Source organism: Christensenella minuta (assembly GCF_003628755.1).
GTDB lineage: Bacteria > Bacillota > Clostridia > Christensenellales > Christensenellaceae > Christensenella > Christensenella minuta.
On record NZ_CP029256.1, the window covers coordinates 2,652,104 to 2,705,380 of the forward strand.

The 53,277-nt window shown below is 46.8% G+C and carries 82 protein-coding genes and 2 other RNA genes (2 of these 84 only partly in view); 72 read left to right on the plus strand and 12 right to left on the minus strand.

Annotation, left to right across the window (positions count from 1 at the left end; translation table 11 throughout):
• The 7 genes from B1H56_RS12635 to B1H56_RS14670 form a co-directional block, all read left to right on the plus strand.
• A protein-coding gene (locus B1H56_RS12635; RefSeq protein ID WP_066521121.1) for a metallophosphoesterase crosses the window boundary here: on the plus strand, positions 1-742 show its 3' portion. Its footprint begins 32 nt before the window's first position; only the last 742 of its 774 coding nucleotides appear in the window; its start codon lies off the left edge, out of view; its stop codon occupies positions 740-742.
• 24 nt (positions 743-766) lie between these two features.
• A complete protein-coding gene (locus tag B1H56_RS12640) occupies positions 767-2,023 on the plus strand; it encodes a diaminopimelate decarboxylase (protein ID WP_066521124.1) in 1,257 nt (418 codons plus the stop codon).
• A gap of 10 nt (positions 2,024-2,033) precedes the next feature.
• Positions 2,034-2,771: a hypothetical protein gene (locus B1H56_RS12645; RefSeq protein WP_066521126.1), complete on the plus strand. Its 738-nt coding sequence runs from the start codon at positions 2,034-2,036 to the stop codon at positions 2,769-2,771.
• A gap of 13 nt (positions 2,772-2,784) precedes the next feature.
• Positions 2,785-3,204: a hypothetical protein gene (locus B1H56_RS12650; protein WP_066521127.1), complete on the plus strand. Its 420-nt coding sequence runs from the start codon at positions 2,785-2,787 to the stop codon at positions 3,202-3,204.
• 7 nt (positions 3,205-3,211) lie between these two features.
• Positions 3,212-4,024, plus strand: a complete 813-nt coding sequence (srtB, locus tag B1H56_RS12655) for a class B sortase (RefSeq protein ID WP_066739797.1) — start codon at positions 3,212-3,214, stop codon at positions 4,022-4,024.
• A complete protein-coding gene (pfkB, locus tag B1H56_RS12660) occupies positions 4,021-4,911 on the plus strand; it encodes a 1-phosphofructokinase (protein ID WP_066521129.1) in 891 nt (296 codons plus the stop codon). The genes srtB and pfkB overlap by 4 nt, the downstream gene beginning before the upstream one ends.
• Positions 4,912-5,481: 570 nt before the next feature.
• A complete protein-coding gene (locus tag B1H56_RS14670; protein WP_156468701.1) occupies positions 5,482-5,658 on the plus strand; it encodes a hypothetical protein in 177 nt (58 codons plus the stop codon).
• 207 nt (positions 5,659-5,865) lie between these two features.
• Here the strand turns inward: B1H56_RS14670 and B1H56_RS12665 are convergent, their stop codons facing one another.
• The 6 genes from B1H56_RS12665 to B1H56_RS12690 form a co-directional block, all read right to left on the minus strand.
• The gene (locus B1H56_RS12665) at positions 5,866-7,122 is read right to left on the minus strand and encodes a tyrosine-type recombinase/integrase (protein WP_066521143.1); all 1,257 of its coding nucleotides are present in this window, start codon (positions 7,120-7,122) and stop codon (positions 5,866-5,868) included.
• On the minus strand, positions 7,119-7,379 hold the full coding sequence (locus B1H56_RS12670; RefSeq protein ID WP_066521146.1) for a Txe/YoeB family addiction module toxin: 261 nt from the start codon (positions 7,377-7,379) through the stop codon (positions 7,119-7,121). The genes B1H56_RS12665 and B1H56_RS12670 overlap by 4 nt, the downstream gene beginning before the upstream one ends.
• A gap of 3 nt (positions 7,380-7,382) precedes the next feature.
• Positions 7,383-7,634 carry a type II toxin-antitoxin system Phd/YefM family antitoxin gene (locus B1H56_RS12675; protein ID WP_066521150.1) on the minus strand — a complete coding sequence of 84 codons (252 nt, stop codon included), beginning with the start codon at positions 7,632-7,634 and terminating at the stop codon, positions 7,383-7,385.
• A gap of 61 nt (positions 7,635-7,695) precedes the next feature.
• A complete protein-coding gene (locus B1H56_RS12680) occupies positions 7,696-8,235 on the minus strand; it encodes a structural protein (protein ID WP_066521152.1) in 540 nt (179 codons plus the stop codon).
• A gap of 50 nt (positions 8,236-8,285) precedes the next feature.
• Positions 8,286-8,501 (minus strand): ImmA/IrrE family metallo-endopeptidase, encoded by a 216-nt coding sequence (locus tag B1H56_RS12685; protein ID WP_066521154.1) that lies wholly within the window; start codon positions 8,499-8,501, stop codon positions 8,286-8,288.
• 36 nt (positions 8,502-8,537) lie between these two features.
• On the minus strand, positions 8,538-8,891 hold the full coding sequence (locus B1H56_RS12690; RefSeq protein WP_066521156.1) for a helix-turn-helix domain-containing protein: 354 nt from the start codon (positions 8,889-8,891) through the stop codon (positions 8,538-8,540).
• 191 nt (positions 8,892-9,082) lie between these two features.
• Between B1H56_RS12690 and B1H56_RS15015 the strand changes: the two genes are divergently transcribed.
• The 34 genes from B1H56_RS15015 (at position 9,083) to B1H56_RS12850 (ending at position 30,472) form a co-directional block, all read left to right on the plus strand.
• Positions 9,083-9,208 (plus strand): hypothetical protein, encoded by a 126-nt coding sequence (locus B1H56_RS15015; RefSeq protein ID WP_278287972.1) that lies wholly within the window; start codon positions 9,083-9,085, stop codon positions 9,206-9,208.
• A gap of 113 nt (positions 9,209-9,321) precedes the next feature.
• Positions 9,322-9,543, plus strand: coding sequence for a hypothetical protein (locus tag B1H56_RS12695; RefSeq protein WP_066521164.1), 222 nt, complete (start codon positions 9,322-9,324; stop codon positions 9,541-9,543).
• Positions 9,543-9,794: a helix-turn-helix domain-containing protein gene (locus B1H56_RS12700; RefSeq protein WP_066521167.1), complete on the plus strand. Its 252-nt coding sequence runs from the start codon at positions 9,543-9,545 to the stop codon at positions 9,792-9,794. The genes B1H56_RS12695 and B1H56_RS12700 overlap by 1 nt, the downstream gene beginning before the upstream one ends.
• A 9-nt stretch (positions 9,795-9,803) precedes the next feature.
• Positions 9,804-10,136 carry a hypothetical protein gene (locus B1H56_RS12705; protein WP_066521170.1) on the plus strand — a complete coding sequence of 111 codons (333 nt, stop codon included), beginning with the start codon at positions 9,804-9,806 and terminating at the stop codon, positions 10,134-10,136.
• Positions 10,133-10,471: a hypothetical protein gene (locus B1H56_RS12710; RefSeq protein WP_066521173.1), complete on the plus strand. Its 339-nt coding sequence runs from the start codon at positions 10,133-10,135 to the stop codon at positions 10,469-10,471. The genes B1H56_RS12705 and B1H56_RS12710 overlap by 4 nt, the downstream gene beginning before the upstream one ends.
• 93 nt (positions 10,472-10,564) lie before the next feature.
• On the plus strand, positions 10,565-10,750 hold the full coding sequence (locus B1H56_RS12715) for a hypothetical protein (RefSeq protein ID WP_066521177.1): 186 nt from the start codon (positions 10,565-10,567) through the stop codon (positions 10,748-10,750).
• The gene (locus tag B1H56_RS12720) at positions 10,747-10,974 is read left to right on the plus strand and encodes a hypothetical protein (RefSeq protein ID WP_066521179.1); all 228 of its coding nucleotides are present in this window, start codon (positions 10,747-10,749) and stop codon (positions 10,972-10,974) included. Before B1H56_RS12715 ends, B1H56_RS12720 begins: the two co-directional genes overlap by 4 nt.
• On the plus strand, positions 10,967-11,215 hold the full coding sequence (locus B1H56_RS12725; protein ID WP_066521180.1) for a hypothetical protein: 249 nt from the start codon (positions 10,967-10,969) through the stop codon (positions 11,213-11,215). The genes B1H56_RS12720 and B1H56_RS12725 overlap by 8 nt, the downstream gene beginning before the upstream one ends.
• A 38-nt stretch (positions 11,216-11,253) precedes the next feature.
• Complete coding sequence (locus B1H56_RS12730) at positions 11,254-11,982, plus strand: hypothetical protein (RefSeq protein WP_407920139.1); 729 nt, start codon at positions 11,254-11,256, stop codon at positions 11,980-11,982.
• Positions 11,964-13,319 carry a replicative DNA helicase gene (locus B1H56_RS12735; RefSeq protein ID WP_066521194.1) on the plus strand — a complete coding sequence of 452 codons (1,356 nt, stop codon included), beginning with the start codon at positions 11,964-11,966 and terminating at the stop codon, positions 13,317-13,319. The genes B1H56_RS12730 and B1H56_RS12735 overlap by 19 nt, the downstream gene beginning before the upstream one ends.
• Positions 13,316-13,486 carry a hypothetical protein gene (locus tag B1H56_RS14675; RefSeq protein WP_156468682.1) on the plus strand — a complete coding sequence of 57 codons (171 nt, stop codon included), beginning with the start codon at positions 13,316-13,318 and terminating at the stop codon, positions 13,484-13,486. Before B1H56_RS12735 ends, B1H56_RS14675 begins: the two co-directional genes overlap by 4 nt.
• 1 nt (position 13,487) lies before the next feature.
• Entirely contained in the window at positions 13,488-13,928 is a 441-nt protein-coding gene (locus B1H56_RS12740) for a hypothetical protein (RefSeq protein WP_066521196.1), read from the plus strand.
• Positions 13,929-13,994: 66 nt separating this feature from the next.
• Positions 13,995-14,075, plus strand: a transfer-messenger RNA (tmRNA) gene (gene ssrA / locus B1H56_RS12745).
• A gap of 563 nt (positions 14,076-14,638) precedes the next feature.
• Entirely contained in the window at positions 14,639-15,157 is a 519-nt protein-coding gene (locus B1H56_RS12750) for a terminase small subunit (protein WP_066523686.1), read from the plus strand.
• Entirely contained in the window at positions 15,129-16,361 is a 1,233-nt protein-coding gene (locus B1H56_RS12755) for a PBSX family phage terminase large subunit (RefSeq protein ID WP_066523685.1), read from the plus strand. Before B1H56_RS12750 ends, B1H56_RS12755 begins: the two co-directional genes overlap by 29 nt.
• Positions 16,358-17,515, plus strand: a complete 1,158-nt coding sequence (locus B1H56_RS12760; protein WP_121419012.1) for a phage portal protein — start codon at positions 16,358-16,360, stop codon at positions 17,513-17,515. Before B1H56_RS12755 ends, B1H56_RS12760 begins: the two co-directional genes overlap by 4 nt.
• A gap of 20 nt (positions 17,516-17,535) precedes the next feature.
• A complete protein-coding gene (locus B1H56_RS15020; RefSeq protein WP_121419013.1) occupies positions 17,536-17,697 on the plus strand; it encodes a phage portal protein in 162 nt (53 codons plus the stop codon).
• Between the two features lie 77 nt (positions 17,698-17,774).
• Positions 17,775-18,533 (plus strand): minor capsid protein, encoded by a 759-nt coding sequence (locus B1H56_RS12770; RefSeq protein ID WP_162939008.1) that lies wholly within the window; start codon positions 17,775-17,777, stop codon positions 18,531-18,533.
• 96 nt (positions 18,534-18,629) lie between these two features.
• A complete protein-coding gene (locus tag B1H56_RS12775) occupies positions 18,630-19,265 on the plus strand; it encodes a DUF4355 domain-containing protein (RefSeq protein ID WP_066523682.1) in 636 nt (211 codons plus the stop codon).
• Complete coding sequence (locus B1H56_RS12780; RefSeq protein ID WP_066523681.1) at positions 19,266-20,294, plus strand: phage major capsid protein; 1,029 nt, start codon at positions 19,266-19,268, stop codon at positions 20,292-20,294. It abuts the gene before it with no gap.
• A gap of 20 nt (positions 20,295-20,314) precedes the next feature.
• Positions 20,315-20,605, plus strand: coding sequence for a phage head-tail connector protein (locus tag B1H56_RS12785; RefSeq protein ID WP_066523679.1), 291 nt, complete (start codon positions 20,315-20,317; stop codon positions 20,603-20,605).
• The gene (locus B1H56_RS12790) at positions 20,602-20,910 is read left to right on the plus strand and encodes a hypothetical protein (RefSeq protein WP_066523678.1); all 309 of its coding nucleotides are present in this window, start codon (positions 20,602-20,604) and stop codon (positions 20,908-20,910) included. Before B1H56_RS12785 ends, B1H56_RS12790 begins: the two co-directional genes overlap by 4 nt.
• Positions 20,903-21,334, plus strand: a complete 432-nt coding sequence (locus B1H56_RS12795) for an HK97-gp10 family putative phage morphogenesis protein (RefSeq protein ID WP_066523677.1) — start codon at positions 20,903-20,905, stop codon at positions 21,332-21,334. The genes B1H56_RS12790 and B1H56_RS12795 overlap by 8 nt, the downstream gene beginning before the upstream one ends.
• On the plus strand, positions 21,331-21,693 hold the full coding sequence (locus B1H56_RS12800) for a hypothetical protein (protein WP_066523674.1): 363 nt from the start codon (positions 21,331-21,333) through the stop codon (positions 21,691-21,693). Before B1H56_RS12795 ends, B1H56_RS12800 begins: the two co-directional genes overlap by 4 nt.
• The gene (locus B1H56_RS12805; protein ID WP_066523672.1) at positions 21,693-22,247 is read left to right on the plus strand and encodes a hypothetical protein; all 555 of its coding nucleotides are present in this window, start codon (positions 21,693-21,695) and stop codon (positions 22,245-22,247) included. Before B1H56_RS12800 ends, B1H56_RS12805 begins: the two co-directional genes overlap by 1 nt.
• Positions 22,248-22,307: 60 nt before the next feature.
• Positions 22,308-22,637 carry a hypothetical protein gene (locus tag B1H56_RS12810; protein WP_066523667.1) on the plus strand — a complete coding sequence of 110 codons (330 nt, stop codon included), beginning with the start codon at positions 22,308-22,310 and terminating at the stop codon, positions 22,635-22,637.
• Between the two features lie 68 nt (positions 22,638-22,705).
• Positions 22,706-22,915: a hypothetical protein gene (locus tag B1H56_RS12815; RefSeq protein ID WP_066523666.1), complete on the plus strand. Its 210-nt coding sequence runs from the start codon at positions 22,706-22,708 to the stop codon at positions 22,913-22,915.
• 74 nt (positions 22,916-22,989) lie between these two features.
• The gene (locus B1H56_RS12820; RefSeq protein ID WP_456236660.1) at positions 22,990-25,896 is read left to right on the plus strand and encodes a phage tail tape measure protein; all 2,907 of its coding nucleotides are present in this window, start codon (positions 22,990-22,992) and stop codon (positions 25,894-25,896) included.
• Positions 25,897-26,754 carry a phage distal tail protein gene (locus B1H56_RS12825; RefSeq protein ID WP_066523664.1) on the plus strand — a complete coding sequence of 286 codons (858 nt, stop codon included), beginning with the start codon at positions 25,897-25,899 and terminating at the stop codon, positions 26,752-26,754.
• A gap of 3 nt (positions 26,755-26,757) precedes the next feature.
• On the plus strand, positions 26,758-27,858 hold the full coding sequence (locus B1H56_RS12830; RefSeq protein ID WP_066523662.1) for a siphovirus ReqiPepy6 Gp37-like family protein: 1,101 nt from the start codon (positions 26,758-26,760) through the stop codon (positions 27,856-27,858).
• A gap of 5 nt (positions 27,859-27,863) precedes the next feature.
• Positions 27,864-29,219, plus strand: a complete 1,356-nt coding sequence (locus tag B1H56_RS12835; protein ID WP_066651189.1) for a tail fiber domain-containing protein — start codon at positions 27,864-27,866, stop codon at positions 29,217-29,219.
• Positions 29,216-29,485, plus strand: a complete 270-nt coding sequence (locus B1H56_RS12840) for a hypothetical protein (protein ID WP_066523212.1) — start codon at positions 29,216-29,218, stop codon at positions 29,483-29,485. The genes B1H56_RS12835 and B1H56_RS12840 overlap by 4 nt, the downstream gene beginning before the upstream one ends.
• Before the next feature lie 39 nt (positions 29,486-29,524).
• Positions 29,525-30,262, plus strand: a complete 738-nt coding sequence (locus B1H56_RS14780) for a peptidoglycan-binding domain-containing protein (RefSeq protein ID WP_066523724.1) — start codon at positions 29,525-29,527, stop codon at positions 30,260-30,262.
• A gap of 18 nt (positions 30,263-30,280) precedes the next feature.
• On the plus strand, positions 30,281-30,472 hold the full coding sequence (locus B1H56_RS12850) for a hypothetical protein (protein WP_066523721.1): 192 nt from the start codon (positions 30,281-30,283) through the stop codon (positions 30,470-30,472).
• A gap of 283 nt (positions 30,473-30,755) precedes the next feature.
• Here B1H56_RS12850 and B1H56_RS12855 read toward each other — a convergent pair whose 3' ends face one another.
• From B1H56_RS12855 to B1H56_RS12880, 6 genes are all read right to left on the minus strand, one after another.
• The gene (locus tag B1H56_RS12855; RefSeq protein ID WP_066521143.1) at positions 30,756-32,012 is read right to left on the minus strand and encodes a tyrosine-type recombinase/integrase; all 1,257 of its coding nucleotides are present in this window, start codon (positions 32,010-32,012) and stop codon (positions 30,756-30,758) included.
• Positions 32,009-32,269, minus strand: coding sequence for a Txe/YoeB family addiction module toxin (locus B1H56_RS12860; RefSeq protein WP_066521146.1), 261 nt, complete (start codon positions 32,267-32,269; stop codon positions 32,009-32,011). Before B1H56_RS12860 ends, B1H56_RS12855 begins: the two co-directional genes overlap by 4 nt.
• A gap of 3 nt (positions 32,270-32,272) precedes the next feature.
• Positions 32,273-32,524, minus strand: a complete 252-nt coding sequence (locus tag B1H56_RS12865; RefSeq protein ID WP_066521150.1) for a type II toxin-antitoxin system Phd/YefM family antitoxin — start codon at positions 32,522-32,524, stop codon at positions 32,273-32,275.
• Between the two features lie 61 nt (positions 32,525-32,585).
• Entirely contained in the window at positions 32,586-33,125 is a 540-nt protein-coding gene (locus B1H56_RS12870; protein WP_066521152.1) for a structural protein, read from the minus strand.
• Positions 33,126-33,175: 50 nt separating this feature from the next.
• The gene (locus B1H56_RS12875) at positions 33,176-33,391 is read right to left on the minus strand and encodes an ImmA/IrrE family metallo-endopeptidase (protein WP_066521154.1); all 216 of its coding nucleotides are present in this window, start codon (positions 33,389-33,391) and stop codon (positions 33,176-33,178) included.
• Positions 33,392-33,427: 36 nt separating this feature from the next.
• Entirely contained in the window at positions 33,428-33,781 is a 354-nt protein-coding gene (locus B1H56_RS12880; protein WP_066521156.1) for a helix-turn-helix domain-containing protein, read from the minus strand.
• Between the two features lie 191 nt (positions 33,782-33,972).
• On the opposite strand from B1H56_RS12880, the gene B1H56_RS15025 reads away from it, so the two are divergent.
• The 31 genes from B1H56_RS15025 to B1H56_RS13020 form a co-directional block, all read left to right on the plus strand.
• On the plus strand, positions 33,973-34,098 hold the full coding sequence (locus B1H56_RS15025; protein WP_278287972.1) for a hypothetical protein: 126 nt from the start codon (positions 33,973-33,975) through the stop codon (positions 34,096-34,098).
• Positions 34,099-34,211: 113 nt separating this feature from the next.
• Positions 34,212-34,433 (plus strand): hypothetical protein, encoded by a 222-nt coding sequence (locus tag B1H56_RS12885; RefSeq protein ID WP_066521164.1) that lies wholly within the window; start codon positions 34,212-34,214, stop codon positions 34,431-34,433.
• A complete protein-coding gene (locus B1H56_RS12890; protein ID WP_066521167.1) occupies positions 34,433-34,684 on the plus strand; it encodes a helix-turn-helix domain-containing protein in 252 nt (83 codons plus the stop codon). The genes B1H56_RS12885 and B1H56_RS12890 overlap by 1 nt, the downstream gene beginning before the upstream one ends.
• A 9-nt stretch (positions 34,685-34,693) precedes the next feature.
• Positions 34,694-35,026, plus strand: a complete 333-nt coding sequence (locus B1H56_RS12895; RefSeq protein WP_066521170.1) for a hypothetical protein — start codon at positions 34,694-34,696, stop codon at positions 35,024-35,026.
• Positions 35,023-35,361: a hypothetical protein gene (locus B1H56_RS12900; protein ID WP_066521173.1), complete on the plus strand. Its 339-nt coding sequence runs from the start codon at positions 35,023-35,025 to the stop codon at positions 35,359-35,361. Before B1H56_RS12895 ends, B1H56_RS12900 begins: the two co-directional genes overlap by 4 nt.
• A gap of 93 nt (positions 35,362-35,454) precedes the next feature.
• Complete coding sequence (locus B1H56_RS12905; protein ID WP_066521177.1) at positions 35,455-35,640, plus strand: hypothetical protein; 186 nt, start codon at positions 35,455-35,457, stop codon at positions 35,638-35,640.
• Positions 35,637-35,864: a hypothetical protein gene (locus tag B1H56_RS12910; RefSeq protein WP_066521179.1), complete on the plus strand. Its 228-nt coding sequence runs from the start codon at positions 35,637-35,639 to the stop codon at positions 35,862-35,864. The genes B1H56_RS12905 and B1H56_RS12910 overlap by 4 nt, the downstream gene beginning before the upstream one ends.
• The gene (locus B1H56_RS12915) at positions 35,857-36,105 is read left to right on the plus strand and encodes a hypothetical protein (protein WP_066521180.1); all 249 of its coding nucleotides are present in this window, start codon (positions 35,857-35,859) and stop codon (positions 36,103-36,105) included. The genes B1H56_RS12910 and B1H56_RS12915 overlap by 8 nt, the downstream gene beginning before the upstream one ends.
• Before the next feature lie 38 nt (positions 36,106-36,143).
• The gene (locus tag B1H56_RS12920) at positions 36,144-36,872 is read left to right on the plus strand and encodes a hypothetical protein (RefSeq protein WP_407920139.1); all 729 of its coding nucleotides are present in this window, start codon (positions 36,144-36,146) and stop codon (positions 36,870-36,872) included.
• Positions 36,854-38,209 (plus strand): replicative DNA helicase, encoded by a 1,356-nt coding sequence (locus B1H56_RS12925; protein WP_066521194.1) that lies wholly within the window; start codon positions 36,854-36,856, stop codon positions 38,207-38,209. Before B1H56_RS12920 ends, B1H56_RS12925 begins: the two co-directional genes overlap by 19 nt.
• Entirely contained in the window at positions 38,206-38,376 is a 171-nt protein-coding gene (locus tag B1H56_RS14680) for a hypothetical protein (protein WP_156468682.1), read from the plus strand. Before B1H56_RS12925 ends, B1H56_RS14680 begins: the two co-directional genes overlap by 4 nt.
• A gap of 1 nt (position 38,377) precedes the next feature.
• The gene (locus tag B1H56_RS12930) at positions 38,378-38,818 is read left to right on the plus strand and encodes a hypothetical protein (RefSeq protein WP_066521196.1); all 441 of its coding nucleotides are present in this window, start codon (positions 38,378-38,380) and stop codon (positions 38,816-38,818) included.
• A gap of 66 nt (positions 38,819-38,884) precedes the next feature.
• Positions 38,885-38,965, plus strand: a transfer-messenger RNA (tmRNA) gene (ssrA, locus tag B1H56_RS12935).
• A gap of 564 nt (positions 38,966-39,529) precedes the next feature.
• On the plus strand, positions 39,530-40,048 hold the full coding sequence (locus B1H56_RS12940; RefSeq protein WP_066523686.1) for a terminase small subunit: 519 nt from the start codon (positions 39,530-39,532) through the stop codon (positions 40,046-40,048).
• Complete coding sequence (locus tag B1H56_RS12945; protein WP_066523685.1) at positions 40,020-41,252, plus strand: PBSX family phage terminase large subunit; 1,233 nt, start codon at positions 40,020-40,022, stop codon at positions 41,250-41,252. The genes B1H56_RS12940 and B1H56_RS12945 overlap by 29 nt, the downstream gene beginning before the upstream one ends.
• The gene (locus B1H56_RS12950) at positions 41,249-42,589 is read left to right on the plus strand and encodes a phage portal protein (protein WP_066523684.1); all 1,341 of its coding nucleotides are present in this window, start codon (positions 41,249-41,251) and stop codon (positions 42,587-42,589) included. The genes B1H56_RS12945 and B1H56_RS12950 overlap by 4 nt, the downstream gene beginning before the upstream one ends.
• A gap of 77 nt (positions 42,590-42,666) precedes the next feature.
• Complete coding sequence (locus B1H56_RS12955) at positions 42,667-43,425, plus strand: minor capsid protein (RefSeq protein WP_162939008.1); 759 nt, start codon at positions 42,667-42,669, stop codon at positions 43,423-43,425.
• Between the two features lie 96 nt (positions 43,426-43,521).
• Positions 43,522-44,157, plus strand: a complete 636-nt coding sequence (locus tag B1H56_RS12960) for a DUF4355 domain-containing protein (protein WP_066523682.1) — start codon at positions 43,522-43,524, stop codon at positions 44,155-44,157.
• A complete protein-coding gene (locus tag B1H56_RS12965; protein WP_121419014.1) occupies positions 44,158-45,039 on the plus strand; it encodes a phage major capsid protein in 882 nt (293 codons plus the stop codon).
• Positions 45,030-45,185 carry a hypothetical protein gene (locus B1H56_RS14685; RefSeq protein WP_162939009.1) on the plus strand — a complete coding sequence of 52 codons (156 nt, stop codon included), beginning with the start codon at positions 45,030-45,032 and terminating at the stop codon, positions 45,183-45,185. The genes B1H56_RS12965 and B1H56_RS14685 overlap by 10 nt, the downstream gene beginning before the upstream one ends.
• Positions 45,186-45,205: 20 nt before the next feature.
• Positions 45,206-45,496, plus strand: a complete 291-nt coding sequence (locus B1H56_RS12970) for a phage head-tail connector protein (protein WP_066523679.1) — start codon at positions 45,206-45,208, stop codon at positions 45,494-45,496.
• Positions 45,493-45,801 (plus strand): hypothetical protein, encoded by a 309-nt coding sequence (locus tag B1H56_RS12975; RefSeq protein ID WP_066523678.1) that lies wholly within the window; start codon positions 45,493-45,495, stop codon positions 45,799-45,801. The genes B1H56_RS12970 and B1H56_RS12975 overlap by 4 nt, the downstream gene beginning before the upstream one ends.
• On the plus strand, positions 45,794-46,225 hold the full coding sequence (locus tag B1H56_RS12980) for an HK97-gp10 family putative phage morphogenesis protein (RefSeq protein ID WP_066523677.1): 432 nt from the start codon (positions 45,794-45,796) through the stop codon (positions 46,223-46,225). The genes B1H56_RS12975 and B1H56_RS12980 overlap by 8 nt, the downstream gene beginning before the upstream one ends.
• A complete protein-coding gene (locus B1H56_RS12985) occupies positions 46,222-46,584 on the plus strand; it encodes a hypothetical protein (protein ID WP_066523674.1) in 363 nt (120 codons plus the stop codon). Before B1H56_RS12980 ends, B1H56_RS12985 begins: the two co-directional genes overlap by 4 nt.
• Positions 46,584-47,138 carry a hypothetical protein gene (locus tag B1H56_RS12990; protein WP_066523672.1) on the plus strand — a complete coding sequence of 185 codons (555 nt, stop codon included), beginning with the start codon at positions 46,584-46,586 and terminating at the stop codon, positions 47,136-47,138. The genes B1H56_RS12985 and B1H56_RS12990 overlap by 1 nt, the downstream gene beginning before the upstream one ends.
• Before the next feature lie 60 nt (positions 47,139-47,198).
• Positions 47,199-47,528, plus strand: coding sequence for a hypothetical protein (locus B1H56_RS12995; RefSeq protein WP_066523667.1), 330 nt, complete (start codon positions 47,199-47,201; stop codon positions 47,526-47,528).
• Between the two features lie 68 nt (positions 47,529-47,596).
• Entirely contained in the window at positions 47,597-47,806 is a 210-nt protein-coding gene (locus B1H56_RS13000; protein ID WP_066523666.1) for a hypothetical protein, read from the plus strand.
• A 74-nt stretch (positions 47,807-47,880) separates the two neighbouring features.
• The gene (locus tag B1H56_RS13005; protein WP_456236660.1) at positions 47,881-50,787 is read left to right on the plus strand and encodes a phage tail tape measure protein; all 2,907 of its coding nucleotides are present in this window, start codon (positions 47,881-47,883) and stop codon (positions 50,785-50,787) included.
• Positions 50,788-51,645 carry a phage distal tail protein gene (locus tag B1H56_RS13010; protein ID WP_066523664.1) on the plus strand — a complete coding sequence of 286 codons (858 nt, stop codon included), beginning with the start codon at positions 50,788-50,790 and terminating at the stop codon, positions 51,643-51,645.
• 3 nt (positions 51,646-51,648) lie between these two features.
• The gene (locus B1H56_RS13015) at positions 51,649-52,749 is read left to right on the plus strand and encodes a siphovirus ReqiPepy6 Gp37-like family protein (RefSeq protein WP_066523662.1); all 1,101 of its coding nucleotides are present in this window, start codon (positions 51,649-51,651) and stop codon (positions 52,747-52,749) included.
• Positions 52,750-52,754: 5 nt separating this feature from the next.
• On the plus strand, positions 52,755-53,277 hold the start of the coding sequence (locus B1H56_RS13020; protein WP_066651189.1) for a tail fiber domain-containing protein. Its footprint extends 833 nt past the window's final position; the window shows 523 of its 1,356 coding nt (coding positions 1-523); its start codon is at positions 52,755-52,757; its stop codon lies off the right edge, out of view.

Sequence of the window (53,277 nt, forward strand, 5' to 3'; positions counted from 1 at the left end):
CTATGGGATTTTAAGTGATAAAGTGGAAAACGGAATCGTAGTGGCCCACCTGTCGGACCTCCACGAGAAGGAATTCGGGCAGGATAACGGCCAGCTGTTTGAAAAAGTGGCGGACCTCACGCCGGACCTCATCGCCGTTACGGGCGATATGGTGGCGCACGGGAACCAGAAAGAGATCGACGCTGTCTATACGCGGCGCTTTGCGCGCGCCCTCGCCGGCATTGCCCCCACCTATTTCGTGACGGGCAACCACGAACGCAATTTTGACGGGCGTGTCGAGCGAATCATGGAAGAGCACGGCGTCAGGGTGCTGCACACGGGCGATATGGCTCATGTCGCCGTGGGGAAAAGCGAGGTCAACCTCTCGGGGATGGACGATGTCTCGTTCGATCATGTGGACGTACTGGAATCGGTAAGCGTGTTCGAGGGGGAGCGCACGGGCTTTAATATTTTTCTTGCGCACCGTCCGGAATATTATCCGCTTTACCTCCGCAAAAATATTGACCTCGTGCTTTCCGGGCATACCCATGCCGGGCAGATACGCTTCCCGAAGATCGGGACGATCGCCATGAATGGACAGGGCTTTCTGCCTAAATATGTGCAGGGCGAATTCACGGACGGCGCGACCACAATGATTATCAGCCGCGGTCTCGGGGCAAGCGGCTATCCGAAAATCAGGATCAACAATCCGCCGGAATTGGTAGCGGTGTATATCGAGCCAGACCCGGGCGGGTTGCAATAAAGTTTGGAGTAAGAGGGATTCAGCATGGAAAAGAGACCGTTTGTCACAAAAGAAAAACTGGAGGAAATCGCGGCAAAATATCCTACGCCCTTTCACCTCTACGATGAAAAGGGCATCCGGGAAAACGCGCGGCGCATGAATAAGGCGTTCTCGTGGAACAAAGGCTTCCGCGAATATTTTGCGGTCAAGGCGACGCCCAATCCGGTCCTGATGAAAATTCTCAAAGAGGAAGGGTGCGGGGTGGACTGCTCCTCCTATACCGAGCTGATGCTTTCGGATGCATGCGGCTTTCATGGAGCAGACATCATGTTCTCCTCCAACGATACGCCTCCGGAGGATTTCAGGCTGGCAAAGAAGCTCGGCGCGATCATTAACCTCGACGACCTCACGCATGTGGCGTTTTTAAACGAGGTCGCGGGCATCCCGGAAACCATCTGCTGCCGCTATAACCCGGGTGGGACGTTCCGTACCGCCAACGGCATCATGGATAACCCGGGCGAGGCCAAATACGGCATGACGTACGACCAGATGGCGGAGGCCTACCGGGAACTCAGGCGGCTCGGCGCGAAGCGCTTCGGCATCCATGCGTTCCTGGCGAGCAATACCCAAACTGAAGAATACTATCCCGAACTGGCGCGGATTTTGTTCGGGCTTGCGGTAAAACTGCGGGATGAAACGGGCGCGGATATCCGCTTTGTCAACCTTTCGGGCGGTGTGGGCATTCCCTACACGCCGGACGGCAAGCCCGTCGACATCCTCAAGGTGGGCGCGGGGGTCGAGGAAGCGTTCCGGAAAGTGCTGGTGCCTGCGGGCATGGGCGATGCCGCTGTGTTCACGGAGCTTGGGCGTTTTATGCTGGGGCCGTACGGCTGCCTTGTAACGCGCGCCGTGCATGAAAAGCATACCTATAAGGATTACATCGGGGTGGACGCATGTGCGGCCAACCTCATGCGCCCCGCTATGTACGGGGCATACCACCACATCACGGTCATGGGCAAGGAAGACGCGCCCTGCGACCATAAATACGATGTAACGGGCGGACTGTGTGAAAACAACGATAAATTTGCGGTCGACCGCATGCTGCCCAAAATCGACAAAGGAGACCTGCTGGTGCTGCACGATACGGGCGCGCACGGCTTCTCTATGGGTTATAACTATAACGGAAAGCTCCGGAGCGCGGAGATATTGCTGAAAGAAGACGGCAGCTTCGAGCTTATCCGCCGCGCGGAAACGCCGGAGGACTATTTTGCGACGCTCGATTTCCTGAAGCTGTTCGGGTAACGGGAGGACTATGAAAAAAGCCGTGACTGCCATCTTGATGATCGTATCGCTGTTCCTCTGTGTTTCGTGCGGATTGGTACGGGATGCGGCGCTTGCGGTGCTTGGAGGAAGCGAAACCGCGTCCGGGTCTCTCGCCCTGCCGGACCTGCCCGCCGGGAACACGATGCTCCCAGAGACAGCGGCGGAAGGAACGGATCGGGAAAGCTTGGCTTTTTTTGACGAAATGATCGATACGGAAGGGCTTCTCGGTTCGCGCCGTGCGCCGCGGATCAGCGACGTGGAAGGAAGCTACTCCCTTTCAGAGGGCGGCTTTTATATAAAGGATACGCCCTTTATGGGCAGGGACGGGACCGTTGCCCTCGGCTTCAACATCGGCGGGGTCAACGACGCGGTGATATACAGCTACACGGCGGATACGGCCGCCGTCACTCCCGGGCAGGTGCTGAAGGAATATAAAAAACTGTACGAAACATTGCTGGGGAAATACGGTCGCGCGGCTTCCCATGAATGGGCGGTCAGCGGCAGCGGAACGCTGGACGGGCTGTACTCCGCGGGCGAATTCGACGAGACGGATATAACCGACGCCCTGCTTCACGGACGGGTCGCGGCTTTCCGCTATTCGTGGAACCGGGTCGGCGGCAACGTCATGACTGCGTGGCTGCTTTTGGAGCGGGGCGGAGTCTACACGGTGGGCCTTGCGTATGATAAAACGGGGGATACGCTTCCGCGCTATTCCGTGCCGGTATGAAAGGGGAAAGATCATGGGACTATTCCGGAAAAAGATTACGGAGGAGCAAATAGGCACGGTCAAACGCCTTCTCCGGGAAGCAAACGAATGCTCGCGGATCGCGAACGAGGCTGTCACAGCCAAGGTATTTTTTGAGAATTATCATGGGCTTGAGCAAAGGCTGCGCGAGCTTACCAATTACGAGAAATATGGGGTGTTCAAGGGCAATATGCCCTCGCGGAACCTAAATCAGGTCGAAACAAATTTCCAGAACGATCTCAACCTTTTCCTCCAGCGCAGCTACCTGCACCTGCGGGAGAAGACCGGAAAAATGGACGACAACAGAGCGCGGCGCGAACGGGAAAAATATTTCCGCAGCATGGAGGAATATAAGGACGAGTTCAGCACATATAATAAAAAGCTGCTGAAGGATATGGAAAAACAAAACGGGTAATTATTGTATGGAAGAAAATCGCGGAAGAAAGGTCGGGGAGGAACCCGGCGGGAAAAGGGCGCCGAAAAAGGGCGGCTCAAAAATAGTCTCGTGGATCATCATAGCGGCCGCGGCTGCGGTGCTCGTTTTTGCGCTGTGGAATATCATCGGCATCAAGGGCGAGGATATGGCCAACGAGCAGACCTATAAAGACCTCAAGCAGGTGGCGGAAGGCACGGCGGAGCCTTCCCAGGCGGCGGACCCGCGCGCCCGCAAGATCGATTTCGATGCGTTGCGCGCGGTCAACGAAGAGATTGTCGGATGGATCTATATCCCGAATACGGCGATCGACTATCCGGTTGTCATCGCGGAGGATAACGATTATTATATTTCCCATAGCGCCAACAGGGAACAAAACCGCGCCGGGGCCATTTTTCTCGACTACAGGAACCATCCGGATTTCACGGATCAAAACACCATCGTTTACGGCCACCGTATGAACGATGGGTCCATGTTTGCAGATTTGCATAAATTTGAGGATGAAGATTTTTTCCGGGAAAATAAATACGTGTACCTCTACCTGCCCGGCGGCGCGGTACAGGTATATGATATCTTTGGATCCGGCGTCGTAGGCGATATGGACGAAGCGTATACCATAAGCTTTGCGGACGGCGCAGCGTTTGAAAGCTACCTGGCGAAAATGAAAAACCGGTCCGCATCGTCTTTCAATATGGAGCTTACTGCGCAGGACCGGATCATCACTCTCTCGACATGCGTGCGCGGGCAGGATGAAAACCGCTATATCGTGCAGGCTGTACTGGAGCAGCAGGAGGACGTATGATCTATACTGTCACATTCAATCCGGCGCTCGATTATATCATGTATATGGACGGGCTCAGTGTGGGCGGGGTAAACCGGGTACGCGCTGCGAAAATATTGTGCGGCGGCAAGGGGATCAACGTGTCGTGGGTGCTGCACAACCTCGGGGTCAAGAGCGTTGCGCTCGGGTTCGTCGCGGGCTTTACAGGCCGGGAGATCGAACGGCTACTGGCAGAGCACGGCTGCCGGACGGATTTCGTACGGCTGGGGCACGGCATGTCGCGCATCAACGTCAAGCTGGTTGCGGATGAGGAAAGCGATCTCAATGCGCCCGGTCCGCAGATCGGCACGCTGGAGCCGTTTTTCAGGAAACTTGACGGCCTCACGGCAGAAGATACCATTGTGCTTGCGGGCAGCCTGCCCGCCGGACTCCCGCAGGATACGTACGAACAGGTGCTTGCGCGCGCAAGCGGAGCGCGCTGCGTGGTAGATACCACGGGGGACGCGCTTGTCTCGGTGCTCAAATACAGGCCGTTCCTGATAAAGCCCAACCACCACGAGCTGGGGGAACTGTTCGGCAAGGAGCTGCACACGGAAGAAGAGATCGCAGACTGTGCCGTGAAGCTGCGGCAGAAGGGCGCGCAAAACGTCCTCGTCTCGATGGCGGGCGAGGGAGCTCTCATGGCGGGGCAGGACGGCAGGCTCTACCGCTGCGCTGCGCCCAAGGGAACGGTACGCGGCTCCACTGGTGCCGGGGATTCCTTAGTCGCAGGTTTTCTTGCGGGCTGCGAAGCGGGAAAAAGCCTCGAATATGCGTTCCGCATGGGCGTGGCCGCAGGCAGCGCGAGCGCCTTTTCGGAAGAGCTCGCTACGCGCGCGGAGGTTTATGCGCTTCTTGGAACCATATAACGTAAACGAATGCATAAGGCCCATCCCTCAAGGGGATGGGCCTTATTTTATAAAAAAGAGGAAATGAAAAAACTAAATAATCTTACAGTCACTATTTTACACAAATTTTGTAAAATGAAAAGAGGGAATCGCGTAAAATTTTTGTAAAATATACGTACAGTTCATTTTGTTTTCGGGCGCACGCAGCGCCTCACGGATCGATTCGATGGCGGCTCCTGCAAGCAAACGCCTGCTGCGCATCCGCAGCAGCCTTTAAGGGCGCGCCGGTAGGCAGCTCATATCGAGTCCGGTAAACTGGCCGCCAATGCCTCCGTCCGCTCCAGCCCGCTGTCGGTCAAAGGCCTGTGTTTGTCCCTCATAGCGGTTTATTATATATGGGAAAATCCGGAAAGCGGTTCAAAACAGGATGCGTTTATTCAAAGAAGCTCCCGCCAGCCGTGAGGCGGCAAAAAAAGGGCAGCCAGCTGGCCGCCCATAATCAGGGGTATGTACCCGATAGATACCCGCTGCGCCGGGGCTTGAAACAAAATCATGGCAAAGTCCTCCAATTTAATAAAAGGGGGCTGCGTGATGGAAAGAAGTTTATATGACAGGGCATGGCTGCTGTATCAGATGGCAAAGATTCAAATCGACGAGGTGCAAAAGGCATGGAGCTTCCGGCAGCCGCTTCCGGCGGCCGGGCACGAGGAAGCGGTGGATTTCCTGCGGGAGGTGGCGGACGTGCTATACCGCATGCTGATCGATTGAAAAGTCCGCGCGCAAAGCAGTCCTGTTTTTTTTACGGAAGCAAAAAAAAACAGGCGTTTCCGAAGCCTAAAGCGCTATCATCATTATGATATCCACACGTGAATCAGCGATATCTGTGCGTATTCTGTAAATGTTTGCTCAATACGCTATCAGCGTAAAAGCAGTGGTTGAGCCCCATTTAATAGTATAAGTGGGTTACAATGTGGGTTATTGATCGCTACCCAAAATGCGTGCAAATGTGTTGTCTATCCATTGGGCTGCACGGTGCGCATCTCCGTCTAATTCATGGCTGTATGTCGAGAATCCGTCAAATGATTTGCTATGACCCCCAATCGGTTTTATTAGCTCTTCGGGCATATCTTTATTTGCCGAAAAGAAAGTGTGCCGAAGCTCATACGGTGTACGATCGGCTATTCCGTTGTGCTCTTTATACCGATTCCAGGATTGACGGTAAAGTTGCTGATTTAGTCTTTCTCCATCGGGCGTTGGGAAAAGAACGTTTGTTTGAATCCCGGCAGAAAGAAGCATTTTGCGCTGAGCTCTAATTTCCCGCATTCCAATTTCCGGTATCTCAAAGGAACGAATAGCATTTTTATTCTTGCCATGCGTCGTCTCACCGAATCGGTTTACGGCACGCTTGAGCGTACAGCGATTCCCAATAATGTCGCTTACATCCAAGCCTATCAGTTCCCCCGGCCTAAATCCGACAATTATTTCAATTCTATACGCATGGATATACCAGTCATGCTGTATTTTCCCCCGATACGTTGTTTGGTCACTGCGAAAAACCTTTTTTATGTCGTCGGGCTGGAGGGCTTTTCTTGTGCTTTGGTGCGCGTCATTCGGTATGAGCAGATTTTCGGGAAACAATTTCGTTGTCTTGGCAATACGACAGTATTTCACAAACGCCTGTATAACGCCGCGCGTCGTTTTAAGTGTTTTATAAGCAAGCCCTTTGCCGTGGTTGCCGATTGTATGAGCATAGTTTAGAACAGCTTGTAAATTCTCCTCTGTGACATCGCCTATACGTTTGCGACCGATCACGGGCATGAGATAGAGTCTTAAGTGTTTTTCGTTTTGGATAATGTGCTCTTTGCTTACATGTCTGTCTTTCAAATATTGTAGATAGCGCTCCTTCATGACAGACACTTTAGAACTTCCGTCAACCCCGTCATCAAGCCATAAATCCGCTTTGGTGTTTGCCTCGCGAAGGCCCTTTCGTCCGGGTGTTGAAGATGTGAATGTACGCCGTACACCGCCCTTTTGAACTTTGATTTGCCAGCGCTTTTGATTTTCGAACCAAACGGCTGTATTTACTCGTTTTCCCATAATTTTCTCCTTCCATTTTACCCCACCCATATGGTAAAATAAAAGGGCAGGGTTCTCTTCCTCGTAGTGGTGGAATAAATTCTGCTTGCCCCCTTTTGGTGTTACCGCACTGCAGGGGGCTTTTCTATTTATCATTCGTAATGCGTCCACATGCTGCGTATAACGACGATTTGAGCATCCTTATCCACCGAGTAGACCAATCTATGCTGTACGTTGATACGACGGCTGTAATAGCCTTGCAAGTCGCCTACAAGCTTTTCGTAAGGCGGGGGAGCCTGGAAGGGATTTTGCTTTAAAATATTAATTAGCTCTCCGGCCTTTTTCAGTATACCCGCCTGTTTCAATTTTGCATAATCCTTGAAGGCTCGTTTTGTCAATTGCACATCGTACATAGTTTACTCCCAATCGAGGTCATCAGCGCTTACCATTTCTTCTACAGGCTCGTTCTCGCTCTCCTTGATGCTCTCTACAAGGCCAGGAACAGAATACAGGTATAAAGTCTCCTGTATAGACCTCCAATCGTCCTCGGAGAGAAGAACAGCGTTTCCATCCTTGCCGAGTATCTGGATTGGGGCGTGGGATTCGTTGGTATCTTTCACAAGCTTATATAAATTCTGCCGTGCTTTTGTAATATTGATCGCCTCCATGTTTATCACCTCAATATCATTATAGCGTACGTGATAGCGTACGTCAAGAGGGCTTTTAAATTTAGATGTTTACAACTGACGCAATACAGCACCGGCATTCATCACAGAACGGCGGTGTGTTGATACCTATTTTAGCGTCTTTAACTAAATAAGATTTTCCAATGTGATTTTTGCAAGCAGCGCATGTTTTATCATCATTATTTCCAATTATTTCATATAAGTCACACAGTCCTTTATATGAAATCAGGGATTGTGCGGTATACAAATATTTTTGATATAGCATTTGAGCGCTATCTACTGTTGTTGCACCTGATAAAAAACGCACGATTGCATATATTTTAATGTCCACATCAGTGAATCTATGCGTTTCAGCCATCAGCATATCTATTGCGCCACATTGATGGCTGTTAATTTCTTTTCTCATAAGAAACGGTATTTTGTTTTTCTTGCATTTCTCCTGCCGATTTTCAAAAATAATTTTATACAGTTTTTTATACTTCTTTTTTATAATAAGAGGTCTGCATTTTTCGGCTAGGTCAAAAAATTCTTTTCGCTCTTGTTCGCGCTTAGCTTCATAAAAAAGCTGTTTTTCAGTAGCCATTGTTCCACCATCCTTTTTTTTATTTAATAATGCGGACTAACAAGTATTCTTTATACCGCTTCCATCTCCGCAAAATCAATAGAAATGTCGCGATAAAAATGCTTTTTACTTATATGTCTTATTTCGTGCAGAGCAGTTTCAATTTGCTGCTCTTTGCTTAAAAGAGAATTCACATAAATATTATAATTCCCGTCGCAATCCTCTTTCACAACGCCCTTTGCTTGGTATGTGGGAAAGGGGATCACCCTGATGTAAATATCCCCCATATCGTCAATCTCCTTTTTTGTAGTAAGGATATTATATCACTCGTGATTGTCAGACTTGGTAATTCCCTCTAAAAATTTTACCATTACTTTTACATCTTCCGGAGTTGCCTTTTGTGAGAGGGAGAAAAGCATCCGTTTATCTGGATTGTCCTTGATATCCTGTAATAGTTGTATCATTTCATCGTCGGTTTCTTTTGGTTCTCGGCCCAAGAGATAATCTATTGATACGGAAAAATAATCAGCGATTTTTTCCAATATTTCAGACCTTGGGGTATAACCGTTCTGCTTCCAATTCGTAATACTAGCCTTGCTTATACCCATTTCAAATGCGGCCTTGCTAGGGGAAATTCCTTTAATTTTGCAAAGCTCAGCAAATCGCTCATAGAACACTCAGATCACATCCTTAAAAAAGTTCATAAAAATTTACCTAATACGCTTGACAAGTTCATAAACATGTAATATTATGGTGTAAAAGTAAATGAACATGAACCAATATCGCGTATAAGTTTATATTCTTGCAATTTATTATATTGAATTAGTTCATGGAAGTCAACTATTATTCTAAAAAAGGAGGGGAAGATATGATTCAAGCATGGACGGCTGATGTTGTAGCGCGTATGCACATGGCAAAAATACAGAAAAAGCAACTTGCACGAGAAGCGGGTTATACACCTGAATATCTCGGGATGATTCTCGGTGGAAAGTGAGATACCAAGAAAGCAAAGGCTAATATACTCATAGCTCTGGAACGTCTTGAAGGGCAAGCAGACCAAAAATAACCACCACTACAAAAAATTTATGAAAGAATGGAGAAAGAAAGATGACTAAAAAAGAATTTCTAGCAGAATTAAGAAATTACGGGATCAAGGGATTAAAGGCAAGAAGAACCGCAAAGCAAATGTATGCCCTGCATGGTTCATACGACAATGCTTTTGCATCAATAAATGGTATGCAGAGGGGACTTCAGGGCGCTTTCACAGGATTAACAAAGGCAATTAACATGATGGCAAAATCTATCGGCGGAGATATGGAGGAATGGTAATGAAAAAATTCAAACTTTTAAGACTGAAAATGTACGATCAGGACATTACACAAGAGGATATTGCGCAGCATATTGCCAATGTTCTGAACAACACTTGCTCAATATCTCATATCAGCGATCTATTTAACGGGCGCAGTTCATGGCGCATGGATGAAGCGTATGCCGTCCTTGACCTGCTCAAGGTTCCACATAGTGAGCTTCATAAGTACTTCCCTAAAGATGGGGAAAGGTCTTGCTTTGTGCAAATATAGGAGGCAGATATGGGAAACGTAGTACCGTTCATTCAGAAACCGGAAATATTGCGGTTCAAGAATTTTGCACTGCCGGAAGTCGCAATGAAGATTGTCTTTGTATTTGAAGGGCACGCAAAGTACTGTGAGCAGGCTGGAGAACTTGAGGACGCAGGATATTATCGAAAACTTGCCCAGGACATCATGGAGCATGGAACCGACCCTTACATCAACGAAATATGCGACTACATATCAGACATATTTTGGTCGGTAGACGGCATGCCGTCGCAATATCTGGGTGAAAAGGATATAAGATTTCTTCAAGCTGTATGCGAATATCGGGAAGGAGAGATCGAGCAATGACAAGAGAAGAAAAGAATTTTATACAGTGGTTGTATTGGATTGGAAAAAATGTACGCAGAAAAGGCCTTCCGTACTTCAAAAATGGTACAAGGGTAACGGTAGATCAATACTACTCAATGCTCAGGAAGGTTATGCGCGAAAAAGAGGAACAGGATCGTATGCTTACTGACAAGGAAACTGAAATATTCTTTGGCGAGATCGGGGAAAAGAGTTTCCGCGCGGGATATTACGGACATATGCCCTATGAAATCAAATCTAAGTGGCAAAAGAAAAGATCGCTGCGCCAACAACGATCAATTCAGAAAGACACTCTATCTACGCCTATTTTACCATAGGCGGAAAGGAAAAAGCAAGATGATTAATTTATTCAATATAATGGATTCTGTTAAACAGGAGAAAATAGCGCTTGAAAAGCAACAAGCATATTGATGGCCGTCCACGATGCAGCACATCATTCACCAAATAATCCCAAATGTTACGAAGGGGCTATCTACGCAGCAGAGGATATAGTCAGTAATACAGTAGTAATGTTGGAAGTGTTGAAAGATGGCATATCCAATCATTTACAAGCAGAGCGCAAGAATATCACAAACGAGAAAGGCGGTACAAAGTGAAAGATTATGAAGATATGACGCTTGAAGAACTGATCTATGAATATGAAAAATTCGTAGGAAGGCAAACGACAAAAGCAGAAAGAGTGCTTCTGGCAATGATGCATACAGAGATAATAGATGCATACAAAAGAGGGTTTGTGGCAGGGACGATGAACGGCGCTGGATTGCCCGTAACACCGCCTGCGGGCGTGCATTCGACTAGGGAGGCGGCTCGAAATGAATAAATACGAGATATGCGGGAAAGAATATCCAATAATCGGCCGCTTTGATGCAGTGTCGCCGGATGGTGTTGTAGCTTCGAATATACCGCTTTTAGATATCCCCATGATGACGGATTATCAATGGCAACGGAATTGTTTAAAGCGCCGGATTGAACATCCAGAGTATTACGAAGTAATAGAGGACGTGCCCGCCACAATTGCACGTTTAGAAAAATGGCTTAATGAGCACAAAAAGAGGGATTAATTGTGACATCTGGCGGTTTTATAAAACTTCATAGAGAAATGCTTGATAAGGCTATTTGGCGGGAATCAACCGCCGAACAAAAAGTGATTCTTGTTACGCTGCTTATGATGGCCAATCATGCTGAAAATGAATGGGAATGGGGCGGGGAAAAATTCAAGGCTAAGCCAGGCCAATTCGTGACGAGCGAGGCCTCTATTGTGGAAAAATGCGGGAATGGGGTTAAGAGGCAAAGTGTAAGAACTGCGTTAAAAAAATTTGAAAAATATGAATTTCTGACCCGCGAAGCAACCAAGAGAAATTCGCTCATAACCATTATAAATTGGGAAAAATATCAGGGTTCTAAAAGAAAGACTAACCAACGGGCTAACCAAGAACTAACCAAGAGCCAACCAACAGCTAACCAAGAGCTAACCACTAACAAGAATGAAAAGAATGATAAGAATATAAAGAGAGGGGGGGCTTTGACCCCGAGCCCCTCCTCATGGAAAAGGGATTCAGTCCAAAGATCGATGAGGCCATCAGAGAGTGGTGGAGGTACAAGAGTGAAAGAAAAGAGGCATACAAAGAAACGGGCTGGAAAAAACTTTTGTCTCAATTCCAGAATAAAATTAATGTCTATGGGGAACAGGCTTTGGTTGAAGCACTGGACAGGGCGATCTCTTCAGGGTGGAAGGGATGGGATTTTCAAAGTAGCTTTACAAAATTGGCACAGGAAGATTCAGGGGAACACTACGAGGAGTTTTAGGCAATGGAAGAATTGGAACTAATCCCGCAGGATATTGAAGCGGAGCGGAGCGTAATAGGGGCCGCGCTGCTGCGCCCGGAGTGTGCCTTTGAAGTGCTGTCAAGCTTGCAGAAGGATGATTTTTCAAGCATCGTGCATATGCATGTCTATGAAGCGATGGAGAAGCTTGCAAAAGAGGGAATCACGCCGGATATTGTAACGGTCAATAGCAGGCTTGAAGCCCTGCATTTGGCAACGCCCGGAACCATCGAGTATTTAAGCGGGCTTACAGTCGAGACCATAACGACGAAAAATATTAAAAGCCACATCGACATTATCCGGGAGAAATCAAAGCGGCGGCGGCTGAAAGAAATTTGCGCAAGGGCAATCTCGGAAACGTCTGATCCGGAAAATGATATTGACGACATAGCAAACGGACTGTGTAACGCTATCTATGATCTTGACCGGCGCAAGTCGGATGTAAAGCCGCTGAAAACGGCATATCAGGAAGCGTACGCCGAGATCGTGGAAGCGGTAGAAGCCAAAAAGGAAGGGAAGTTGCTTGGCATACAGACAGGGTTTCCAAGGCTTGACAAACGGCTTGCAGGACTGAAAAAGGGGGAATTGATCGTAATAGGCGCACGGTCCAGCATGGGGAAAACCTCTTTTGCTATGAACATAGCGGATCACGTAAAGAAAGATCACAAGGTGCTGTACTTCTCGCTCGAAATGGTTCCATCCCAGTTGGCGTTACGGCTCATGGCGGGGGACGCGAAAATCTCAATGCAAGACCTTAGAACCGGAGACATAGGCGGCAAGGAAATAGCGCGGCTTGGAACGGCGATACAGGGCGTGAATGGGAATATGTTTATCAGTGACAACTTCAAGCAAAGCACAACGGATATCATGGCGCTGTCTCAAAAGGTGCGCAGAGAATACGGGCTTGATCTAGTGATTATAGACTATTTGCAGCTTATCACACGCACAGAGTTTAAGGACAACGAAGTGCAGGCGCTTGACGCGATCACACGGCAGCTAAAAGTTATTGCCGGAGAATTGGAGGTACCCGTTATCCTCCTTAGCCAATTATCGCGGGAGGCTGATAAAGGCAACAAGGGCGGCCAGCGCGGGAGAGTACCGGAATTGTCAGAACTGCGCGGGAGCGGAGCCATCGAGCAAAACGCAGATGTGGTGCTGTTGCTCCATAAGCAATCACGTGACAGCACGGAAGCCAAGTTGATTGTCGCCAAGCAGCGCAACGGTGCAACGGGCATAATGGGGCTGCACTGGAACGGCGAAACTACACGGTTTACAGAAGAAGACTCGATACACAAATATTACGGCAAAACACCGTTTGACAAACAGGAGGTAGAGTATTGATAACGCCATGCATGATACTGGAGGCACAAAAGAGGCTTAATCGGATCACGAGAGCCAAACCATACAAATACGCCATGCGGCAGTGTGGACAGGAAAGGCGGAGGTTCATCAGGGCGGCGCTGATGGCTAAGCTGCTAAACGATATTTATGACGAGTGGAGCGCATAATATGACGATACGCGAAAAGCTGGAGCAATACAGGGCGCTTGTGGTAGAAGTGCGCAACCTGGAACAACGGATCAGCGATATGCAAACACAGAAAGTGTCTTCCTGCGATATAGTAAAAATGTCGTCGCCTGAATTTCCTTTTACGGAGCACAGCAGTAAGGTGATAGGGCATGCCATAGATAAGACAACGCTTCAAAAGGTTGTGGGCATCTATAAAGACCGGCTTGAAAAGGCAATGGCTATGATGCTGGAAGTAGAAACGTTCATCTCATCCGTAGAAGACAGCGAGATGCGGGAGCTTTTGCGGCTGCGGTATATAGAGGGCTTGCCGTGGTGGAAAATACCCATGCGATTGGAAATGGCTGGTGATGGAACTTGGCAATGCAAAAAAGTTTATGGATTTTTGCAAAATTTTGAAAATCGTCAAGAAAATCAAGGTTGATCCGTGGTAAAATGCTATTAGTGAAAAGTAGCTAAACGTCATCCTGATGGGTGGCGTTTTTGTTTTGGGGATGTGAATGGTTTCGACGCGATGTAAGCCCGAAGCGGATATTCGCGGACACGAGTTCAATTCTCGTCATCTCCACCAGTGCCAGTGCGTGGGTAGGCATGGAAACGCACGAAAATCCGCGAATAAAATGCAGTGAACCGTATGCCTGCGGAGAATTGCGCGGGGGCGGGCTGGAGCGGACTGGCTAGAGATCAGCGGCCCTTTTATAAGATTCCATGCGGAGAGGTCAATAAAGTCACGTGAAAGCGGGTAGGCGCATACCGGTATAATCAGGCGGCATTTGGGAAGCCGTCGAGTGCCAACGGGAATAGCCGTGCGCCCAAGCTGGCTGATACCCGAAAAAACCAAGCCGTAGGTTTCCTGCACAGATAAGAGCAGGTTTTAGAGCGGAATAGGATTAAATGATTGCCGCTTGCCCGCAGCGACATATAAATAGCGGGCTTGAAACAAAAAGGCCATGAAAGACTCCTGATGGGGTCTTTTTGGTTTACCAAAAGGGATGGAGATATGGACAAATACAATCCTGAGCATTATTTGGATTTGACCGCCGCGATTGCGGTAAGCCGGGCAGACAGAAGGAGTAAGCCTAAAATGAAACATACAAGACATAGCTATCGCATTGGCGACCTGTATAGATTCGCATGGGTAAACGGGAGGTTAACGTTGTGGCGGCTAAGCTAACGCCGAGGCAAAAAGCATTTGCGGAATTTTACATTCAGCTAGGCAACGCTACGGAAGCGGCGAAGCGCGCGGGGTATTCAGAGAAAACAGCAAATAGAATTGGCGCAGAAAACTTGACAAAACCTGTTATACGTGAATACGTCGATAAAGTGCAGTCAGAAATATCCTCAAGCCGCATAGCAGACGCGCGAGAAGTGCAAGAAACATTAACGCGCATATTGCGTAGGGAAGAAACCGAAAGTGTTGTAATCGTCTGCAAGACCCGTAAAAGCTCGTATGACAAAGCGGGGAAACGAAAGACGGAAGAAAAAGAAACCCCGGAGATCGTGCGGATTCCAGCAAAGATCAGCGACGTGAATAAAGCCGCTGAACTGCTGGGGAAGGTTCATGGTCTATATACCGATAAGGTTGATCTTTCGGGCGGCGTGGATTTGAGGATACAGGTAGACTATGGCAACGATCAAGGTTCAAGCGAATAAAATATTTGCACCAGTAGATAAAAGCAAATGCCGCTATGTGCTTCTGAAAGGGAGCGCAGGAAGCGGGAAAAGCGTTGACACTGCGCAGCATTATATATTGCGTCTGATGCAGGATAGGGGTCGAAACCTCTTGGCATTGCGTAAATCGGAGGTAACGAACCGTGATAGCACTTTCGCGGAGTTATCCGGGGCAATATCGCGCATGGGGCTGTGGGACTACTGGAAGCCTATAATGTCGCCGCTTGAACTGCGGTGTGTCAACGGGGCGAAAATCATCTTTCGCGGCATGAACGACGACAGACAGCGCGAGAAGATCAAGTCTATCACGTTTGAAAAAGGAAGCCTTACAGATATATGGCTCGAGGAAGCGACGGAATTTTCAAGGGCGGATGTGGACATACTAGATGACCGTTTGAGAGGAAAACTCCCGGATGGTCTTTTTTATCAGATGCGGTTTACGTTCAATCCGGTGGCGGCAACACACTGGATTAAACATGATTATTTTGATACGGTTGATCCTAATGTTTTTACACACCATAGCACATACTTAGACAATCGTTTTATAGATGCGCCATACCATGCGCGCATGATGCGGCGCAAGGAGCTAGACCCGGACGGGTATCGGGTGTATGGCCTCGGAGAATGGGGCGAAGTCGGCGGGCTTATCATTACTAACTGGACGGCAGAAGATATGAGCCAAGACCCAAACGACTACGACAGCGTTTCACTTGGTCAAGACTTTGGTTTTAACCACGCTAACGCTATTTTATTGCTTGGATTTAAGGACGATGAAATATACGTCTTAAAGGAGCAATACGATTACGAGAAGGACACGGGAGAGATAATAGCGGCTTGCATCATGCCGAAACACGTAATGATGTACTGCGACAGCGCGGAGCCAGACAGGATTAAAACATGGCGTTCTTCCGGGTATAAAGCCGTGGCAGTTAAGAAAGAGCAAGGGAGCGTACAAGCGCAGATCGACTATTTAAAAGCGCATAAAATACACATTCATCCTTCATGCGTAAATCTTATGAAGGAGCTCCAACAATGGAAGTGGAAGCGTGACGAAAAGCGGGATGTGTGGCTAGATGAACCCGTTCCATTTCTTGACGATGCAATCGCCGCGCTGCGGTATGGAATAGAGCCAGTGCGCAAGGTGCGCAGACTACAGAGTTTTTCAAAGGAAGGGCTAGGACTTTGATAGAGTATAGAATCAACAAAGACAAAGAACTTACTGTTGACGAAATCCGGCAGCTTATAACGAATAGCGCGGCAGAGGCGGCGCGTAGGCAGTATTTGCACCAGCAGTATGACGGGAAGCAGGACATTTTAAATCGCACTGTTTCAGACCCGACCAAGCCGAACAACAGGCTTGTGAATAATTATCCGGCGTATATCACAGACAGTTACACGGGTTATTTCATGGGTGTACCCGTCACGTATAAGGCGGCAGAGGGCGCGCCGGATGATATGCTGATTGAGATAAAAGCGCTATTTGACTATAACGACGAACAGAGCGAAAACGCAGAACTCGCAAAAGAAGCCAGCATCACGGGCGACGCTTATGAGCTTTTATATCTGGATAGTGATTCAAACGTTAGATTTACGGCGTTGGATTACACGGAAACCTGCATTGCGGTATATGATGCAGCCCTAGAGGGTGAAATGCTGTACTTCATCCGGGCATACGATGTGCTAAAAGACCTATTCTCAAACGAAAAAACGCAAACGGTTGAGGTGTACGATCAAAAGCAGGTATCATACTATACCGCAGATGCTGCTACGCTAAAGCTTACTGGACAAAGACTACATTACTTCAATGATGTTCCCGTTGTGGTATATAAAAACAACAAAGAGGGCATAGGCGATTTTGAGCGCGAAATGACACTTATAAACGCCTATGACAAGATGCAGAGCGACAGCGCGAACGACCTCGAATATTTTACTGACGCCTATTTAGTGCTGCGTGGTCTTGGCGGGACGACTGCGGAAGATGTATTTGCAATGAAGGAGCAGCGCGTACTGTCTTTGTCGGATGCGGATTCTCACGCTGAATGGCTAATAAAACAGATTAATGATACGTACATCGAGAACCTTAAAAACCGTATAGATGATGATATTCACAAATTTAGCAAGTGCCCGAAACTTACGGATGAATCGTTTGCAAATAACCTTTCCGGCATTGCGATCAAGTATAAACTGATTGGATTTGAGAATGTAACGAGCGTAAAAGAGAGATATTTTAAAAAGGCACTACAGCGAAGAATTGAATTGATTTGCAATGTGCAAAATTTGTTTGCTAAGAATTACGATTACACCATGATAGATATGACGTTTACCCGCAATATCCCGTGAACGCGACAGAAGCCGCCGACATGGTAAACAAGATAACCGGGGTAGTATCGCGTGAAACGGCATTAGGGCAATTGCCATTTGTAACAGATGTGGAGGACGAAATAAGCAAGATAGATTCCGAAAAGCCAACATACGAAATAGCGTATCAGGAAGACGACGAAGGGCAGCCGGTGTTTAAGTGATGGGCAGCGCGGAATATTGGCGAAAGCGTACGCTTGAAAGTGAAGCTTACGCGAACGGGTTAGCTGAATCCGAGATAGTGAGACAACAGAAGCTATACAAGGCGGCATACAAACAGCTTGCTAAGCAGATAGACGGCTTGTATATCCAAGTGGTGGAGTACGGCGAGGAGTTAAGCAGGACGCAGTTGTGGAACTTTTCTAGATGGTATCAGCTTGAACAGCGGCTAGGCAAGATCACGGGAGAGATTACCACAAACCAGATACGCGGGACGGAACGAACGCTTATAAAGGTGTTTGAAAAGACAATGGGCGTAACGCTTAAAGATTTGAAACAAAGCGGCGCGCCCGTCAACCTGTCCTTTGATATGCTGGACAACGTGCAGATCAAGCAACTTGTGAATACCGCATGGAATGATGCTTCTTTCTCCCAGCGTTATATAGAAAACGGTATCAAAATGGGCGAGAGGGTGAAACAAGATATTACCGATATGCTTATATCTGGTAAATCACCCGGAGCTATTAAGAAAGCATTGCAAGGCGACCTTAACATGAACTACTACGCGGCTGATCGCCTTGTGCGGACGGAAGCAAATCACTACTACAACGATGCGGCAATGAAATCTTATAAGGCCGCCGGGGTGATAATGGTTGAATACATCGCTGAAGTGGATGATCGTATTTGTGATGAATGCGAGGGTTATTCCGGTCAGATTTACCCGATAGATGGCGCGCCAACGCTACCAATTCACCCGAATTGCCGTTGCTGTTATGCCCCTGTAGTGGAAGTGGGCGACGATTTAACGGAAGCGGCAGAGCTACTAAAAAAATATGCTTAATAGAAGCTTAACAGCTTCTTTTTTATTACGCTTTATAGGGCTGTGCGACAACAGAACTAAAGGGGCGGCAATGCCGCAACTTACGGAGGTTAAGAAATGGAAAAATTTTTACAGGGTTATTTGCTTAACAGGCTTACACCGATGATGGACGCAGATGGGGGCGCGGCCGGAGACCCGGGCGGCGAACCAGATGGAGGCGGTTCCGGCGGTGGAAAGCCGGACGGTGGCGAAGGTAAAACTTACACCGAAGCCGAGATTGCAGAATTATTGCAAGCGGAAGCGGACAGAAGGGTTACGGCGGCACTGAAAAAGCAAAAGAGAGAGTATGAGGAAAAGCTATCCCTTTCAAAGCTGGATGAGGAACAGCGCAAGGAAGCTGAAAAAGACCTTGAAATTAAGCGCCTTAATGAGCGTATTTCAGAAATGAGCACGAGCATTAACAAAGGCGAGGTAATCAAAGTTTTGGCGGCGCGTGGGCTTGATCCCGCTTTTGCCGACATCATCACGATTGGGGACGACATCAAAGAAGCGCAGGCGCGCATTGATACGCTCGACAAACTGTTTAAACAGGCGGTTGAGGCTACGGTCAAGAAGCGCATTGCGGGAGATGCGCCAGCAAAAGGTAGCGGGACGGGAACGCCCACGACCCTAAAGGGGATGAATGTTCAGCAGAGGGCAGAGCTTTACGAGAGCAACCCGGAACTATTTAGAAAGCTAAAAGGAGCAGAGTAAATGGCAAATATTGTATATCCTAACGAAGTTCTTGAATCTATAGTTGAAGACATTTTAGAAACGCGGCTTAACACCAGAACACTTATGACGGTTGATATGTCGCTTAGCGGCGCAGCCGGCATGAAAAAAGTAATTAACCGCTATACCTATACGGGGTACGTTGAAAGCCTCTCGCAGGGCGAGAAGAACACACAGCGCGGCAAACTTGAATTTCTGCCTTATGAGTATGAAGTAGGCGTAGCTCAACAGGTATGGGATTACCATGATGAAGAAGTGATGAAAGATCCAGGTATTGTCAATCTCGGCGTACAGGGAATGGCTAATGCTATGTGGAATGACATGAACCAGAAATTTTTTGATGAACTGCGCAAGGCTGAAATTTTCCAGACGATTGAATCAGCGAACAAGATCGCGTATGACGATATTGTTGACGCAATCGCGGCCCTTGACCTTGAGGACGAAAGCCAGCTTTATATCTTGTGCGGGCTGAATACCAAGGCTGCACTTAGGAAAAACAGCCTTTTTACAGGCGCGAAACAAGGCGAGATCATCTTTACCGGGCAGATTGGCGACATTAGCGGACTTCCCGTTGTGTACTCTAAAAAAGTGCCTGCCGATCTTGCTTACGTAGCAACCAAAGAAGCGGTAACGCTTTTCACCAAAAAGGATAGCGAGATTGAGCAGGAGAGGGACAAGGAAGCGAGAAAAAATACGATTATTTCCCGTAAGGTGAACCTCGTTGCCCTCACCAACGCGAAATGCCTTTGTATGATCGGCAAAGCGTCGGCTACCCCGGTTCTCACACAATCTAGCATTGCGGCGGGGAATAATAAGACCATATCCGGTACGAACGCGGCGGGGGCGGTTGTTCGCGTGTACGTGAATGATATTCCGGTAGGCTATGCGGCTGTAGATGGCACTACATGGACGTATACTATTGACGCAGTTTCATCGGGCGATAAGGTAAAAGTCTCTGCAATGACGGACGGGAAAATTCCAGCGTTCTGCGCAGCGGTTACGGTCTCTTAATCTACTACAGGGGGCAAGTCATGAGCGCGACGGATAAATTAAAGGCGTACATCCCCGAAATCCAAAACGCTACAGCCGCCGCTATAATCGAAGATACCGAACAGGCATTTAAGGAGCTTTGCAACGTCGAGGCCATACCCGATGAAGCAAGCTCCTTGATTGTTGAAATGGCGGTTATACGGTACAACCGATTAGGCAGCGAGGGTTTAGCGTCACAAGGCTATAGCGGCGCATCAGAGAGCTTTATAAACGGTCTGCCGGATGATCTATTGCGTAGGCTTGGGAAGTACAGGAGGCTTAAAACGCTATGATTAGCAGGCGAATGAAAGCGGTTAAGATCGTGGAGCGTGATATAAGCGATTCGGTGTTTGGAAAAGATTCCAGGCCGCGAGAAGTAAAGACCGTGCAAATGGCAATCTGCACGCTTACGGGCGCGGAAGTCCAATATTTAAACATCAACGCTCAAGGAAGCTCACACGTTGGATTGACGCTTGACAGGACGCTTAAACACGGGCAAGAGGTACACGACGGAGATGACGTTTATAGAATCACGTACCCAAACAACGATGCGCGGTTATCACAGATTTTTCTTGAAAGGGTGATAGCAGATGGCTAAGACAGAAGTAGACGCAAGCGAAGTTTTAAGGAACTTTGAGAACTTTGTTAAAAAAGCCTTGCCGGACGCTATCAAAGATGGTCTTGAACAAGCTTGCCTTGTGGTCGAAAATGCTGCAAAAAATAATTGCCCTGCAGATAAAGGCACTTTGCGCGCAAGCATAACTCACGTTGTGGAAGAAAACGGCGAAAACCTTGAAGGATATGTAGGCAGTGGGATAGATTACGCGCCATATATTCATCAAGGTACAGGGTTATTTGCCATAGATGGAAATGGGCGAAAAAATGTTCCTTGGCGGTATCAAGACGAAAAAGGCGAATGGCACACAACCGAAGGGCAGCGACCCAATCCGTTTATATCCGACGCAATAGAACAAAACCGGGCAAAGATCATAAATTGCTTTAAGGACGTGATGAAGAAATGATAATTGAAGACGTTGTAAGCGCCCTAAAAGCAGACCCCGCCGTAAGCGGCTATGTGAGAGATCGTATGACCGCATTTTCGACCGACTCAACAGATGATGGTATTGTTTTCAATTTCTCGCCGCAGACGGATGACAAGATTTCCCGCGTTGATAAGCTGGAAATCATGATTATATCCAAGAGCGTTGCACGGGTGTACGAGATTCACGAGGCTGTGAAGAATGTATTGCTTACGCTTGGAGATGATCCGTTTAATGATACGATTTTAGGCGTTGAAATAAACGGCGGCGGCGTTCTTGAAAATCTGAAAACAGGAACCTACCACCACACAACATATTATTATTTAAGGAGCAAAGTATAATGGCACAGGCAAATGAAGAAGTAATTTTAGGATCAGGCGATCTGTTTGTAATGAGTTATACCGGGGAGGCAATCCCGGAGGATTCTGTAATCGAGACGACCTCCAATCAGATAGGCCATATCCAGGGCGGCGCAACGCTGGAATACAAGCCGACAGACTACAGCGTTGTAGATGATATGGGAGCGGTCTTAAAACGCTTTATTACGGAGGAAGAAGTAACGCTTAAATCGGGCGTGCTGACGTGGGGCGTTAACACGCTTGCAAAATTATGTCCGGCCGGGGCACTTACGGAGGATTCTTCAACGCACAAATCCACGCTGAAAATCGGCGGACGCGGTAAGACGGGCATTAGCAAGGTTTTAGCGCGGTTTGTTCATACATATGACACCGGGCTTAAGCTGCGCATTACGATAGTTGCAACCGCATCTAGCGGCTTCACCCTTGCTTTTGCAAAGGACAAGGAAACTGTGATCGATGCAGAATTAAAAGCCGTGCCGCATGATACAGACGGTACGCTCGTTGTTATTGAGCAGGACACAAGGACAGCCGGTTAAAATATGAATATGGGGCGTTCTATGCGAGCGTCCCTTTTCTTTTATAAGGAGTAATTAAAAATGGGAAATGTAATAGATTTAAGCATTTTTGCAAACGAGACCTTAGAAGTAACTATGCCTACAGGCGAAACGATTCATGTTAAAAAGCCAACACAGAAAATTACCATTCGCATGATGGAAATGCAGAAAACGCTTAAACAGTGCGCGGAAGAACCCGAAAAAATGTTTGCAGCGATCAACAAAATGCTGGTCGATATTCTAGAGCATAACACAGAGGGGAAAAAATACAGCATACAATATTTTGAAGATAACATGAGTATCGCGGTTGCAAATGCACTTCTTAGCGAGTACATGAGCTTTACTAGTAACATACAAAACCAAAAAAACTGAAAATGCCGTCTTTGCCCGGACAGAGTAACGGCGGCGATATAGAAATTATGTCATCCGTGCGGCGGGTAATGCGATATTGCGGGTGCACGTTTTACGAAGCCCTAGAGCTTCCCACAGACGTTTTTTTACTGTGTGACAAGAATATGTATATTGAAGACCTGCAAAAGACCCCAGAGGGGCGCAAATACCTTGCAGACTGTGAACGGATGGCAAAGACAGAGCCAGACACAGAAGCATTGAAGCAAAAAGGGCTAACCTATAGGAGCGTAAAAGAGTGAATACAGTAGATTTAGGCGCATTGCGCATTGGGTTGATTGCAGACCTTACTAAAGGATTGTCTGATTTAGATAAGTTGAAAAAAACCACTGAATCAGTGCAAACAACGGCACAAAAAAATTTAAGTAAAGTAGGCAATGCGTTTATGGGGATCGGCACCGCCATAACCGGAACTGCAATTGCCATCGGTACGGCTAGTACAAAAGCGGGGATTGAATTTGAAAGCGCGTTCGCTGGGGTTGAAAAAACGGTAGATGCAACAGACGAACAGTTAGCAGAGCTAAGAGAGGGCATTATTGACCTGTCTAAGGAAATGCCGCAATCTGCAAGCGAAATTTCGGGAGTAGCAGAGGCGGCGGGGCAGTTGGGCATAAAAACAGAAAACGTATTAGATTTTACGAAAACAATGGTTATGATGGGCGATTCAACGAATATGTCCTCAGAAACCGCCGCAACCTCTTTAGCAAGATTAGCTAATATTACACAAATGCCACAAACCGAGTTTAACAGACTAGGTTCTGTGATCGTAGCACTTGGCAATAACTTAGCCACGACAGAAAGTGAAATTACAGATATGGGGTTGCGTCTTGCCGGTGCTGGTAAACAGATCGGACTTACAGAAGCGCAAACACTAGGGTTAGCTGGGGCGTTATCGTCCGTAGGCATTGAAGCAGAAGCGGGCGGCTCTGCAATGTCAAAAGTAATGGTTGATATGCAGCTTGCTGTAGAAACGGGCGGGGAATCGCTTGACAACTTTGCTAAGGTTGCAGGGATGACAGCAGAAGATTTCCAGAAGTCTTTTAGAGATGATGCAGCCGGTGCGCTAATTTCTTTTATAACGGGCTTGCAAAACGCAGAACAGCACGGCACGAGTGCAATTAAAGTGCTTGATGATATGGGAATAACAGAGGTGCGTATGCGTGATGCCTTGCTACGCGCTGCTGGTGCTGGCGACCTATTTACTGAGGCAATCTCCCTTGGTACTAAGGCGTGGGACGAAAACACGGCATTGACGGCAGAAGCCGGGAAACGCTATGAAACGACTGAATCAAAAATAAAAATTTTGAAAAACCAGATAACAGCATTATTTTTAAAAATAGCTGATGTGGTTTTACCGATTGTAAAGCAGGTGATTAGCTTCATTTCGGATTTAGTGGAGAAGCTTTCCAATATGAGCAAAAGCCAGCAAGAAATGATTATCAAGATTGGTCTGGTTGTTGCCGCTATCGGTCCGCTGCTTATAATCATGGGTACGCTTATGAAATCGTTGTCCGCTCTTATGGCTCATCCAATTGTTTTAACAATAACGCTTGTCGTTGCGGCTATTGCTACTTTAGTAGCGGCTATAAGCGCAGTTCCAACCGAAATGGAGATGATGAGCGAAGCCATAGACAAGAACACAGAGGCTACAAACGCATGGTTCGAATCTATGAACGGAGCACGTGCAAATTTAGGCGACTTTTCCGGGATGGTGAATGAGTATGGGCAAAACGCAAGCGACCTAACAAGTATCATTGATGAAAATACACAGAAAATAAACGATATTTACGCAGAGGCATACTCTAGGGGAGATGAGCTAAGGCAAAGCGAAATTGATAAAATAAACGAGTACGTTGACAATATAGCGGAAGCCCAAAACAGGCTTGCAGAGCTTGAAAAATCTAAAGCAGAAGCGCGCATTTCATCCTTGCAATGGCAGCTTGACAACATGAATTTAACAGCGGAGGAAGAACAAGGGATATTAAACACGTTGCAAGAAGTGAGGGCTGATTACACAAAAGCGACACAAGATATTATTTCTAATGAAATCGCCGCACTCGATCAACGTTTGCAAAATAACCAAATTTCGCAGGAGGAATACAATCGCCTACGCGAACAGGCGTTACAAAAAAACCAAGAGTATGCAAACACTGAAAAAGCTATGTCTGATAAGCTTACAACCGATCTACTTGCAAGCCAACAGGAACGTTTCAACCTAAATATGAACGATTACAACAACAGGGTTCATCAGTTCAATAAGATAGAAGAAATCGGGCAATATCATGGCGAAAAAATGGCAGCGATCAACAACAACGAGACGCTTAGCTGGTTTGAAAAACAGGTGCGACTTCAAGCGGCAGAACGCGAAATGCTTACAGATTTTGCGAACTTTGCGGCGGGGCAGGAGGTCACTTGGACAGATTACAACTTTGCAGTAGACAGGAATATATCAGACGCCACCGCTGCATTTTTTAATTGGATAGCAAACAATAAAGCACAAGGCAGGCAGCTTTCAGAAGACAGTAGGCAAAACGCGCGCGACATTCTGAACGCTTACGCTAGTTTGCCGGAAGATTTGCGGGAAAGCGGTCTTGACTCATTGCGTGGGCTTGCGCAAGGTATGGCAGACGAATTTCCGGGGCTTAAAGATGCGGCCAGCATGGACATGGATCAGCTCATACAAGCTATGAACGACGCTTTAGGCGTTGCTTCTCCTTCGTGGAAAATGGATAGCGCAGGACAAAACCTTATGGAGGGGCTGAAACAAGGCACAAATAAGAAAGCCCCAAGCCTCATGGACCATATCAGAAACATAGGTCAATCCATGATTGACGGATTTAAGAATCTGTTTCAAATCAAATCGCCGTCGCGTGTTTTCCGGGGGTTCGGTGAGAATATCGGCGCAGGGCTGGAAGAGGGCCTTTTATCCAGCACTGACGCAGTAATGAAGGCCGGGGACGAACTAAGCAAAGCGGCGCTAGATGGCTTGAACGCCAATAAACTTGAAATGGAGGCAGTAGCCTTTGCAGGAGATGCGCTAGCAGACGCTTACAGAACGCCGGACATTAGCGGGTATATAAATACTCATGAAGGTAGTAAAGACGCATCAGGGAGCGTTATAAAGAACGAGCAGAACAACTATTTCACGGCGCGGGAGCTTACGCCATACGAACAGGCGCAACAGGCGCGCCGACTTGGTAAGGCGCTGTTTGAAGGTGTATAAATGGAACGGATAAAATTTATAAACTCGAAGAATCAAATTTTTACCGCGTCATATGACGAAAACGCAAGGTTTATAATCAATAGCCTTGGAGGGTTGCGCGCTGCGGATATTCAGATCGTTCAATCGTCTGGGTATTTGCAGCATGGCGCGACCTATGGCCGAAGCCTTTACGGAGTGCGCCCAATCCCGATCCAGTTTTACTATAGCTATTCCAGCACAGCGGAGTTTTACAAGACTATGGACGGACTCCAGCGCGTTTTTAATCCTATGCTTGGCGAAGGCGTCTTAATCTATGAAAACGACCATCACAGCCGCATGATAAGGGCTACGGTGACGGAACAGCCGGACATTGCCTCTAACACTGGGCTTGGGCTACGGGTGATAGGACTTGAGCTTACGGCGCACGATCCATTCTTTGAAGACCTGATAGAAACGCGCGTCAGAATGGCTGACTTTGTAGGCGGGCTAAAATTCCCTCACAGAATGCCCATGAGGTTTGGCAAGCGCGGCGATTCCGTGACGATCAATAACAGTGGGGACGCGCCCGCGCCTATCCGATGCGAATTTAGAGGCGCGGCCACAAATCCGGCGCTTAAAAACGACACAACAGGTGAGGCGCTGAAGGTAGTGGCGACGATTGCGGCGGGCGATACGCTTGTAATTGACACCGCATACGGTAAAAAAAACGTCACGATTGAGCGAGGCGACGGAACGATTGAGGACGCTACAAACTCCGTGGATGATGAACAATCTTCCTTCTTCTCTCTTGCGCTTGGAAGCAATAGGCTTTCTTTTTCTGCTGATACCGGCGCGCCGGTAGTTTATGTAAATTATAAACGTCTATATGGGAATGGATAACAAATGGAAATCAAATGCTATAAATTTACGCCGACTGAATTAAAATTTTGCGGGGTAATAGATGATCCCGTTTCTTTTATGTTTTGCCGCAAGTACAGTGGTATAGGAGAATGGCAGATAGTCCAAAGCCTTGATACGGTGAACGCTGCCCGGATTGCGGATTTCGATTTTATTCAAATCGCGCCCCGTGTGGCTGGGATTGTGACAAAGGTTATCACAGACAAAGGAACTTCCAACAAGCGAACGATTAAAGGCATAGAGCTAAAAGGTATAGCCAAGCAAAGAATCGTAATGCCGCCTACTGGTAGCGCTGAACTTTCATACAGCAATACGGCAGTAAATAAGGTGATGGAAGGGTTGTTTGCAACGCAGATCGTAAGCCCTTCCGATACCAATAGAGCGATTCCGCTTACGCGGGTAATCCCTCTTGCGTCGGATGTTACAACAAAAATTTATTATAGTGGGCGTTTTGCCGATCTGCACGAAGACCTGACGAACATTTCAGCGGCCAGCGGTGTTGGGTGGTATGCCGAAATAGCAGAGGGCTATATTGATTTTTCATGTATGATCGGATTAGACAGGACGGCAGGACAGCAGGAAAATCAAAGGCTTATATTATCCCTGCATAACAACCGTCTAGATAGTTTGTATGTCGATAAAAATACCCGATGGGTAAACCTTGGATATGTCGCTGGACAAGGCGAGGGAACGCAAAGAACGGTTATAACGCGAAGCGTGAACAATGACACGTCCGGGCTCGGACGTTATGAAGCCTACATTGATGCACGCGACCTTTCTACGGTAGATGAGTTAAAAAGCCGTGGAGACGAAAAGCTAGCGGAGTTTGGCGACAACATAACCGTGACCGCTACTATGTCGAAATCGTTTGCAACGCAATACGGAACGGCGTTTGACCTTGGCGACATTGCCACAATAAAAGATGATGCGTTGCCAATGGGCGCGCTTGATGCGCGTATCACAGAAATAGAGACCGTGTGCGAGGGCGGCGAGCAGACAATAAGCGTTACGCTTGGATATAACAAATCTCAAATAAATGATGTTTTGAACCGCTTGAAAAACAACAAATCTATAAACGCGAGGTAAATAGCATGGCAGTAAATTTTGACAATTTCGGATTTTTTGATTATGTGGAAGGGGAGCTTGACGACCGCTACGAGTATAATTCAGACGAATATAGCGAGATTATGGATAGCATTTTGGGGACTGGCATTATACAAGGCAAAGGAGATACCCTTGCGTGCGAAGCTGGCGCGGGTGCGGTCATTGTCAACACGGGCGTGGTAGTCGTGGATGGGCGAATCGGGATTTTACACGAGAGCAAAAGTGTTCTAATTGATTCCGTGGAATCCGGCTATAGCCGAATAGACCGTATTGTTGCACGAAAGGACCTTGCAAACCGTATAGTATGCCTTGACGCAATCAAGGGAACGCCGACCACTGGAACACCTGCAGCACCGGAACTGACGCGCACCACATCAATTTATGAGGCCTCACTGTGTCGGGTATTGGTCTCGGGCAGCGGGATCATAGTTACAGACGAACGCGGGGACGCGGCGTTGTGCGGCTACATTCCGCAATATAATAATTTGATGGGCAAATCAATGTACGACACTAATAACGACGGAGCAGTTGATGTGGCAGACGACGCGGAGAAGCTGGGCGGAAAAGCCGCAGTATTGTATGCGCTTGCCGCGGATGTGTTGAAAAATAGCGGAGCACAAATATTAGATGGAAGTCTTGACGCAAGTGGAAGCATCATAGCGCCTAATTTCAGGATAGATGTAGCGGACGGTTCTATGTGGTTTACGGGCGGGTCAAGGCTGTTCAGGATTCACTATGACGGCGGCAACAATCTATATTTTCACGTATATAATGCCAATGGGACAAGTGTTGTGGCGACGCCGCTGTATATATCGGCAGCGGGAGAGGTTGTCGCACCAACGATAAACGCGACGGGCGCGCTGAAATCGCAGGGTACATATAACCGTACAACGACGGCGGCGGCGAACACTCATATTTCCGACAGCGCAAGCGGCCATCATTTTTACCGCTCTACATCATCACAGCGGTGGAAGACGAATATCAACGCCGCAGACCTGGAAGAGATCAGAAAAGCATTATTAAAAATCCTTGTGGTCAACTTTACATCATTGTGTGAATGCGACGATCCAGATAAGGTACACACGGGATTTATTGCAGAACAGCTTGCAGAGATAGACCGGCGCATGGCAACGTACGGCACGGATGATGATGGCAATGAGCAAGTGGAAGGATTTGACAGCAACGAATTGATTTCGCGCACTGTGGCCGGGTGGCAGATACATGAAATGGAGATAAATAGGATTAAAGCGAAAGCTGCAAAATTCGACGCGCTTTCGGCGCTGCTCGTTTCCAAAGGGATACTCACACAGGAAGAAATTGACGGATTGGGGGATAAGGCATGATGCAAATAGAAATCACAATCCTGATTGCCGTAGTCGGGTGCTTTGTCGGCCTTGCGGGGTGGCTGACCGGACGGGACAAAAAAATAGCGAATGACAGCAAGTGGCGGGGCGGTGTAGACGCAAAGCTCGACACGATACTTGGCATAAAAAGCGACGTCGAAAAGCTCGATTGCAAGGTGGACGACCACGAACACAGAATTACGGCGGTAGAAGAAAGCGCGAAGCAAGCGCACAAAAGAATCGATCATATACAAAAAGACCACTAGGCGGCGAGAGCCGTTTTTATTTTGAAAGGAGCTATTATAATGGCAAAAATTACAGCGGCGCAGCTCATAGAGGGCTGCAAAAAAAGGTTAGGCTGGGGGTATGTCCTCGGCGGGCAGGGCGAATTGTATTCCGAGGATGTGGGAAAGCGGTTTTTTGAAAGATATAACGAAAAGCCCCTGTCCTACTATATCAAGGAATGCGCTAAATGGTTTGGTAAGCACGTTGTAGATTGTTCCGGGCTTATCATCGAGGCATTCAGGGATTATCTGCCCAGCTACGGCGATATGACGGCAAACGGTCTTTATGACAGATGCTTTGAGCGTGGGGCAATCGGGACGATCCCGGAAGTGCCGGGTGTGTGCGTTTGGAAGAATGGGCATATAGGGATTTATATTGGCGGCGGTAAAGTCATTGAATCGCGCGGTAAAGCCTATGGAGTGGTGGAAACGGTGTTAAACGCGCGGGATTTTACGAACTGGGGCAAGTTGCGTGATGTAGACTACGCAACGGCCACGCCACAGCCCGCAGCGCCTTCACAGAACGCTCCTACGCTTACGCGCAACCTTTCCAATGGGATGCGCGGCGAAGACGTGAGACAGGCGCAGGAGCGGCTTGAAAAGCATCTTGCACAGCCGGGGAAGATCGACGGCATCTTCGGAGAAAGGACGGAAGCAGCCGTAAAGCGTTTCCAGCAAGCGCGCAAGAACGAAGGCCGTGACATTGGCGCGGTAGATGGGATCATCGGCCCAAAGACATGGGCGATCCTGTGGGAATAAGGAAAGGAGAAGTAGGGAATGGAAAATATGCAGAACAGGTTAAGAAGTTGGCCGTTATGGCTGGCAATCGCGGCGCTGGCCGTGTGGGTAGTGAAGGCTTTCGGAGGTCTTGACATCTCGCAGCAGGTGAACGATTTCATGAACGTTGCCTTGCCTGTTGTGGTCGGTTTCGGGATTATCAATAATCCCACAGATGCAAAGAAAATATAACGGAATCGGGCGGCCTTGCGGTCGCCCTTTTTTTGTTCGTTTGGTTAAAGTGGGTTCAAATGTGGGTTATTATAAATATTGCTCGGCGCAAATCCGGCAATGTAATCGCATTTTAGGGATAAAAAACAGGCGTTTCCGAAGCCTAAAGCGCTATCATCATTATGATATCCACACGTGAATCAGCGATATCTGTGCGTATTCTGTAAATGTTTGCTCAATACGCTATCAGCGTAAAAGCAGTGGTTGAGCCCCATTTAATAGTATAAGTGGGTTACAATGTGGGTTATTGATCGCTACCCAAAATGCGTGCAAATGTGTTGTCTATCCATTGGGCTGCACGGTGCGCATCTCCGTCTAATTCATGGCTGTATGTCGAGAATCCGTCAAATGATTTGCTATGACCCCCAATCGGTTTTATTAGCTCTTCGGGCATATCTTTATTTGCCGAAAAGAAAGTGTGCCGAAGCTCATACGGTGTACGATCGGCTATTCCGTTGTGCTCTTTATACCGATTCCAGGATTGACGGTAAAGTTGCTGATTTAGTCTTTCTCCATCGGGCGTTGGGAAAAGAACGTTTGTTTGAATCCCGGCAGAAAGAAGCATTTTGCGCTGAGCTCTAATTTCCCGCATTCCAATTTCCGGTATCTCAAAGGAACGAATAGCATTTTTATTCTTGCCATGCGTCGTCTCACCGAATCGGTTTACGGCACGCTTGAGCGTACAGCGATTCCCAATAATGTCGCTTACATCCAAGCCTATCAGTTCCCCCGGCCTAAATCCGACAATTATTTCAATTCTATACGCATGGATATACCAGTCATGCTGTATTTTCCCCCGATACGTTGTTTGGTCACTGCGAAAAACCTTTTTTATGTCGTCGGGCTGGAGGGCTTTTCTTGTGCTTTGGTGCGCGTCATTCGGTATGAGCAGATTTTCGGGAAACAATTTCGTTGTCTTGGCAATACGACAGTATTTCACAAACGCCTGTATAACGCCGCGCGTCGTTTTAAGTGTTTTATAAGCAAGCCCTTTGCCGTGGTTGCCGATTGTATGAGCATAGTTTAGAACAGCTTGTAAATTCTCCTCTGTGACATCGCCTATACGTTTGCGACCGATCACGGGCATGAGATAGAGTCTTAAGTGTTTTTCGTTTTGGATAATGTGCTCTTTGCTTACATGTCTGTCTTTCAAATATTGTAGATAGCGCTCCTTCATGACAGACACTTTAGAACTTCCGTCAACCCCGTCATCAAGCCATAAATCCGCTTTGGTGTTTGCCTCGCGAAGGCCCTTTCGTCCGGGTGTTGAAGATGTGAATGTACGCCGTACACCGCCCTTTTGAACTTTGATTTGCCAGCGCTTTTGATTTTCGAACCAAACGGCTGTATTTACTCGTTTTCCCATAATTTTCTCCTTCCATTTTACCCCACCCATATGGTAAAATAAAAGGGCAGGGTTCTCTTCCTCGTAGTGGTGGAATAAATTCTGCTTGCCCCCTTTTGGTGTTACCGCACTGCAGGGGGCTTTTCTATTTATCATTCGTAATGCGTCCACATGCTGCGTATAACGACGATTTGAGCATCCTTATCCACCGAGTAGACCAATCTATGCTGTACGTTGATACGACGGCTGTAATAGCCTTGCAAGTCGCCTACAAGCTTTTCGTAAGGCGGGGGAGCCTGGAAGGGATTTTGCTTTAAAATATTAATTAGCTCTCCGGCCTTTTTCAGTATACCCGCCTGTTTCAATTTTGCATAATCCTTGAAGGCTCGTTTTGTCAATTGCACATCGTACATAGTTTACTCCCAATCGAGGTCATCAGCGCTTACCATTTCTTCTACAGGCTCGTTCTCGCTCTCCTTGATGCTCTCTACAAGGCCAGGAACAGAATACAGGTATAAAGTCTCCTGTATAGACCTCCAATCGTCCTCGGAGAGAAGAACAGCGTTTCCATCCTTGCCGAGTATCTGGATTGGGGCGTGGGATTCGTTGGTATCTTTCACAAGCTTATATAAATTCTGCCGTGCTTTTGTAATATTGATCGCCTCCATGTTTATCACCTCAATATCATTATAGCGTACGTGATAGCGTACGTCAAGAGGGCTTTTAAATTTAGATGTTTACAACTGACGCAATACAGCACCGGCATTCATCACAGAACGGCGGTGTGTTGATACCTATTTTAGCGTCTTTAACTAAATAAGATTTTCCAATGTGATTTTTGCAAGCAGCGCATGTTTTATCATCATTATTTCCAATTATTTCATATAAGTCACACAGTCCTTTATATGAAATCAGGGATTGTGCGGTATACAAATATTTTTGATATAGCATTTGAGCGCTATCTACTGTTGTTGCACCTGATAAAAAACGCACGATTGCATATATTTTAATGTCCACATCAGTGAATCTATGCGTTTCAGCCATCAGCATATCTATTGCGCCACATTGATGGCTGTTAATTTCTTTTCTCATAAGAAACGGTATTTTGTTTTTCTTGCATTTCTCCTGCCGATTTTCAAAAATAATTTTATACAGTTTTTTATACTTCTTTTTTATAATAAGAGGTCTGCATTTTTCGGCTAGGTCAAAAAATTCTTTTCGCTCTTGTTCGCGCTTAGCTTCATAAAAAAGCTGTTTTTCAGTAGCCATTGTTCCACCATCCTTTTTTTTATTTAATAATGCGGACTAACAAGTATTCTTTATACCGCTTCCATCTCCGCAAAATCAATAGAAATGTCGCGATAAAAATGCTTTTTACTTATATGTCTTATTTCGTGCAGAGCAGTTTCAATTTGCTGCTCTTTGCTTAAAAGAGAATTCACATAAATATTATAATTCCCGTCGCAATCCTCTTTCACAACGCCCTTTGCTTGGTATGTGGGAAAGGGGATCACCCTGATGTAAATATCCCCCATATCGTCAATCTCCTTTTTTGTAGTAAGGATATTATATCACTCGTGATTGTCAGACTTGGTAATTCCCTCTAAAAATTTTACCATTACTTTTACATCTTCCGGAGTTGCCTTTTGTGAGAGGGAGAAAAGCATCCGTTTATCTGGATTGTCCTTGATATCCTGTAATAGTTGTATCATTTCATCGTCGGTTTCTTTTGGTTCTCGGCCCAAGAGATAATCTATTGATACGGAAAAATAATCAGCGATTTTTTCCAATATTTCAGACCTTGGGGTATAACCGTTCTGCTTCCAATTCGTAATACTAGCCTTGCTTATACCCATTTCAAATGCGGCCTTGCTAGGGGAAATTCCTTTAATTTTGCAAAGCTCAGCAAATCGCTCATAGAACACTCAGATCACATCCTTAAAAAAGTTCATAAAAATTTACCTAATACGCTTGACAAGTTCATAAACATGTAATATTATGGTGTAAAAGTAAATGAACATGAACCAATATCGCGTATAAGTTTATATTCTTGCAATTTATTATATTGAATTAGTTCATGGAAGTCAACTATTATTCTAAAAAAGGAGGGGAAGATATGATTCAAGCATGGACGGCTGATGTTGTAGCGCGTATGCACATGGCAAAAATACAGAAAAAGCAACTTGCACGAGAAGCGGGTTATACACCTGAATATCTCGGGATGATTCTCGGTGGAAAGTGAGATACCAAGAAAGCAAAGGCTAATATACTCATAGCTCTGGAACGTCTTGAAGGGCAAGCAGACCAAAAATAACCACCACTACAAAAAATTTATGAAAGAATGGAGAAAGAAAGATGACTAAAAAAGAATTTCTAGCAGAATTAAGAAATTACGGGATCAAGGGATTAAAGGCAAGAAGAACCGCAAAGCAAATGTATGCCCTGCATGGTTCATACGACAATGCTTTTGCATCAATAAATGGTATGCAGAGGGGACTTCAGGGCGCTTTCACAGGATTAACAAAGGCAATTAACATGATGGCAAAATCTATCGGCGGAGATATGGAGGAATGGTAATGAAAAAATTCAAACTTTTAAGACTGAAAATGTACGATCAGGACATTACACAAGAGGATATTGCGCAGCATATTGCCAATGTTCTGAACAACACTTGCTCAATATCTCATATCAGCGATCTATTTAACGGGCGCAGTTCATGGCGCATGGATGAAGCGTATGCCGTCCTTGACCTGCTCAAGGTTCCACATAGTGAGCTTCATAAGTACTTCCCTAAAGATGGGGAAAGGTCTTGCTTTGTGCAAATATAGGAGGCAGATATGGGAAACGTAGTACCGTTCATTCAGAAACCGGAAATATTGCGGTTCAAGAATTTTGCACTGCCGGAAGTCGCAATGAAGATTGTCTTTGTATTTGAAGGGCACGCAAAGTACTGTGAGCAGGCTGGAGAACTTGAGGACGCAGGATATTATCGAAAACTTGCCCAGGACATCATGGAGCATGGAACCGACCCTTACATCAACGAAATATGCGACTACATATCAGACATATTTTGGTCGGTAGACGGCATGCCGTCGCAATATCTGGGTGAAAAGGATATAAGATTTCTTCAAGCTGTATGCGAATATCGGGAAGGAGAGATCGAGCAATGACAAGAGAAGAAAAGAATTTTATACAGTGGTTGTATTGGATTGGAAAAAATGTACGCAGAAAAGGCCTTCCGTACTTCAAAAATGGTACAAGGGTAACGGTAGATCAATACTACTCAATGCTCAGGAAGGTTATGCGCGAAAAAGAGGAACAGGATCGTATGCTTACTGACAAGGAAACTGAAATATTCTTTGGCGAGATCGGGGAAAAGAGTTTCCGCGCGGGATATTACGGACATATGCCCTATGAAATCAAATCTAAGTGGCAAAAGAAAAGATCGCTGCGCCAACAACGATCAATTCAGAAAGACACTCTATCTACGCCTATTTTACCATAGGCGGAAAGGAAAAAGCAAGATGATTAATTTATTCAATATAATGGATTCTGTTAAACAGGAGAAAATAGCGCTTGAAAAGCAACAAGCATATTGATGGCCGTCCACGATGCAGCACATCATTCACCAAATAATCCCAAATGTTACGAAGGGGCTATCTACGCAGCAGAGGATATAGTCAGTAATACAGTAGTAATGTTGGAAGTGTTGAAAGATGGCATATCCAATCATTTACAAGCAGAGCGCAAGAATATCACAAACGAGAAAGGCGGTACAAAGTGAAAGATTATGAAGATATGACGCTTGAAGAACTGATCTATGAATATGAAAAATTCGTAGGAAGGCAAACGACAAAAGCAGAAAGAGTGCTTCTGGCAATGATGCATACAGAGATAATAGATGCATACAAAAGAGGGTTTGTGGCAGGGACGATGAACGGCGCTGGATTGCCCGTAACACCGCCTGCGGGCGTGCATTCGACTAGGGAGGCGGCTCGAAATGAATAAATACGAGATATGCGGGAAAGAATATCCAATAATCGGCCGCTTTGATGCAGTGTCGCCGGATGGTGTTGTAGCTTCGAATATACCGCTTTTAGATATCCCCATGATGACGGATTATCAATGGCAACGGAATTGTTTAAAGCGCCGGATTGAACATCCAGAGTATTACGAAGTAATAGAGGACGTGCCCGCCACAATTGCACGTTTAGAAAAATGGCTTAATGAGCACAAAAAGAGGGATTAATTGTGACATCTGGCGGTTTTATAAAACTTCATAGAGAAATGCTTGATAAGGCTATTTGGCGGGAATCAACCGCCGAACAAAAAGTGATTCTTGTTACGCTGCTTATGATGGCCAATCATGCTGAAAATGAATGGGAATGGGGCGGGGAAAAATTCAAGGCTAAGCCAGGCCAATTCGTGACGAGCGAGGCCTCTATTGTGGAAAAATGCGGGAATGGGGTTAAGAGGCAAAGTGTAAGAACTGCGTTAAAAAAATTTGAAAAATATGAATTTCTGACCCGCGAAGCAACCAAGAGAAATTCGCTCATAACCATTATAAATTGGGAAAAATATCAGGGTTCTAAAAGAAAGACTAACCAACGGGCTAACCAAGAACTAACCAAGAGCCAACCAACAGCTAACCAAGAGCTAACCACTAACAAGAATGAAAAGAATGATAAGAATATAAAGAGAGGGGGGGCTTTGACCCCGAGCCCCTCCTCATGGAAAAGGGATTCAGTCCAAAGATCGATGAGGCCATCAGAGAGTGGTGGAGGTACAAGAGTGAAAGAAAAGAGGCATACAAAGAAACGGGCTGGAAAAAACTTTTGTCTCAATTCCAGAATAAAATTAATGTCTATGGGGAACAGGCTTTGGTTGAAGCACTGGACAGGGCGATCTCTTCAGGGTGGAAGGGATGGGATTTTCAAAGTAGCTTTACAAAATTGGCACAGGAAGATTCAGGGGAACACTACGAGGAGTTTTAGGCAATGGAAGAATTGGAACTAATCCCGCAGGATATTGAAGCGGAGCGGAGCGTAATAGGGGCCGCGCTGCTGCGCCCGGAGTGTGCCTTTGAAGTGCTGTCAAGCTTGCAGAAGGATGATTTTTCAAGCATCGTGCATATGCATGTCTATGAAGCGATGGAGAAGCTTGCAAAAGAGGGAATCACGCCGGATATTGTAACGGTCAATAGCAGGCTTGAAGCCCTGCATTTGGCAACGCCCGGAACCATCGAGTATTTAAGCGGGCTTACAGTCGAGACCATAACGACGAAAAATATTAAAAGCCACATCGACATTATCCGGGAGAAATCAAAGCGGCGGCGGCTGAAAGAAATTTGCGCAAGGGCAATCTCGGAAACGTCTGATCCGGAAAATGATATTGACGACATAGCAAACGGACTGTGTAACGCTATCTATGATCTTGACCGGCGCAAGTCGGATGTAAAGCCGCTGAAAACGGCATATCAGGAAGCGTACGCCGAGATCGTGGAAGCGGTAGAAGCCAAAAAGGAAGGGAAGTTGCTTGGCATACAGACAGGGTTTCCAAGGCTTGACAAACGGCTTGCAGGACTGAAAAAGGGGGAATTGATCGTAATAGGCGCACGGTCCAGCATGGGGAAAACCTCTTTTGCTATGAACATAGCGGATCACGTAAAGAAAGATCACAAGGTGCTGTACTTCTCGCTCGAAATGGTTCCATCCCAGTTGGCGTTACGGCTCATGGCGGGGGACGCGAAAATCTCAATGCAAGACCTTAGAACCGGAGACATAGGCGGCAAGGAAATAGCGCGGCTTGGAACGGCGATACAGGGCGTGAATGGGAATATGTTTATCAGTGACAACTTCAAGCAAAGCACAACGGATATCATGGCGCTGTCTCAAAAGGTGCGCAGAGAATACGGGCTTGATCTAGTGATTATAGACTATTTGCAGCTTATCACACGCACAGAGTTTAAGGACAACGAAGTGCAGGCGCTTGACGCGATCACACGGCAGCTAAAAGTTATTGCCGGAGAATTGGAGGTACCCGTTATCCTCCTTAGCCAATTATCGCGGGAGGCTGATAAAGGCAACAAGGGCGGCCAGCGCGGGAGAGTACCGGAATTGTCAGAACTGCGCGGGAGCGGAGCCATCGAGCAAAACGCAGATGTGGTGCTGTTGCTCCATAAGCAATCACGTGACAGCACGGAAGCCAAGTTGATTGTCGCCAAGCAGCGCAACGGTGCAACGGGCATAATGGGGCTGCACTGGAACGGCGAAACTACACGGTTTACAGAAGAAGACTCGATACACAAATATTACGGCAAAACACCGTTTGACAAACAGGAGGTAGAGTATTGATAACGCCATGCATGATACTGGAGGCACAAAAGAGGCTTAATCGGATCACGAGAGCCAAACCATACAAATACGCCATGCGGCAGTGTGGACAGGAAAGGCGGAGGTTCATCAGGGCGGCGCTGATGGCTAAGCTGCTAAACGATATTTATGACGAGTGGAGCGCATAATATGACGATACGCGAAAAGCTGGAGCAATACAGGGCGCTTGTGGTAGAAGTGCGCAACCTGGAACAACGGATCAGCGATATGCAAACACAGAAAGTGTCTTCCTGCGATATAGTAAAAATGTCGTCGCCTGAATTTCCTTTTACGGAGCACAGCAGTAAGGTGATAGGGCATGCCATAGATAAGACAACGCTTCAAAAGGTTGTGGGCATCTATAAAGACCGGCTTGAAAAGGCAATGGCTATGATGCTGGAAGTAGAAACGTTCATCTCATCCGTAGAAGACAGCGAGATGCGGGAGCTTTTGCGGCTGCGGTATATAGAGGGCTTGCCGTGGTGGAAAATACCCATGCGATTGGAAATGGCTGGTGATGGAACTTGGCAATGCAAAAAAGTTTATGGATTTTTGCAAAATTTTGAAAATCGTCAAGAAAATCAAGGTTGATCCGTGGTAAAATGCTATTAGTGAAAAGTAGCTAAACGTCATCCTGATGGGTGGCGTTTTTGTTTTGGGGATGTGAATGGTTTCGACGCGATGTAAGCCCGAAGCGGATATTCGCGGACACGAGTTCAATTCTCGTCATCTCCACCAGTGCCAGTGCGTGGGTAGGCATGGAAACGCACGAAAATCCGCGAATAAAATGCAGTGAACCGTATGCCTGCGGAGAATTGCGCGGGGGCGGGCTGGAGCGGACTGGCTAGAGATCAGCGGCCCCTTTTATAAGATTCCATGCGGAGAGGTCAATAAAGTCACGTGAAAGCGGGTAGGCGCATACCGGTATAATCAGGCGGCATTTGGGAAGCCGTCGAGTGCCAACGGGAATAGCCGTGCGCCCAAGCTGGCTGATACCCGAAAAAACCAAGCCGTAGGTTTCCTGCACAGATAAGAGCAGGTTTTAGAGCGGAATAGGATTAAATGATTGCCGCTTGCCCGCAGCGACATATAAATAGCGGGCTTGAAACAAAAAGGCCATGAAAGACTCCTGATGGGGTCTTTTTGGTTTACCAAAAGGGATGGAGATATGGACAAATACAATCCTGAGCATTATTTGGATTTGACCGCCGCGATTGCGGTAAGCCGGGCAGACAGAAGGAGTAAGCCTAAAATGAAACATACAAGACATAGCTATCGCATTGGCGACCTGTATAGATTCGCATGGGTAAACGGGAGGTTAACGTTGTGGCGGCTAAGCTAACGCCGAGGCAAAAAGCATTTGCGGAATTTTACATTCAGCTAGGCAACGCTACGGAAGCGGCGAAGCGCGCGGGGTATTCAGAGAAAACAGCAAATAGAATTGGCGCAGAAAACTTGACAAAACCTGTTATACGTGAATACGTCGATAAAGTGCAGTCAGAAATATCCTCAAGCCGCATAGCAGACGCGCGAGAAGTGCAAGAAACATTAACGCGCATATTGCGTAGGGAAGAAACCGAAAGTGTTGTAATCGTCTGCAAGACCCGTAAAAGCTCGTATGACAAAGCGGGGAAACGAAAGACGGAAGAAAAAGAAACCCCGGAGATCGTGCGGATTCCAGCAAAGATCAGCGACGTGAATAAAGCCGCTGAACTGCTGGGGAAGGTTCATGGTCTATATACCGATAAGGTTGATCTTTCGGGCGGCGTGGATTTGAGGATACAGGTAGACTATGGCAACGATCAAGGTTCAAGCGAATAAAATATTTGCACCAGTAGATAAAAGCAAATGCCGCTATGTGCTTCTGAAAGGGAGCGCAGGAAGCGGGAAAAGCGTTGACACTGCGCAGCATTATATATTGCGTCTGATGCAGGATAGGGGTCGAAACCTCTTGGCATTGCGTAAATCGGAGGTAACGAACCGTGATAGCACTTTCGCGGAGTTATCCGGGGCAATATCGCGCATGGGGCTGTGGGACTACTGGAAGCCTATAATGTCGCCGCTTGAACTGCGGTGTGTCAACGGGGCGAAAATCATCTTTCGCGGCATGAACGACGACAGACAGCGCGAGAAGATCAAGTCTATCACGTTTGAAAAAGGAAGCCTTACAGATATATGGCTCGAGGAAGCGACGGAATTTTCAAGGGCGGATGTGGACATACTAGATGACCGTTTGAGAGGAAAACTCCCGGATGGTCTTTTTTATCAGATGCGGTTTACGTTCAATCCGGTGGCGGCAACACACTGGATTAAACATGATTATTTTGATACGGTTGATCCTAATGTTTTTACACACCATAGCACATACTTAGACAATCGTTTTATAGATGCGCCATACCATGCGCGCATGATGCGGCGCAAGGAGCTAGACCCGGACGGGTATCGGGTGTATGGCCTCGGAGAATGGGGCGAAGTCGGCGGGCTTATCATTACTAACTGGACGGCAGAAGATATGAGCCAAGACCCAAACGACTACGACAGCGTTTCACTTGGTCAAGACTTTGGTTTTAACCACGCTAACGCTATTTTATTGCTTGGATTTAAGGACGATGAAATATACGTCTTAAAGGAGCAATACGATTACGAGAAGGACACGGGAGAGATAATAGCGGCTTGCATCATGCCGAAACACGTAATGATGTACTGCGACAGCGCGGAGCCAGACAGGATTAAAACATGGCGTTCTTCCGGGTATAAAGCCGTGGCAGTTAAGAAAGAGCAAGGGAGCGTACAAGCGCAGATCGACTATTTAAAAGCGCATAAAATACACATTCATCCTTCATGCGTAAATCTTATGAAGGAGCTCCAACAATGGAAGTGGAAGCGTGACGAAAAGCGGGATGTGTGGCTAGATGAACCCGTTCCATTTCTTGACGATGCAATCGCCGCGCTGCGGTATGGAATAGAGCCAGTGCGCAAGGTGCGCAGACTACAGAGTTTTTCAAAGGAAGGGCTAGGACTTTGATAGAGTATAGAATCAACAAAGACAAAGAACTTACTGTTGACGAAATCCGGCAGCTTATAACGAATAGCGCGGCAGAGGCGGCGCGTAGGCAGTATTTGCACCAGCAGTATGACGGGAAGCAGGACATTTTAAATCGCACTGTTTCAGACCCGACCAAGCCGAACAACAGGCTTGTGAATAATTATCCGGCGTATATCACAGACAGTTACACGGGTTATTTCATGGGTGTACCCGTCACGTATAAGGCGGCAGAGGGCGCGCCGGATGATATGCTGATTGAGATAAAAGCGCTATTTGACTATAACGACGAACAGAGCGAAAACGCAGAACTCGCAAAAGAAGCCAGCATCACGGGCGACGCTTATGAGCTTTTATATCTGGATAGTGATTCAAACGTTAGATTTACGGCGTTGGATTACACGGAAACCTGCATTGCGGTATATGATGCAGCCCTAGAGGGTGAAATGCTGTACTTCATCCGGGCATACGATGTGCTAAAAGACCTATTCTCAAACGAAAAAACGCAAACGGTTGAGGTGTACGATCAAAAGCAGGTATCATACTATACCGCAGATGCTGCTACGCTAAAGCTTACTGGACAAAGACTACATTACTTCAATGATGTTCCCGTTGTGGTATATAAAAACAACAAAGAGGGCATAGGCGATTTTGAGCGCGAAATGACACTTATAAACGCCTATGACAAGATGCAGAGCGACAGCGCGAACGACCTCGAATATTTTACTGACGCCTATTTAGTGCTGCGTGGTCTTGGCGGGACGACTGCGGAAGATGTATTTGCAATGAAGGAGCAGCGCGTACTGTCTTTGTCGGATGCGGATTCTCACGCTGAATGGCTAATAAAACAGATTAATGATACGTACATCGAGAACCTTAAAAACCGTATAGATGATGATATTCACAAATTTAGCAAGTGCCCGAAACTTACGGATGAATCGTTTGCAAATAACCTTTCCGGCATTGCGATCAAGTATAAACTGATTGGATTTGAGAATGTAACGAGCGTAAAAGAGAGATATTTTAAAAAGGCACTACAGCGAAGAATTGAATTGATTTGCAATGTGCAAAATTTGTTTGCTAAGAATTACGATTACACCATGATAGATATGACGTTTACCCGCAATATCCCCGTGAACGCGACAGAAGCCGCCGACATGGTAAACAAGATAACCGGGGTAGTATCGCGTGAAACGGCATTAGGGCAATTGCCATTTGTAACAGATGTGGAGGACGAAATAAGCAAGATAGATTCCGAAAAGCCAACATACGAAATAGCGTATCAGGAAGACGACGAAGGGCAGCCGGTGTTTAAGTGATGGGCAGCGCGGAATATTGGCGAAAGCGTACGCTTGAAAGTGAAGCTTACGCGAACGGGTTAGCTGAATCCGAGATAGTGAGACAACAGAAGCTATACAAGGCGGCATACAAACAGCTTGCTAAGCAGATAGACGGCTTGTATATCCAAGTGGTGGAGTACGGCGAGGAGTTAAGCAGGACGCAGTTGTGGAACTTTTCTAGATGGTATCAGCTTGAACAGCGGCTAGGCAAGATCACGGGAGAGATTACCACAAACCAGATACGCGGGACGGAACGAACGCTTATAAAGGTGTTTGAAAAGACAATGGGCGTAACGCTTAAAGATTTGAAACAAAGCGGCGCGCCCGTCAACCTGTCCTTTGATATGCTGGACAACGTGCAGATCAAGCAACTTGTGAATACCGCATGGAATGATGCTTCTTTCTCCCAGCGTTATATAGAAAACGGTATCAAAATGGGCGAGAGGGTGAAACAAGATATTACCGATATGCTTATATCTGGTAAATCACCCGGAGCTATTAAGAAAGCATTGCAAGGCGACCTTAACATGAACTACTACGCGGCTGATCGCCTTGTGCGGACGGAAGCAAATCACTACTACAACGATGCGGCAATGAAATCTTATAAGGCCGCCGGGGTGATAATGGTTGAATACATCGCTGAAGTGGATGATCGTATTTGTGATGAATGCGAGGGTTATTCCGGTCAGATTTACCCGATAGATGGCGCGCCAACGCTACCAATTCACCCGAATTGCCGTTGCTGTTATGCCCCTGTAGTGGAAGTGGGCGACGATTTAACGGAAGCGGCAGAGCTACTAAAAAAATATGCTTAATAGAAGCTTAACAGCTTCTTTTTTATTACGCTTTATAGGGCTGTGCGACAACAGAACTAAAGGGGCGGCAATGCCGCAACTTACGGAGGTTAAGAAATGGAAAAATTTTTACAGGGTTATTTGCTTAACAGGCTTACACCGATGATGGACGCAGATGGGGGCGCGGCCGGAGACCCGGGCGGCGAACCAGATGGAGGCGGTTCCGGCGGTGGAAAGCCGGACGGTGGCGAAGGTAAAACTTACACCGAAGCCGAGATTGCAGAATTATTGCAAGCGGAAGCGGACAGAAGGGTTACGGCGGCACTGAAAAAGCAAAAGAGAGAGTATGAGGAAAAGCTATCCCTTTCAAAGCTGGATGAGGAACAGCGCAAGGAAGCTGAAAAAGACCTTGAAATTAAGCGCCTTAATGAGCGTATTTCAGAAATGAGCACGAGCATTAACAAAGGCGAGGTAATCAAAGTTTTGGCGGCGCGTGGGCTTGATCCCGCTTTTGCCGACATCATCACGATTGGGGACGACATCAAAGAAGCGCAGGCGCGCATTGATACGCTCGACAAACTGTTTAAACAGGCGGTTGAGGCTACGGTCAAGAAGCGCATTGCGGGAGATGCGCCAGCAAAAGGTAGCGGGACGGGAACGCCCACGACCCTAAAGGGGATGAATGTTCAGCAGAGGGCAGAGCTTTACGAGAGCAACCCGGAACTATTTAGAAAGCTAAAAGGAGCAGAGTAAATGGCAAATATTGTATATCCTAACGAAGTTCTTGAATCTATAGTTGAAGACATTTTAGAAACGCGGCTTAACACCAGAACACTTATGACGGTTGATATGTCGCTTAGCGGCGCAGCCGGCATGAAAAAAGTAATTAACCGCTATACCTATACGGGGTACGTTGAAAGCCTCTCGCAGGGCGAGAAGAACACACAGCGCGGCAAACTTGAATTTCTGCCTTATGAGTATGAAGTAGGCGTAGCTCAACAGGTATGGGATTACCATGATGAAGAAGTGATGAAAGATCCAGGTATTGTCAATCTCGGCGTACAGGGAATGGCTAATGCTATGTGGAATGACATGAACCAGAAATTTTTTGATGAACTGCGCAAGGCTGAAATTTTCCAGACGATTGAATCAGCGAACAAGATCGCGTATGACGATATTGTTGACGCAATCGCGGCCCTTGACCTTGAGGACGAAAGCCAGCTTTATATCTTGTGCGGGCTGAATACCAAGGCTGCACTTAGGAAAAACAGCCTTTTTACAGGCGCGAAACAAGGCGAGATCATCTTTACCGGGCAGATTGGCGACATTAGCGGACTTCCCGTTGTGTACTCTAAAAAAGTGCCTGCCGATCTTGCTTACGTAGCAACCAAAGAAGCGGTAACGCTTTTCACCAAAAAGGATAGCGAGATTGAGCAGGAGAGGGACAAGGAAGCGAGAAAAAATACGATTATTTCCCGTAAGGTGAACCTCGTTGCCCTCACCAACGCGAAATGCCTTTGTATGATCGGCAAAGCGTCGGCTACCCCGGTTCTCACACAATCTAGCATTGCGGCGGGAATAATAAGACCATATCCGGTACGAACGCGGCGGGGGCGGTTGTTCGCGTGTACGTGAATGATATTCCGGTAGGCTATGCGGCTGTAGATGGCACTACATGGACGTATACTATTGACGCAGTTTCATCGGGCGATAAGGTAAAAGTCTCTGCAATGACGGACGGGAAAATTCCAGCGTTCTGCGCAGCGGTTACGGTCTCTTAATCTACTACAGGGGGCAAGTCATGAGCGCGACGGATAAATTAAAGGCGTACATCCCCGAAATCCAAAACGCTACAGCCGCCGCTATAATCGAAGATACCGAACAGGCATTTAAGGAGCTTTGCAACGTCGAGGCCATACCCGATGAAGCAAGCTCCTTGATTGTTGAAATGGCGGTTATACGGTACAACCGATTAGGCAGCGAGGGTTTAGCGTCACAAGGCTATAGCGGCGCATCAGAGAGCTTTATAAACGGTCTGCCGGATGATCTATTGCGTAGGCTTGGGAAGTACAGGAGGCTTAAAACGCTATGATTAGCAGGCGAATGAAAGCGGTTAAGATCGTGGAGCGTGATATAAGCGATTCGGTGTTTGGAAAAGATTCCAGGCCGCGAGAAGTAAAGACCGTGCAAATGGCAATCTGCACGCTTACGGGCGCGGAAGTCCAATATTTAAACATCAACGCTCAAGGAAGCTCACACGTTGGATTGACGCTTGACAGGACGCTTAAACACGGGCAAGAGGTACACGACGGAGATGACGTTTATAGAATCACGTACCCAAACAACGATGCGCGGTTATCACAGATTTTTCTTGAAAGGGTGATAGCAGATGGCTAAGACAGAAGTAGACGCAAGCGAAGTTTTAAGGAACTTTGAGAACTTTGTTAAAAAAGCCTTGCCGGACGCTATCAAAGATGGTCTTGAACAAGCTTGCCTTGTGGTCGAAAATGCTGCAAAAAATAATTGCCCTGCAGATAAAGGCACTTTGCGCGCAAGCATAACTCACGTTGTGGAAGAAAACGGCGAAAACCTTGAAGGATATGTAGGCAGTGGGATAGATTACGCGCCATATATTCATCAAGGTACAGGGTTATTTGCCATAGATGGAAATGGGCGAAAAAATGTTCCTTGGCGGTATCAAGACGAAAAAGGCGAATGGCACACAACCGAAGGGCAGCGACCCAATCCGTTTATATCCGACGCAATAGAACAAAACCGGGCAAAGATCATAAATTGCTTTAAGGACGTGATGAAGAAATGATAATTGAAGACGTTGTAAGCGCCCTAAAAGCAGACCCCGCCGTAAGCGGCTATGTGAGAGATCGTATGACCGCATTTTCGACCGACTCAACAGATGATGGTATTGTTTTCAATTTCTCGCCGCAGACGGATGACAAGATTTCCCGCGTTGATAAGCTGGAAATCATGATTATATCCAAGAGCGTTGCACGGGTGTACGAGATTCACGAGGCTGTGAAGAATGTATTGCTTACGCTTGGAGATGATCCGTTTAATGATACGATTTTAGGCGTTGAAATAAACGGCGGCGGCGTTCTTGAAAATCTGAAAACAGGAACCTACCACCACACAACATATTATTATTTAAGGAGCAAAGTATAATGGCACAGGCAAATGAAGAAGTAATTTTAGGATCAGGCGATCTGTTTGTAATGAGTTATACCGGGGAGGCAATCCCGGAGGATTCTGTAATCGAGACGACCTCCAATCAGATAGGCCATATCCAGGGCGGCGCAACGCTGGAATACAAGCCGACAGACTACAGCGTTGTAGATGATATGGGAGCGGTCTTAAAACGCTTTATTACGGAGGAAGAAGTAACGCTTAAATCGGGCGTGCTGACGTGGGGCGTTAACACGCTTGCAAAATTATGTCCGGCCGGGGCACTTACGGAGGATTCTTCAACGCACAAATCCACGCTGAAAATCGGCGGACGCGGTAAGACGGGCATTAGCAAGGTTTTAGCGCGGTTTGTTCATACATATGACACCGGGCTTAAGCTGCGCATTACGATAGTTGCAACCGCATCTAGCGGCTTCACCCTTGCTTTTGCAAAGGACAAGGAAACTGTGATCGATGCAGAATTAAAAGCCGTGCCGCATGATACAGACGGTACGCTCGTTGTTATTGAGCAGGACACAAGGACAGCCGGTTAAAATATGAATATGGGGCGTTCTATGCGAGCGTCCCTTTTCTTTTATAAGGAGTAATTAAAAATGGGAAATGTAATAGATTTAAGCATTTTTGCAAACGAGACCTTAGAAGTAACTATGCCTACAGGCGAAACGATTCATGTTAAAAAGCCAACACAGAAAATTACCATTCGCATGATGGAAATGCAGAAAACGCTTAAACAGTGCGCGGAAGAACCCGAAAAAATGTTTGCAGCGATCAACAAAATGCTGGTCGATATTCTAGAGCATAACACAGAGGGGAAAAAATACAGCATACAATATTTTGAAGATAACATGAGTATCGCGGTTGCAAATGCACTTCTTAGCGAGTACATGAGCTTTACTAGTAACATACAAAACCAAAAAAACTGAAAATGCCGTCTTTGCCCGGACAGAGTAACGGCGGCGATATAGAAATTATGTCATCCGTGCGGCGGGTAATGCGATATTGCGGGTGCACGTTTTACGAAGCCCTAGAGCTTCCCACAGACGTTTTTTTACTGTGTGACAAGAATATGTATATTGAAGACCTGCAAAAGACCCCAGAGGGGCGCAAATACCTTGCAGACTGTGAACGGATGGCAAAGACAGAGCCAGACACAGAAGCATTGAAGCAAAAAGGGCTAACCTATAGGAGCGTAAAAGAGTGAATACAGTAGATTTAGGCGCATTGCGCATTGGGTTGATTGCAGACCTTACTAAAGGATTGTCTGATTTAGATAAGTTGAAAAAAACCACTGAATCAGTGCAAACAACGGCACAAAAAAATTTAAGTAAAGTAGGCAATGCGTTTATGGGGATCGGCACCGCCATAACCGGAACTGCAATTGCCATCGGTACGGCTAGTACAAAAGCGGGGATTGAATTTGAAAGCGCGTTCGCTGGGGTTGAAAAAACGGTAGATGCAACAGACGAACAGTTAGCAGAGCTAAGAGAGGGCATTATTGACCTGTCTAAGGAAATGCCGCAATCTGCAAGCGAAATTTCGGGAGTAGCAGAGGCGGCGGGGCAGTTGGGCATAAAAACAGAAAACGTATTAGATTTTACGAAAACAATGGTTATGATGGGCGATTCAACGAATATGTCCTCAGAAACCGCCGCAACCTCTTTAGCAAGATTAGCTAATATTACACAAATGCCACAAACCGAGTTTAACAGACTAGGTTCTGTGATCGTAGCACTTGGCAATAACTTAGCCACGACAGAAAGTGAAATTACAGATATGGGGTTGCGTCTTGCCGGTGCTGGTAAACAGATCGGACTTACAGAAGCGCAAACACTAGGGTTAGCTGGGGCGTTATCGTCCGTAGGCATTGAAGCAGAAGCGGGCGGCTCTGCAATGTCAAAAGTAATGGTTGATATGCAGCTTGCTGTAGAAACGGGCGGGGAATCGCTTGACAACTTTGCTAAGGTTGCAGGGATGACAGCAGAAGATTTCCAGAAGTCTTTTAGAGATGATGCAGCCGGTGCGCTAATTTCTTTTATAACGGGCTTGCAAAACGCAGAACAGCACGGCACGAGTGCAATTAAAGTGCTTGATGATATGGGAATAACAGAGGTGCGTATGCGTGATGCCTTGCTACGCGCTGCTGGTGCTGGCGACCTATTTACTGAGGCAATCTCCCTTGGTACTAAGGCGTGGGACGAAAACACGGCATTGACGGCAGAAGCCGGGAAACGCTATGAAACGACTGAATCAAAAATAAAAATTTTGAAAAACCAGATAACAGCATTATTTTTAAAAATAGCTGATGTGGTTTTACCGATTGTAAAGCAGGTGATTAGCTTCATTTCGGATTTAGTGGAGAAGCTTTCCAATATGAGCAAAAGCCAGCAAGAAATGATTATCAAGATTGGTCTGGTTGTTGCCGCTATCGGTCCGCTGCTTATAATCATGGGTACGCTTATGAAATCGTTGTCCGCTCTTATGGCTCATCCAATTGTTTTAACAATAACGCTTGTCGTTGCGGCTATTGCTACTTTAGTAGCGGCTATAAGCGCAGTTCCAACCGAAATGGAGATGATGAGCGAAGCCATAGACAAGAACACAGAGGCTACAAACGCATGGTTCGAATCTATGAACGGAGCACGTGCAAATTTAGGCGACTTTTCCGGGATGGTGAATGAGTATGGGCAAAACGCAAGCGACCTAACAAGTATCATTGATGAAAATACACAGAAAATAAACGATATTTACGCAGAGGCATACTCTAGGGGAGATGAGCTAAGGCAAAGCGAAATTGATAAAATAAACGAGTACGTTGACAATATAGCGGAAGCCCAAAACAGGCTTGCAGAGCTTGAAAAATCTAAAGCAGAAGCGCGCATTTCATCCTTGCAATGGCAGCTTGACAACATGAATTTAACAGCGGAGGAAGAACAAGGGATATTAAACACGTTGCAAGAAGTGAGGGCTGATTACACAAAAGCGACACAAGATATTATTTCTAATGAAATCGCCGCACTCGATCAACGTTTGCAAAATAACCAAATTTCGCAGGAGGAATACAATCGCCTACGCGAACAGGCGTTACAAAAAAACCAAGAGTATGCAAACACTGAAAAAGCTATGTCTGATAAGCTTACAACCGATCTACTTGCAAGCCAACAGGAACGTTTCAACCTAAATATGAACGATTACAACAACAGGGTTCATCAGTTCAATAAGATAGAAGAAATCGGGCAATATCATGGCGAAAAAATGGCAGCGATCAACAACAACGAGACGCTTAGCTGGTTTGAAAAACAGGTGCGACTTCAAGCGGCAGAACGCGAAATGCTTACAGATTTTGCGAACTTTGCGGCGGGGCAGGAGGTCACTTGGACAGATTACAACTTTGCAGTAGACAGGAATATATCAGACGCCACCGCTGCATTTTTTAATTGGATAGCAAACAATAAAGCACAAGGCAGGCAGCTTTCAGAAGACAGTAGGCAAAACGCGCGCGACATTCTGAACGCTTACGCTAGTTTGCCGGAAGATTTGCGGGAAAGCGGTCTTGACTCATTGCGTGGGCTTGCGCAAGGTATGGCAGACGAATTTCCGGGGCTTAAAGATGCGGCCAGCATGGACATGGATCAGCTCATACAAGCTATGAACGACGCTTTAGGCGTTGCTTCTCCTTCGTGGAAAATGGATAGCGCAGGACAAAACCTTATGGAGGGGCTGAAACAAGGCACAAATAAGAAAGCCCCAAGCCTCATGGACCATATCAGAAACATAGGTCAATCCATGATTGACGGATTTAAGAATCTGTTTCAAATCAAATCGCCGTCGCGTGTTTTCCGGGGGTTCGGTGAGAATATCGGCGCAGGGCTGGAAGAGGGCCTTTTATCCAGCACTGACGCAGTAATGAAGGCCGGGGACGAACTAAGCAAAGCGGCGCTAGATGGCTTGAACGCCAATAAACTTGAAATGGAGGCAGTAGCCTTTGCAGGAGATGCGCTAGCAGACGCTTACAGAACGCCGGACATTAGCGGGTATATAAATACTCATGAAGGTAGTAAAGACGCATCAGGGAGCGTTATAAAGAACGAGCAGAACAACTATTTCACGGCGCGGGAGCTTACGCCATACGAACAGGCGCAACAGGCGCGCCGACTTGGTAAGGCGCTGTTTGAAGGTGTATAAATGGAACGGATAAAATTTATAAACTCGAAGAATCAAATTTTTACCGCGTCATATGACGAAAACGCAAGGTTTATAATCAATAGCCTTGGAGGGTTGCGCGCTGCGGATATTCAGATCGTTCAATCGTCTGGGTATTTGCAGCATGGCGCGACCTATGGCCGAAGCCTTTACGGAGTGCGCCCAATCCCGATCCAGTTTTACTATAGCTATTCCAGCACAGCGGAGTTTTACAAGACTATGGACGGACTCCAGCGCGTTTTTAATCCTATGCTTGGCGAAGGCGTCTTAATCTATGAAAACGACCATCACAGCCGCATGATAAGGGCTACGGTGACGGAACAGCCGGACATTGCCTCTAACACTGGGCTTGGGCTACGGGTGATAGGACTTGAGCTTACGGCGCACGATCCATTCTTTGAAGACCTGATAGAAACGCGCGTCAGAATGGCTGACTTTGTAGGCGGGCTAAAATTCCCTCACAGAATGCCCATGAGGTTTGGCAAGCGCGGCGATTCCGTGACGATCAATAACAGTGGGGACGCGCCCGCGCCTATCCGATGCGAATTTAGAGGCGCGGCCACAAATCCGGCGCTTAAAAACGACACAACAGGTGAGGCGCTGAAGGTAGTGGCGACGATTGCGGCGGGCGATACGCTTGTAATTGACACCGCATACGGTAAAAAAAACGTCACGATTGAGCGAGGCGACGGAACGATTGAGGACGCTACAAACTCCGTGGATGATGAACAATCTTCCTTCTTCTCTCTTGCGCTTGGAAGCAATAGGCTTTCTTTTTCTGCTGATACCGGCGCGCCGGTAGTTTATGTAAATTATAAACGTCTATATGGGAATGGATAACAAATGGAAATCAAATGCTATAAATTTACGCCGACTGAATTAAAATTTTGCGGGGTAATAGATGATCCCGTTTCTTTTATGTTTTGCCGCAAGTACAGTGGTATAGGAGAATGGCAGATAGTCCAAAGCCTTGATACGGTGAACGCTGCCCGGATTGCGGATTTCGATTTTATTCAAATCGCGCCCCGTGTGGCTGGGATTGTGACAAAGGTTATCACAGACAAAGGAACTTCCAACAAGCGAACGATTAAAGGCATAGAGCTAAAAGGTATAGCCAAGCAAAGAATCGTAATGCCGCCTACTGGTAGCGCTGAACTTTCATACAGCAATACGGCAGTAAATAAGGTGATGGAAGGGTTGTTTGCAACGCAGATCGTAAGCCCTTCCGATACCAATAGAGCGATTCCGCTTACGCGGGTAATCCCTCTTGCGTCGGATGTTACAACAAAAATTTATTATAGTGGGCGTTTTGCCGATCTGCACGAAGACCTGACGAACATTTCAGCGGCCAGCGGTGTTGGGTGGTATGCCGAAATAGCAGAGGGCTATATTGATTTTTCATGTATGATCGGATTAGACAGGACGGCAGGACAGCAGGAAAATCAAAGGCTTATATTATCCCTGCATAACAACCGTCTAGATAGTTTGTATGTCGATAAAAATACCCGATGGGTAAACCTTGGATATGTCGCTGGACAAGGCGAGGGAACGCAAAGAACGGTTATAACGCGAAGCGTGAACAATGACACGTCCGGGCTCGGACGTTATGAAGCCTACATTGATGCACGCGACCTTTCTACGGTAGATGAGTTAAAAAGCCGTGGAGACGAAAAGCTAGCGGAGTTTGGCGACAACATAACCGTGACCGCTACTATGTCGAAATCGTTTGCAACGCAATACGGAACGGCGTTTGACCTTGGCGACATTGCCACAATAAAAGATGATGCGTTGCCAATGGGCGCGCTTGATGCGCGTATCACAGAAATAGAGACCGTGTGCGAGGGCGGCGAGCAGACAATAAGCGTTACGCTTGGATATAACAAATCTCAAATAAATGATGTTTTGAACCGCTTGAAAAACAACAAATCTATAAACGCGAGGTAAATAGCATGGCAGTAAATTTTGACAATTTCGGATTTTTTGATTATGTGGAAGGGGAGCTTGACGACCGCTACGAGTATAATTCAGACGAATATAGCGAGATTATGGATAGCATTTTGGGGACTGGCATTATACAAGGCAAAGGAGATACCCTTGCGTGCGAAGCTGGCGCGGGTGCGGTCATTGTCAACACGGGCGTGGTAGTCGTGGATGGGCGAATCGGGATTTTACACGAGAGCAAAAGTGTTCTAATTGATTCCGTGGAATCCGGCTATAGCCGAATAGACCGTATTGTTGCACGAAAGGACCTTGCAAACCGTATAGTATGCCTTGACGCAATCAAGGGAACGCCGACCACTGGAACACCTGCAGCACCGGAACTGACGCGCACCACATCAATTTATGAGGCCTCACTGTGTCGGGTATTGGTCTCGGGCAGCGGGATCATAGTTACAGACGAACGCGGGGACGCGGCGTTGTGCGGCTACATTCCGCAATATAATAATTTGATGGGCAAATCAATGTACGACA

Coding starts and splice junctions, on each gene's coding strand:
- B1H56_RS12640 (WP_066521124.1), top strand. CDS start 767: ATGGAAAAGAGACCGTTTGTCACAAAAGAAAAACTGGAGGAAATCGCG.
- B1H56_RS12645 (WP_066521126.1), top strand. CDS start 2,034: ATGAAAAAAGCCGTGACTGCCATCTTGATGATCGTATCGCTGTTCCTC.
- B1H56_RS12650 (WP_066521127.1), top strand. CDS start 2,785: ATGGGACTATTCCGGAAAAAGATTACGGAGGAGCAAATAGGCACGGTC.
- srtB (WP_066739797.1), top strand. CDS start 3,212: ATGGAAGAAAATCGCGGAAGAAAGGTCGGGGAGGAACCCGGCGGGAAA.
- pfkB (WP_066521129.1), top strand. CDS start 4,021: ATGATCTATACTGTCACATTCAATCCGGCGCTCGATTATATCATGTAT.
- B1H56_RS14670 (WP_156468701.1), top strand. CDS start 5,482: ATGGAAAGAAGTTTATATGACAGGGCATGGCTGCTGTATCAGATGGCA.
- B1H56_RS12665 (WP_066521143.1), bottom strand. CDS start 7,122: ATGATAAATAGAAAAGCCCCCTGCAGTGCGGTAACACCAAAAGGGGGC.
- B1H56_RS12670 (WP_066521146.1), bottom strand. CDS start 7,379: ATGTACGATGTGCAATTGACAAAACGAGCCTTCAAGGATTATGCAAAA.
- B1H56_RS12675 (WP_066521150.1), bottom strand. CDS start 7,634: ATGGAGGCGATCAATATTACAAAAGCACGGCAGAATTTATATAAGCTT.
- B1H56_RS12680 (WP_066521152.1), bottom strand. CDS start 8,235: ATGGCTACTGAAAAACAGCTTTTTTATGAAGCTAAGCGCGAACAAGAG.
- B1H56_RS12685 (WP_066521154.1), bottom strand. CDS start 8,501: ATGGGGGATATTTACATCAGGGTGATCCCCTTTCCCACATACCAAGCA.
- B1H56_RS15015 (WP_278287972.1), top strand. CDS start 9,083: ATGATTCAAGCATGGACGGCTGATGTTGTAGCGCGTATGCACATGGCA.
- B1H56_RS12695 (WP_066521164.1), top strand. CDS start 9,322: ATGACTAAAAAAGAATTTCTAGCAGAATTAAGAAATTACGGGATCAAG.
- B1H56_RS12700 (WP_066521167.1), top strand. CDS start 9,543: ATGAAAAAATTCAAACTTTTAAGACTGAAAATGTACGATCAGGACATT.
- B1H56_RS12705 (WP_066521170.1), top strand. CDS start 9,804: ATGGGAAACGTAGTACCGTTCATTCAGAAACCGGAAATATTGCGGTTC.
- B1H56_RS12710 (WP_066521173.1), top strand. CDS start 10,133: ATGACAAGAGAAGAAAAGAATTTTATACAGTGGTTGTATTGGATTGGA.
- B1H56_RS12715 (WP_066521177.1), top strand. CDS start 10,565: ATGGCCGTCCACGATGCAGCACATCATTCACCAAATAATCCCAAATGT.
- B1H56_RS12725 (WP_066521180.1), top strand. CDS start 10,967: ATGAATAAATACGAGATATGCGGGAAAGAATATCCAATAATCGGCCGC.
- B1H56_RS12730 (WP_407920139.1), top strand. CDS start 11,254: ATGCTTGATAAGGCTATTTGGCGGGAATCAACCGCCGAACAAAAAGTG.
- B1H56_RS12735 (WP_066521194.1), top strand. CDS start 11,964: ATGGAAGAATTGGAACTAATCCCGCAGGATATTGAAGCGGAGCGGAGC.
- B1H56_RS12740 (WP_066521196.1), top strand. CDS start 13,488: ATGACGATACGCGAAAAGCTGGAGCAATACAGGGCGCTTGTGGTAGAA.
- B1H56_RS12750 (WP_066523686.1), top strand. CDS start 14,639: ATGGGTAAACGGGAGGTTAACGTTGTGGCGGCTAAGCTAACGCCGAGG.
- B1H56_RS12755 (WP_066523685.1), top strand. CDS start 15,129: ATGGCAACGATCAAGGTTCAAGCGAATAAAATATTTGCACCAGTAGAT.
- B1H56_RS15020 (WP_121419013.1), top strand. CDS start 17,536: ATGGTAAACAAGATAACCGGGGTAGTATCGCGTGAAACGGCATTAGGG.
- B1H56_RS12775 (WP_066523682.1), top strand. CDS start 18,630: ATGGAAAAATTTTTACAGGGTTATTTGCTTAACAGGCTTACACCGATG.
- B1H56_RS12780 (WP_066523681.1), top strand. CDS start 19,266: ATGGCAAATATTGTATATCCTAACGAAGTTCTTGAATCTATAGTTGAA.
- B1H56_RS12785 (WP_066523679.1), top strand. CDS start 20,315: ATGAGCGCGACGGATAAATTAAAGGCGTACATCCCCGAAATCCAAAAC.
- B1H56_RS12790 (WP_066523678.1), top strand. CDS start 20,602: ATGATTAGCAGGCGAATGAAAGCGGTTAAGATCGTGGAGCGTGATATA.
- B1H56_RS12795 (WP_066523677.1), top strand. CDS start 20,903: ATGGCTAAGACAGAAGTAGACGCAAGCGAAGTTTTAAGGAACTTTGAG.
- B1H56_RS12800 (WP_066523674.1), top strand. CDS start 21,331: ATGATAATTGAAGACGTTGTAAGCGCCCTAAAAGCAGACCCCGCCGTA.
- B1H56_RS12805 (WP_066523672.1), top strand. CDS start 21,693: ATGGCACAGGCAAATGAAGAAGTAATTTTAGGATCAGGCGATCTGTTT.
- B1H56_RS12810 (WP_066523667.1), top strand. CDS start 22,308: ATGGGAAATGTAATAGATTTAAGCATTTTTGCAAACGAGACCTTAGAA.
- B1H56_RS12815 (WP_066523666.1), top strand. CDS start 22,706: ATGCGATATTGCGGGTGCACGTTTTACGAAGCCCTAGAGCTTCCCACA.
- B1H56_RS12825 (WP_066523664.1), top strand. CDS start 25,897: ATGGAACGGATAAAATTTATAAACTCGAAGAATCAAATTTTTACCGCG.
- B1H56_RS12830 (WP_066523662.1), top strand. CDS start 26,758: ATGGAAATCAAATGCTATAAATTTACGCCGACTGAATTAAAATTTTGC.
- B1H56_RS12835 (WP_066651189.1), top strand. CDS start 27,864: ATGGCAGTAAATTTTGACAATTTCGGATTTTTTGATTATGTGGAAGGG.
- B1H56_RS12840 (WP_066523212.1), top strand. CDS start 29,216: ATGATGCAAATAGAAATCACAATCCTGATTGCCGTAGTCGGGTGCTTT.
- B1H56_RS14780 (WP_066523724.1), top strand. CDS start 29,525: ATGGCAAAAATTACAGCGGCGCAGCTCATAGAGGGCTGCAAAAAAAGG.
- B1H56_RS12850 (WP_066523721.1), top strand. CDS start 30,281: ATGGAAAATATGCAGAACAGGTTAAGAAGTTGGCCGTTATGGCTGGCA.
- B1H56_RS12855 (WP_066521143.1), bottom strand. CDS start 32,012: ATGATAAATAGAAAAGCCCCCTGCAGTGCGGTAACACCAAAAGGGGGC.
- B1H56_RS12860 (WP_066521146.1), bottom strand. CDS start 32,269: ATGTACGATGTGCAATTGACAAAACGAGCCTTCAAGGATTATGCAAAA.
- B1H56_RS12865 (WP_066521150.1), bottom strand. CDS start 32,524: ATGGAGGCGATCAATATTACAAAAGCACGGCAGAATTTATATAAGCTT.
- B1H56_RS12870 (WP_066521152.1), bottom strand. CDS start 33,125: ATGGCTACTGAAAAACAGCTTTTTTATGAAGCTAAGCGCGAACAAGAG.
- B1H56_RS12875 (WP_066521154.1), bottom strand. CDS start 33,391: ATGGGGGATATTTACATCAGGGTGATCCCCTTTCCCACATACCAAGCA.
- B1H56_RS15025 (WP_278287972.1), top strand. CDS start 33,973: ATGATTCAAGCATGGACGGCTGATGTTGTAGCGCGTATGCACATGGCA.
- B1H56_RS12885 (WP_066521164.1), top strand. CDS start 34,212: ATGACTAAAAAAGAATTTCTAGCAGAATTAAGAAATTACGGGATCAAG.
- B1H56_RS12890 (WP_066521167.1), top strand. CDS start 34,433: ATGAAAAAATTCAAACTTTTAAGACTGAAAATGTACGATCAGGACATT.
- B1H56_RS12895 (WP_066521170.1), top strand. CDS start 34,694: ATGGGAAACGTAGTACCGTTCATTCAGAAACCGGAAATATTGCGGTTC.
- B1H56_RS12900 (WP_066521173.1), top strand. CDS start 35,023: ATGACAAGAGAAGAAAAGAATTTTATACAGTGGTTGTATTGGATTGGA.
- B1H56_RS12905 (WP_066521177.1), top strand. CDS start 35,455: ATGGCCGTCCACGATGCAGCACATCATTCACCAAATAATCCCAAATGT.
- B1H56_RS12915 (WP_066521180.1), top strand. CDS start 35,857: ATGAATAAATACGAGATATGCGGGAAAGAATATCCAATAATCGGCCGC.
- B1H56_RS12920 (WP_407920139.1), top strand. CDS start 36,144: ATGCTTGATAAGGCTATTTGGCGGGAATCAACCGCCGAACAAAAAGTG.
- B1H56_RS12925 (WP_066521194.1), top strand. CDS start 36,854: ATGGAAGAATTGGAACTAATCCCGCAGGATATTGAAGCGGAGCGGAGC.
- B1H56_RS12930 (WP_066521196.1), top strand. CDS start 38,378: ATGACGATACGCGAAAAGCTGGAGCAATACAGGGCGCTTGTGGTAGAA.
- B1H56_RS12940 (WP_066523686.1), top strand. CDS start 39,530: ATGGGTAAACGGGAGGTTAACGTTGTGGCGGCTAAGCTAACGCCGAGG.
- B1H56_RS12945 (WP_066523685.1), top strand. CDS start 40,020: ATGGCAACGATCAAGGTTCAAGCGAATAAAATATTTGCACCAGTAGAT.
- B1H56_RS12960 (WP_066523682.1), top strand. CDS start 43,522: ATGGAAAAATTTTTACAGGGTTATTTGCTTAACAGGCTTACACCGATG.
- B1H56_RS12965 (WP_121419014.1), top strand. CDS start 44,158: ATGGCAAATATTGTATATCCTAACGAAGTTCTTGAATCTATAGTTGAA.
- B1H56_RS12970 (WP_066523679.1), top strand. CDS start 45,206: ATGAGCGCGACGGATAAATTAAAGGCGTACATCCCCGAAATCCAAAAC.
- B1H56_RS12975 (WP_066523678.1), top strand. CDS start 45,493: ATGATTAGCAGGCGAATGAAAGCGGTTAAGATCGTGGAGCGTGATATA.
- B1H56_RS12980 (WP_066523677.1), top strand. CDS start 45,794: ATGGCTAAGACAGAAGTAGACGCAAGCGAAGTTTTAAGGAACTTTGAG.
- B1H56_RS12985 (WP_066523674.1), top strand. CDS start 46,222: ATGATAATTGAAGACGTTGTAAGCGCCCTAAAAGCAGACCCCGCCGTA.
- B1H56_RS12990 (WP_066523672.1), top strand. CDS start 46,584: ATGGCACAGGCAAATGAAGAAGTAATTTTAGGATCAGGCGATCTGTTT.
- B1H56_RS12995 (WP_066523667.1), top strand. CDS start 47,199: ATGGGAAATGTAATAGATTTAAGCATTTTTGCAAACGAGACCTTAGAA.
- B1H56_RS13000 (WP_066523666.1), top strand. CDS start 47,597: ATGCGATATTGCGGGTGCACGTTTTACGAAGCCCTAGAGCTTCCCACA.
- B1H56_RS13010 (WP_066523664.1), top strand. CDS start 50,788: ATGGAACGGATAAAATTTATAAACTCGAAGAATCAAATTTTTACCGCG.
- B1H56_RS13015 (WP_066523662.1), top strand. CDS start 51,649: ATGGAAATCAAATGCTATAAATTTACGCCGACTGAATTAAAATTTTGC.